The organism is Corallococcus caeni (assembly GCF_036245865.1).
In the GTDB taxonomy this organism is placed as follows: Bacteria; Myxococcota; Myxococcia; order Myxococcales; family Myxococcaceae; genus Corallococcus; species Corallococcus caeni.
In genome coordinates, this window is the sequence record NZ_BTTW01000002.1 from 1,087,079 (window position 1) to 1,142,869 (window position 55,791).

General features: G+C 70.4%; 49 protein-coding genes (2 of these 49 only partly in view). 24 read left to right on the forward strand and 25 right to left on the reverse strand.

What is annotated here, in order from left to right; translation table 11 throughout:
- The 3 genes from AABA78_RS12545 to AABA78_RS12555 form a co-directional block, all read left to right on the forward strand.
- Positions 1-7, forward strand: the 3' end of a protein-coding gene (locus AABA78_RS12545; RefSeq protein WP_338263207.1) for a DUF6691 family protein. Its footprint begins 479 nt before the window's first position; the window shows 7 of its 486 coding nt (coding positions 480-486); its start codon lies off the left edge, out of view; it ends in the stop codon at positions 5-7.
- 169 nt (positions 8-176) lie between these two features.
- Complete coding sequence (locus tag AABA78_RS12550; protein WP_338263208.1) at positions 177-416, forward strand: hypothetical protein; 240 nt, start codon at positions 177-179, stop codon at positions 414-416.
- Positions 417-708: 292 nt separating this feature from the next.
- A complete protein-coding gene (locus AABA78_RS12555) occupies positions 709-972 on the forward strand; it encodes a hypothetical protein (protein WP_338263209.1) in 264 nt (87 codons plus the stop codon).
- A gap of 91 nt (positions 973-1,063) precedes the next feature.
- Here the strand turns inward: AABA78_RS12555 and AABA78_RS12560 are convergent, their stop codons facing one another.
- The 4 genes from AABA78_RS12560 to ygfZ form a co-directional block, all read right to left on the reverse strand.
- On the reverse strand, positions 1,064-2,503 hold the full coding sequence (locus tag AABA78_RS12560; protein ID WP_338263210.1) for a hypothetical protein: 1,440 nt from the start codon (positions 2,501-2,503) through the stop codon (positions 1,064-1,066).
- The gene (locus AABA78_RS12565) at positions 2,500-3,867 is read right to left on the reverse strand and encodes a tyrosine-protein kinase family protein (RefSeq protein WP_338263212.1); all 1,368 of its coding nucleotides are present in this window, start codon (positions 3,865-3,867) and stop codon (positions 2,500-2,502) included. The genes AABA78_RS12560 and AABA78_RS12565 overlap by 4 nt, the downstream gene beginning before the upstream one ends.
- Positions 3,864-4,271, reverse strand: a complete 408-nt coding sequence (locus AABA78_RS12570) for a hypothetical protein (protein ID WP_338263213.1) — start codon at positions 4,269-4,271, stop codon at positions 3,864-3,866. Before AABA78_RS12570 ends, AABA78_RS12565 begins: the two co-directional genes overlap by 4 nt.
- Before the next feature lie 94 nt (positions 4,272-4,365).
- Complete coding sequence (gene ygfZ / locus AABA78_RS12575) at positions 4,366-5,439, reverse strand: CAF17-like 4Fe-4S cluster assembly/insertion protein YgfZ (RefSeq protein ID WP_338263214.1); 1,074 nt, start codon at positions 5,437-5,439, stop codon at positions 4,366-4,368.
- A gap of 38 nt (positions 5,440-5,477) precedes the next feature.
- Here ygfZ and AABA78_RS12580 point away from each other — a divergent pair, with 38 nt between their 5' ends.
- The 3 genes from AABA78_RS12580 to AABA78_RS12590 are packed head-to-tail and all read left to right on the forward strand — an operon-like array spanning position 5,478 to position 7,606.
- Positions 5,478-5,804: a cupin domain-containing protein gene (locus tag AABA78_RS12580; RefSeq protein WP_171418199.1), complete on the forward strand. Its 327-nt coding sequence runs from the start codon at positions 5,478-5,480 to the stop codon at positions 5,802-5,804.
- Complete coding sequence (locus tag AABA78_RS12585; RefSeq protein WP_338263215.1) at positions 5,801-7,195, forward strand: vitamin K epoxide reductase/DsbA family protein; 1,395 nt, start codon at positions 5,801-5,803, stop codon at positions 7,193-7,195. Before AABA78_RS12580 ends, AABA78_RS12585 begins: the two co-directional genes overlap by 4 nt.
- Positions 7,196-7,219: 24 nt before the next feature.
- Positions 7,220-7,606, forward strand: coding sequence for a translation initiation factor (locus AABA78_RS12590; RefSeq protein ID WP_338263216.1), 387 nt, complete (start codon positions 7,220-7,222; stop codon positions 7,604-7,606).
- Between the two features lie 60 nt (positions 7,607-7,666).
- On the opposite strand, the gene AABA78_RS12595 is transcribed toward AABA78_RS12590, so the two are convergent.
- A complete protein-coding gene (locus tag AABA78_RS12595; RefSeq protein ID WP_014399738.1) occupies positions 7,667-8,674 on the reverse strand; it encodes an isocitrate/isopropylmalate dehydrogenase family protein in 1,008 nt (335 codons plus the stop codon).
- Between the two features lie 379 nt (positions 8,675-9,053).
- Here AABA78_RS12595 and AABA78_RS12600 point away from each other — a divergent pair, with 379 nt between their 5' ends.
- Positions 9,054-11,237: a hypothetical protein gene (locus AABA78_RS12600; protein WP_338263218.1), complete on the forward strand. Its 2,184-nt coding sequence runs from the start codon at positions 9,054-9,056 to the stop codon at positions 11,235-11,237.
- 99 nt (positions 11,238-11,336) lie between these two features.
- The gene (locus AABA78_RS12605) at positions 11,337-13,253 is read left to right on the forward strand and encodes a HEAT repeat domain-containing protein (protein ID WP_338263219.1); all 1,917 of its coding nucleotides are present in this window, start codon (positions 11,337-11,339) and stop codon (positions 13,251-13,253) included.
- A 1-nt stretch (position 13,254) separates the two neighbouring features.
- Here the strand turns inward: AABA78_RS12605 and AABA78_RS12610 are convergent, their stop codons facing one another.
- Positions 13,255-14,040: a DUF2270 domain-containing protein gene (locus AABA78_RS12610; RefSeq protein ID WP_338263220.1), complete on the reverse strand. Its 786-nt coding sequence runs from the start codon at positions 14,038-14,040 to the stop codon at positions 13,255-13,257.
- Between the two features lie 173 nt (positions 14,041-14,213).
- Between AABA78_RS12610 and AABA78_RS12615 the strand changes: the two genes are divergently transcribed.
- A complete protein-coding gene (locus tag AABA78_RS12615) occupies positions 14,214-16,265 on the forward strand; it encodes a hybrid sensor histidine kinase/response regulator (RefSeq protein ID WP_338263595.1) in 2,052 nt (683 codons plus the stop codon).
- Between the two features lie 117 nt (positions 16,266-16,382).
- Positions 16,383-17,639 (forward strand): tetratricopeptide repeat protein, encoded by a 1,257-nt coding sequence (locus AABA78_RS12620; protein WP_338263221.1) that lies wholly within the window; start codon positions 16,383-16,385, stop codon positions 17,637-17,639.
- 1 nt (position 17,640) lies between these two features.
- Here the strand turns inward: AABA78_RS12620 and AABA78_RS12625 are convergent, their stop codons facing one another.
- Both AABA78_RS12625 and AABA78_RS12630 read right to left on the reverse strand, forming a co-directional pair.
- Positions 17,641-18,150, reverse strand: a complete 510-nt coding sequence (locus tag AABA78_RS12625) for an O-acetyl-ADP-ribose deacetylase (protein WP_338263222.1) — start codon at positions 18,148-18,150, stop codon at positions 17,641-17,643.
- Positions 18,147-18,764 carry a DUF4230 domain-containing protein gene (locus AABA78_RS12630; protein ID WP_338263223.1) on the reverse strand — a complete coding sequence of 206 codons (618 nt, stop codon included), beginning with the start codon at positions 18,762-18,764 and terminating at the stop codon, positions 18,147-18,149. The genes AABA78_RS12625 and AABA78_RS12630 overlap by 4 nt, the downstream gene beginning before the upstream one ends.
- A gap of 96 nt (positions 18,765-18,860) precedes the next feature.
- Between AABA78_RS12630 and AABA78_RS12635 the strand changes: the two genes are divergently transcribed.
- The gene (locus AABA78_RS12635) at positions 18,861-19,463 is read left to right on the forward strand and encodes a 2OG-Fe(II) oxygenase (RefSeq protein WP_338263224.1); all 603 of its coding nucleotides are present in this window, start codon (positions 18,861-18,863) and stop codon (positions 19,461-19,463) included.
- Positions 19,464-19,467: 4 nt separating this feature from the next.
- Here AABA78_RS12635 and AABA78_RS12640 read toward each other — a convergent pair whose 3' ends face one another.
- Entirely contained in the window at positions 19,468-19,992 is a 525-nt protein-coding gene (locus AABA78_RS12640) for a hypothetical protein (RefSeq protein ID WP_338263225.1), read from the reverse strand.
- A 255-nt stretch (positions 19,993-20,247) separates the two neighbouring features.
- Here AABA78_RS12640 and AABA78_RS12645 point away from each other — a divergent pair, with 255 nt between their 5' ends.
- A complete protein-coding gene (locus AABA78_RS12645) occupies positions 20,248-20,952 on the forward strand; it encodes a hypothetical protein (RefSeq protein ID WP_338263226.1) in 705 nt (234 codons plus the stop codon).
- 76 nt (positions 20,953-21,028) lie between these two features.
- Here the strand turns inward: AABA78_RS12645 and AABA78_RS12650 are convergent, their stop codons facing one another.
- The gene (locus AABA78_RS12650) at positions 21,029-22,561 is read right to left on the reverse strand and encodes a hypothetical protein (RefSeq protein WP_338263227.1); all 1,533 of its coding nucleotides are present in this window, start codon (positions 22,559-22,561) and stop codon (positions 21,029-21,031) included.
- A gap of 171 nt (positions 22,562-22,732) precedes the next feature.
- Between AABA78_RS12650 and AABA78_RS12655 the strand changes: the two genes are divergently transcribed.
- The 4 genes from AABA78_RS12655 (at position 22,733) to AABA78_RS12670 (ending at position 28,578) form a co-directional block, all read left to right on the forward strand.
- Positions 22,733-23,479: a hypothetical protein gene (locus tag AABA78_RS12655; RefSeq protein ID WP_338263228.1), complete on the forward strand. Its 747-nt coding sequence runs from the start codon at positions 22,733-22,735 to the stop codon at positions 23,477-23,479.
- A 242-nt stretch (positions 23,480-23,721) separates the two neighbouring features.
- Positions 23,722-25,059 carry a hypothetical protein gene (locus AABA78_RS12660; protein ID WP_338263229.1) on the forward strand — a complete coding sequence of 446 codons (1,338 nt, stop codon included), beginning with the start codon at positions 23,722-23,724 and terminating at the stop codon, positions 25,057-25,059.
- Entirely contained in the window at positions 25,049-27,247 is a 2,199-nt protein-coding gene (locus AABA78_RS12665; protein WP_338263230.1) for a hypothetical protein, read from the forward strand. Before AABA78_RS12660 ends, AABA78_RS12665 begins: the two co-directional genes overlap by 11 nt.
- Positions 27,244-28,578, forward strand: a complete 1,335-nt coding sequence (locus AABA78_RS12670; RefSeq protein WP_338263231.1) for a hypothetical protein — start codon at positions 27,244-27,246, stop codon at positions 28,576-28,578. Before AABA78_RS12665 ends, AABA78_RS12670 begins: the two co-directional genes overlap by 4 nt.
- A gap of 58 nt (positions 28,579-28,636) precedes the next feature.
- On the opposite strand, the gene AABA78_RS12675 is transcribed toward AABA78_RS12670, so the two are convergent.
- From AABA78_RS12675 to AABA78_RS12685, 3 genes are all read right to left on the reverse strand, one after another.
- Positions 28,637-28,996 (reverse strand): DUF2019 domain-containing protein, encoded by a 360-nt coding sequence (locus AABA78_RS12675; RefSeq protein ID WP_338263232.1) that lies wholly within the window; start codon positions 28,994-28,996, stop codon positions 28,637-28,639.
- A gap of 127 nt (positions 28,997-29,123) precedes the next feature.
- Positions 29,124-30,035 carry a DUF2381 family protein gene (locus tag AABA78_RS12680; RefSeq protein ID WP_338263233.1) on the reverse strand — a complete coding sequence of 304 codons (912 nt, stop codon included), beginning with the start codon at positions 30,033-30,035 and terminating at the stop codon, positions 29,124-29,126.
- Positions 30,036-30,061: 26 nt separating this feature from the next.
- Positions 30,062-31,870 carry a protein kinase domain-containing protein gene (locus AABA78_RS12685; RefSeq protein ID WP_338263235.1) on the reverse strand — a complete coding sequence of 603 codons (1,809 nt, stop codon included), beginning with the start codon at positions 31,868-31,870 and terminating at the stop codon, positions 30,062-30,064.
- Positions 31,871-31,987: 117 nt separating this feature from the next.
- On the opposite strand from AABA78_RS12685, the gene AABA78_RS12690 reads away from it, so the two are divergent.
- Positions 31,988-32,350: a helix-turn-helix domain-containing protein gene (locus AABA78_RS12690; protein WP_338263236.1), complete on the forward strand. Its 363-nt coding sequence runs from the start codon at positions 31,988-31,990 to the stop codon at positions 32,348-32,350.
- A 6-nt stretch (positions 32,351-32,356) separates the two neighbouring features.
- On the opposite strand, the gene AABA78_RS12695 is transcribed toward AABA78_RS12690, so the two are convergent.
- The 4 genes from AABA78_RS12695 to AABA78_RS12710 all read right to left on the reverse strand — a co-directional run bounded on the left by AABA78_RS12695 (position 32,357) and on the right by AABA78_RS12710 (position 36,230).
- The gene (locus tag AABA78_RS12695) at positions 32,357-33,529 is read right to left on the reverse strand and encodes a serine/threonine-protein kinase (protein ID WP_338263237.1); all 1,173 of its coding nucleotides are present in this window, start codon (positions 33,527-33,529) and stop codon (positions 32,357-32,359) included.
- A 131-nt stretch (positions 33,530-33,660) separates the two neighbouring features.
- Positions 33,661-34,038, reverse strand: a complete 378-nt coding sequence (locus AABA78_RS12700) for a DUF2019 domain-containing protein (protein WP_338263238.1) — start codon at positions 34,036-34,038, stop codon at positions 33,661-33,663.
- On the reverse strand, positions 34,035-35,543 hold the full coding sequence (locus tag AABA78_RS12705) for a hypothetical protein (RefSeq protein WP_338263240.1): 1,509 nt from the start codon (positions 35,541-35,543) through the stop codon (positions 34,035-34,037). The genes AABA78_RS12700 and AABA78_RS12705 overlap by 4 nt, the downstream gene beginning before the upstream one ends.
- A gap of 129 nt (positions 35,544-35,672) precedes the next feature.
- A complete protein-coding gene (locus AABA78_RS12710) occupies positions 35,673-36,230 on the reverse strand; it encodes a helix-turn-helix domain-containing protein (protein ID WP_120525222.1) in 558 nt (185 codons plus the stop codon).
- Positions 36,231-36,317: 87 nt separating this feature from the next.
- On the opposite strand from AABA78_RS12710, the gene AABA78_RS12715 reads away from it, so the two are divergent.
- Both AABA78_RS12715 and AABA78_RS12720 read left to right on the forward strand, forming a co-directional pair.
- Positions 36,318-37,040: an SDR family NAD(P)-dependent oxidoreductase gene (locus AABA78_RS12715; protein ID WP_338263241.1), complete on the forward strand. Its 723-nt coding sequence runs from the start codon at positions 36,318-36,320 to the stop codon at positions 37,038-37,040.
- Complete coding sequence (locus AABA78_RS12720; RefSeq protein ID WP_338263242.1) at positions 37,037-38,065, forward strand: S-adenosylmethionine:tRNA ribosyltransferase-isomerase; 1,029 nt, start codon at positions 37,037-37,039, stop codon at positions 38,063-38,065. The genes AABA78_RS12715 and AABA78_RS12720 overlap by 4 nt, the downstream gene beginning before the upstream one ends.
- A gap of 6 nt (positions 38,066-38,071) precedes the next feature.
- On the opposite strand, the gene AABA78_RS12725 is transcribed toward AABA78_RS12720, so the two are convergent.
- The 3 genes from AABA78_RS12725 to AABA78_RS12735 all read right to left on the reverse strand — a co-directional run bounded on the left by AABA78_RS12725 (position 38,072) and on the right by AABA78_RS12735 (position 41,681).
- A complete protein-coding gene (locus AABA78_RS12725) occupies positions 38,072-39,295 on the reverse strand; it encodes a zinc-dependent alcohol dehydrogenase (RefSeq protein WP_338263243.1) in 1,224 nt (407 codons plus the stop codon).
- Between the two features lie 167 nt (positions 39,296-39,462).
- A complete protein-coding gene (locus AABA78_RS12730; protein WP_338263244.1) occupies positions 39,463-40,983 on the reverse strand; it encodes a Ppx/GppA phosphatase family protein in 1,521 nt (506 codons plus the stop codon).
- 119 nt (positions 40,984-41,102) lie between these two features.
- Complete coding sequence (locus AABA78_RS12735) at positions 41,103-41,681, reverse strand: hypothetical protein (protein WP_338263245.1); 579 nt, start codon at positions 41,679-41,681, stop codon at positions 41,103-41,105.
- A 233-nt stretch (positions 41,682-41,914) separates the two neighbouring features.
- Here AABA78_RS12735 and AABA78_RS12740 point away from each other — a divergent pair, with 233 nt between their 5' ends.
- The gene (locus tag AABA78_RS12740; RefSeq protein WP_338263246.1) at positions 41,915-43,045 is read left to right on the forward strand and encodes a serine/threonine-protein kinase; all 1,131 of its coding nucleotides are present in this window, start codon (positions 41,915-41,917) and stop codon (positions 43,043-43,045) included.
- Positions 43,046-43,055: 10 nt separating this feature from the next.
- Here AABA78_RS12740 and queF read toward each other — a convergent pair whose 3' ends face one another.
- Entirely contained in the window at positions 43,056-43,421 is a 366-nt protein-coding gene (gene queF / locus AABA78_RS12745; RefSeq protein ID WP_120577584.1) for a preQ(1) synthase, read from the reverse strand.
- Positions 43,422-43,614: 193 nt separating this feature from the next.
- Between queF and AABA78_RS12750 the strand changes: the two genes are divergently transcribed.
- The gene (locus AABA78_RS12750) at positions 43,615-45,519 is read left to right on the forward strand and encodes an ATP-binding protein (protein WP_338263596.1); all 1,905 of its coding nucleotides are present in this window, start codon (positions 43,615-43,617) and stop codon (positions 45,517-45,519) included.
- On the opposite strand, the gene AABA78_RS12755 is transcribed toward AABA78_RS12750, so the two are convergent.
- From AABA78_RS12755 to AABA78_RS12765, 3 genes are read right to left on the reverse strand one after another with little or no spacing between them, the layout of a single operon-like run.
- Complete coding sequence (locus AABA78_RS12755) at positions 45,506-46,234, reverse strand: carbohydrate deacetylase (RefSeq protein WP_338263597.1); 729 nt, start codon at positions 46,232-46,234, stop codon at positions 45,506-45,508. The two genes, AABA78_RS12750 and AABA78_RS12755, sit on opposite strands and share 14 nt — an antisense overlap.
- Positions 46,235-46,264: 30 nt before the next feature.
- On the reverse strand, positions 46,265-47,281 hold the full coding sequence (locus AABA78_RS12760) for an extracellular catalytic domain type 1 short-chain-length polyhydroxyalkanoate depolymerase (protein ID WP_338263247.1): 1,017 nt from the start codon (positions 47,279-47,281) through the stop codon (positions 46,265-46,267).
- Positions 47,282-47,291: 10 nt separating this feature from the next.
- Positions 47,292-49,523, reverse strand: a complete 2,232-nt coding sequence (locus tag AABA78_RS12765) for a protein kinase domain-containing protein (protein WP_338263248.1) — start codon at positions 49,521-49,523, stop codon at positions 47,292-47,294.
- Between the two features lie 310 nt (positions 49,524-49,833).
- Here AABA78_RS12765 and AABA78_RS12770 point away from each other — a divergent pair, with 310 nt between their 5' ends.
- The 3 genes from AABA78_RS12770 (at position 49,834) to AABA78_RS12780 (ending at position 53,012) form a co-directional block, all read left to right on the forward strand.
- Complete coding sequence (locus tag AABA78_RS12770) at positions 49,834-51,114, forward strand: amidohydrolase family protein (RefSeq protein WP_171417644.1); 1,281 nt, start codon at positions 49,834-49,836, stop codon at positions 51,112-51,114.
- A 45-nt stretch (positions 51,115-51,159) separates the two neighbouring features.
- On the forward strand, positions 51,160-51,720 hold the full coding sequence (locus tag AABA78_RS12775; RefSeq protein WP_171417622.1) for a peroxiredoxin: 561 nt from the start codon (positions 51,160-51,162) through the stop codon (positions 51,718-51,720).
- Positions 51,721-51,944: 224 nt separating this feature from the next.
- Positions 51,945-53,012: a CgeB family protein gene (locus AABA78_RS12780; RefSeq protein ID WP_338263250.1), complete on the forward strand. Its 1,068-nt coding sequence runs from the start codon at positions 51,945-51,947 to the stop codon at positions 53,010-53,012.
- Positions 53,013-53,659: 647 nt separating this feature from the next.
- Here AABA78_RS12780 and AABA78_RS12785 read toward each other — a convergent pair.
- On the reverse strand, positions 53,660-55,791 hold the 3' portion of the coding sequence (locus tag AABA78_RS12785) for a hypothetical protein (protein ID WP_338263251.1). It continues 1,432 nt past the right edge of the window; only the last 2,132 of its 3,564 coding nucleotides appear in the window; its start codon lies beyond the right edge, outside the window; it ends in the stop codon at positions 53,660-53,662.

Consider the following 55,791-nt stretch of genomic DNA (forward strand, 5'->3'; position numbering starts at 1 on the left):
GTCTTGATGAAGGGCGCGTCGAGCCCTTCCCGCCGCGTTCAGTGGCTGTCCTGCGCGAACGGGGATGACCTCCAGGCGCTGATTGAGAAGGACAACGTGGCAAGGAAGGAGCCACAGTGCGCCCATGCGGGCGGCTCCACCGGGACGAAGTCCGTGTACCGCGACGCGAAACCCCCATGAACCTCATTGAACCCATCATGCTCGTGGGGGCGGCCATTGGAGGCGTGACGGGCGCGGTCTGGGGCTTCGGGTCGGGAATCGGCTGGGCGGCGGCGGGCCTCGTCGGAGGTGTCGTCCTGGGCCCCATCCTCTTGCTGCTGCTGCTCGTCCTGGCGATGTTGATGACGCTGTTCAGGGAAGGGCCACGCGCGATGCTGCAGGCCCTGTGGAGAAGGCGTCCTCCAGAGCGCCCCTGAGCGGCCTCTGGCATATTCTTGTGCCACCATGACATCGCCAACGCAGCCCCTGGACTGGGAGGAGTTGGAGCGCCGCGTGGCGTCCTGGGACCCGCTCCCCGACCCGGTGCTCTGCCCCGATTGTGGTGGCCCGGTCCGGATTGAGTACGTCCACAGGGAGGTGCTTGCGTCCGCGAGCATCCAATGTGCGGGATGCCCGCAGGACGTCAGGCTTTGCCGGTTTCCCGCCAGGGCGAAAGGGGGGACGCACTCAGAGGCAGCCCCTCCCGTCCCTGGCGCACGGCGGCTTCTGGTGGTCGAGCAGACCTTCGACATCCAGGGGCGCGGCATCCTCGTCACCCCTGATGTGGATCTGGGAGCGCGGGCCCAGGTGGAGTTCACCGTGGTGTTGCGGCGTCCGGAGGGTGACGTCCGGGAGGCTGTCGCGCTCGCGCAGGTTCCGCTCGGCACGTTCCGGTCACGGCCTCAGCACGTGCTCTGTTTCCGCACGCTCTCCAAGCAGGACCTTCCCGCTGGCACGGAGGTGTGGCTGCTCGGAGAGGTGGATGCGTCCTGAAGGGGCGCTTGCACACTATTTAGTTTCCTATGAGTAGAAACAGCCTCCTGGCCCTTATGAAAGAGCCAGGAGGCTGTATCGAGATGACATCTCATCGGGCACGTGCGGCTCCTCCTTTTCGGAGGATTCCGAACCCGTAACGATAGATATCAGGAACATCTATGCGCCCATCAGGTCTAATGCTTATTACTCCTAGTCTTACTAGCTCATCAACAACGGCGCGACCATCTGTGGAAAGCCCAGGCTTTTCGTTTGGTACCGGGTGACTGACGTCCTCAATAACTTCGTCCGGGTTTAGGAGTAGTCTTCGCCCTCTTAGGTTTTCAAGACGAACCACAAGCTCATACTCTTCCTTGATTTCGCCGACGCGAGTGCTTGATGTCTCTTGTAGGGATTCAAGCAGATCTTGAGGCGTTATTAGGCGTAGACCGTTTCCAAGAGGATGTTTTGATGCTTCTCGCCCAGCAAAGCCAATTAGGCAAAGCATTGATCGAGGGACAATTCGACCTTGAGCATCTTGTAGGTGATTGGGTATCCATCGATAGGTATACCCTTTCTTTGTTCCAGTACCCATCACCTCCCCGGCTAGAAGTGTTGCAAATCTGTGCTGAGTAGTCTCAGGCATTGGCCCCGGGTACCAGCCAAATTCACCGTGCTTCGTGAGCTCTACGGCATGTCGACCAGTTGCAAGTCGGCTGAGCCATGTGTGGAGGTCCTCATCTTGCGACATGTGGCGAACAACAGCTCGGTAAAGCGATTCAACATCCCATTCGATCGAAACCGAGCGGGCACGAAGCTTGCTGGCATCGGGAAATCCAAGCTCTCCCGCGTCAAGTAGATCATCTCTGAGGAAAATCTTCGCGCGCAATTGACGGTAACGATTTGAGTAAGATAGCCAAAGCGCCAATAGCGCCCCGACGTAGCGCCGACGAACGCTGGGATCAAATGAGCCAATTCGATCGAGATGGTCGTAGGTGGCAAATACTAGCTGTTTCTTCAAGGAAAGCGCGCGCTCGGCTTGATCTAGGGCTTGAGAGACCTGTCCTAGGTGGGCTTGTGCTACAGGTACCCAGGACTGCAAGTCTGTTCGATGCTGCATCCATGCATTTCGCACCTGCTCTGGAACCGAGACTAGTGTGGGCATTTCTTCGCTGATGCGAAGCAAAAGGTGCGTCATCCAGAATGTTCGAAGTGCCTCGCTGCTTGCTTCTTTTCCGTATTGATCTAGTGGGGTTACATCTGGATGTTGATGTGACTGTGAGAAGGCTTCTATCCATTTGGCATCTGGAATTCTGTCGTCGTTTATGAGTCGCCTAAGTTGCTTTGGCCCATCTACCGCACTCAGGAGTCTGAATAGCGCGCTCTTGCCAGCACCACGGCCGCCGCGAATGATTACGATTTCTGGCCTTAAGGCCAAGGCGTGGGAAGGAAGTGGCAGGAAGATTTTCTCAAGGTCCACTGTGTTCTCAGACTCTCGATGGGAAAGCTTTTCGAGGGCCGTGAGGAGTTGCAGTCTTTCTTGGGACTTCATGGCAGTGTCTCCTCCGGTGCATCGTCGCCTGAGTTGGGTGCTGGCTCAGGGGTGCATAGTTCCTTGATTCGGAGTAGTAGTTGCTGGTGCTGATCGGAGAAAAGGCTGTCCCTTACTGATGACAGGCTTGTAAAGCGCTCAAGATCTGGATTCTGCCGTAGGGGCCATGGCCAATGTGCAGCTGTCCTGTCTGTTGGGCCCGGGGGGTCTTCTTCGTATATGTGGGTGCAGAAACTATCGTAGACTCGCGTTTGAAATGTATCAATCTCTTTCTTGCTTGGTTCTGATTCTGGATCCCGAGGGGCGAATCCATGAACTATAATGCACCTTAGGTCCTGAGCGTCTTTTCGGATGCCCAGTGCTTGGATTGCAATGTCTAGGCCGCGAAACGACTGTTCAGATGCTCTGCCGACCAAGACGTCGACATGCGAGACGCCATGGAGTGACAGACCTGCGAGGTCGTGCAGTCCTGCTCTCGCATCAAGGAAGATGAAGTTCGGCTTTAGGGCGCTGCGAACTTTCAATACAAGCGCGCGCAGGGCATCCTCGACTGGACTTGATTTGTTCAGTTCTCCCGGTGTGTCATTAATGAAATCAAGTCTTGCTAGTTTTTCTAGGTAGTTGATGTCGAGGTTCCCAGCGGGGATTACATCAACCTGAGTGGCATCTTCGGCGCCAAGTGCTTGAGCAGGGGCATAAAGGTCATTTGTGTCAATTGATCCTGTGGCAAAGAAGTCTACGATCGCATCGACTGCGCCTCGTTGTGTCTCTGCTTCCAAGAGAGAACCCAGTCCTGGGGCTTCTAGGTCTAGGTCGATGATTGCTACACGGTTTCCTTCGCGTGCGAGTTGCCACGCGCACGACACCAGGGATGTTGTGCGGCCTACTCCGCCTTTAAAAGAGTAAAAGGTTACTAAAGGAGGGGCTCCTTTTATTAGTGGCCAAGGTGGGGTGAGCTTATTTGACTCAAGCCAGCTATGCTTCGAAAGTCTTCGCTCAAGTAGGAACCAACGACTGCCCGGTGGTGTCATCCGAGTGCCAGAAACAGGGTCTTCATAAGAGCAGTTCTGCCAAGGCTGAGCGGAACTTAGTATTTCCTTGGCAATTCTTGCGCGCTCCCCTGGTCCAGTTGTTGTGAGGATGGGCGGAACAAAGAATGACTTTAGTTGGCTTGAAAGCTTGTTTTCGAGTGTTGTGCAGAAGCTGCTGATGCTTTCTTGCGTTTGGTTTGCCTGTGACTCCAGAATTAACCGAATGCGGCCTCGAAGATCTCGCACCGCGCATGCGCGTTTGAAATCTGAAAAACCGCTGCTCTGTTCACAGATTTGCAGCAGGGAGGGAAGCGCTCGATCGAATGTTGTCATGTGAAGAGAATCGCATCCAGACGGCCGTCTGCCCAAAGTGCGGAGGCAATCGAGTCAACGGCTGCGCGTGCCTCGGAAATGAGTTCCATCGTGTTATTTTGAGAGTGATGCCCTGTTTGAGCATAGCGGCATTGAGGATCCCACTTTGCGAGTGCCGGGTAGCGCTCGGCCCAGTTTAAAGGGTTGTAACGCCTAGCAACTGGATCAAGATCTAGAGCTAATTCAATTAGTGGATCTGCGGCTTTGCCAAGCAGGTGGCCTAGTGGCTTGTCAATCCAGCGGGCATCGAGCGTCGCTTTTCTGATGCACTCCGGGCCAAATCCGGCAAGATGATAGCTTTGGTCTAGTGAGCGAAAAGGAGTTGCAGCCTCGGCTAGGTGTTCTGCGTCACGAATATGCCTCAAGGCTGCGGATACTAGCTTGTGAGCTCGTGGTGATAGTTTTTCCATAGAACAGGGTCGCTGGAATTTATAGGCTTGTGTGCCTATTGCAGAGGTCTCACGACGCTGCGGTGAAGGGCAGGGCGGCCACCGTGACGGTGCCCGCGCCTTCCCCGCCCAGCGTCAGCTCCGTGCCCGGCTCCAGCGAGTCGCGGTGCACGTAGCCCAGCGCCACCCGCTGCCCCTTCACCGGGGACGTCACCACGCTGGTCACCCAGCCCACCTTCTTCTCCCCGCGGCGCAGCTCCGTGCCGGGCGCCACGTCCTTCTCACCCAGCAGCAGCCCCGCCAGCTTGCGGTTCATGTGCCCGCGGAAGGTGGCCCGGGCGATGACCTCCTGCCCGATGTAGCAACCCTTGTTGTAGGAGATGGCGTTCGTGAGGTTCGCCTCCAGCGGGATGGTGGTGTCCACCATGTCCTGCCCGTAGCGCGGCACCCCCGCCTCCACCCGCACCCGCTCCAGCGCGTCGAACCCCGCCGGCTTCACCCCGCCGACCCCGACGAGCGCCGCCCACACCGCCTCCAGCCCCGCGCGCGGCACCAGGATATCCACCCCGGACAGCCCGCCCGGCAGCGCCGTCCCCAACAGCCACACGTCCTGACCGGCCAGGGTCGCCTTGCGGCTGGACAGGGGGGCCGGGAGCTCGAAGGGGCCGCCCAGGGCGGCGGCCAGCGCCTGGGCCGTCCGGGGGCCGAGCAGCTTCAGCCAGGCCTGGTCCGGGGTGCCGTCGTGCAGCTCGGCGTCCTCGGAGATGAGGTACTTGTCCAGGAACTCCCGGACCTTGGCGCCCAGGCCGGGCTCCAGGTCCAGCAGGAGGTCGTCCTCCCGCTTGAGGATGCGTGCATCTCCCACCATGGCGCCCTTCACCGTGATGAAGGCGGCATAGGCGGCCGAGCCGACCGGGAGGTTCTTCACCTCCTGGGTGACCATGCCGTGGAGGAAGGAGGCGCGATCCTCCCCCGTTATCCGGAGGATTTCGCGGTAGGACGCATCGTGCAGTGCCACGGCGTCGCGCGCCGCGCCATACTCCGCGCCCACGTCTCCATACCCGGCCACGACTTCACGGCCGCCCACCGGAATGAAGCGGGCACCCACCCGCTCGTGAACAAAATGCAGCGTCAGCGGTTCCATGCCCGTCGCTATATAGAGGCGCAGGAGCGGATGCCACGATGGATGTGAAGCAGCTTTCGGCCTTCCAGGGCTTCTCGACAGAGAAGCTCCAGAAGCACACCGTGTTCCAGTCCGGTCGCTTCTTCCTCGACGTCTACTGCCTGGCCCCGGGCCAGGCGCAGAAGCCCCACCGGCACGCCACGTCCGACAAGGTGTACCTCGTGCTGGAGGGGAGCTGCCGCTTCCGCATCGGCGACGAGGAAGCGGCGCATGGCCCCGGCTCCACCCTCTTCGCCCCCGCGGGCACCGAACACGGCGTCGTCAACGACGGCCCGGACAACGCCCGCCTCCTCGTCCTGATGACCCCGCCTCCGGAGCACGCATGAGCAAGAAGGCCCCGACCCCGGCCGCCCCCGTCCCCACCCGTGGCGCACTCGCGCTGCTGGTGCTGGGCCTCCTCACCAGTGGGCTCGCCGTCTATCAATGGCTGGAGCTGCTCACGGTGCGCGCGGGCGGCTCCACCGCCTGCAGCATCAGCGAGACCGTCAACTGCGCCACCGTCTGGAACTCGGACTTCGCCAGCGCCGTGCACGACACGCTGGGCATCCCCATCGCGGGCATGGGCCTGGTGTGGGGCCTCGCCGCGGTGGGGCTCTCCGCGCTGTACCTGGCGTGGGCGAAGGCGGGCCGCTCCGTGCGTCCGGCCGCCAACGGCCTGCGCCTGCTGGCGCTCGCGGGCGTCGTCTCCATCATCGTCTTCGCCACCGTCAGCGCCCGGCTGGGCGTGGTGTGCCCCACGTGCATGGGCACCTACGCGCTGGTGCTCGTCTTCACCGGCGTGGCGTGGCGCGGGCTGCCCGGACCCCTCCTGCCCCAGGCGGGCGAGTGGGGCGACACGCTCAAGTGGACCGTGGGCCTCTCCGCCGTCGCGTTCGTGGCCATGCTGATGCCCGGCCGGGCCACGCCGCACGCGCAGAAGGCCGGCGCCTTCCTGCCGCCGGTGGCCTCCGCCCAGGCCCAGCCGCAGGACAGCGCCACGCCGCCCGCGCCCCCGCCGCCGGCCACGCTGGACGCGTTCCTCGCCAGCCTGCCGCCGGATCAGCTCCAGTTCCTGTCGGACGCGCTGGCCATGTACCGGGCGGCGCAGCCGAAGCTGGCGGCCTATCCGCCGCGCAACCTCTTCGGGCCGGCGGACGCGCCCGTGAAGGTGCTGGAGTGGACCGACAGCAAGTGCCCCCACTGCAAGGCGCTGGTGGAGGAATTGGCCCTCATCAAGCAGCACGCCCCCAAGGGCATGCTGTCCGTGGAGGCGCGGCAGTTCCCGCTGGACGGCCAGTGCAACCCGGCCATCCCCAACCGCGGGCCGGACGCGCTCAGCGTGCGCTGCGCCGCGGCCCGGGCCACGGTGTGCCTGGAGGGCGCGAAGGACTTCTGGACGCTGCGCGAGAAGCTCTTCGCCGCGCAGGCCTTCCTGGACACCGACAAGGTGATGGAGATCGCCAGCTCCGGCTCCGTGGCGCGCCCGCAGCTGGAGGCGTGCATGACGGCGCCGGAGACCATCGGGAAGCTGCGCCAGGACGTTGAATACGCCATGCGCTACAACATCCAGGGCACGCCGCTGGTGCTGGTGAACGGCCGCGAGGTGCCGCCGTCCGCGGCGCTCATCTACGCGCTGGTGCTGGCGAGCGGCAACCCCGACGCCCCGGCCTTCAGCACCCTGCCGCCTCCGCGCTCGCGCGGCTCCGCCGGGGGCCACGAGGGCCACGCCCACCCGTAAGGGCGGAGGGAGCCGAAGGACGCCATGGGCAAGCGCGACAAGAAGGACGAGGCCCCGCCGCCGGGGCCCTTCAACAACCCCTTCGCCGCCCTGTCCGCGCAGCGTGAAGCGCTGCCCGTGGGGCCGCCGCCTCCTCCTCCCCAGGGCTCGGCGCCGAAGCCGGAGCCCAAGGGCCCCGCGCGCGCCGTGGTGCGCATGGAGCGCAAGGGCCGGGGCGGCAAGGAGGTGACGGTGGTGGAGCAGCTGGGGCTGCCCGCGGCCCAGCTGGACACCTGGCTCAAGGCGCTCAAGGGCGGCCTGGGCTGCGGCGGCGTGGTGGAGGAGGACGCGCTGGTGTTGCAGGGCGACCAGCGTGAACGGCTTCCCGCGCTCCTGGAGGCGCGGGGCGTGCGCAAGGTCATCGTCGGCTGAAAACACGAAGGGGGCCGGAGGAAACCCTCCCGCCCCCCTCAAGCGCCGCGCGGAAAAGGATTACAGCGCGGCGATGATGGCGTCGGTGAACTCGCGCGTGGTGGCGCTGCCGCCCAGGTCGCCGGTGCGCACCTTCGACTCGCCGCCGTAGACCTTCTGGATGGCGTTGGCCATGCGCTGGGACGCCTCACGCAGGTCCAGCCACTCCAGCATCATCACCGCGGACATCATCAGCGCGGTGGGGTTCGCGATACCCTTGCCCGCGATGTCCGGGGCGGTGCCGTGCACGGCCTCGAAGACGGCGGTGCGCTCGCCGATGTTGGCGCCCGGCACCATGCCCAGGCCGCCCACCAGGCCGGCGCACAGGTCGCTGACGATGTCGCCGTAGAGGTTCTCCAGCACCATCACGTCGAAGCGGGTCGGGTCCTTCACCAGCTGCATGCAGAGGTTGTCGACGATGACCTCGTCGTAGGCGACCTCAGGGAACTCGCGGCTCACCTTGCGGCAGCAGTCCAGGAAGAGGCCGTCCGACAGCTTCATGATGTTCGCCTTGTGGATGGCGGACACCTTCTTGCGGCCGTTCTTCTTCGCGTACTCGAAGGCGAAGCGCGCGATGCGCGTGGAGGCCTTCTCCGTGATGACCTTGATGGCCTCCACGACGCCCGGCACCACGATGTGCTCCAGGCCCGCGTAGAGGTCCTCGGTGTTCTCACGCACGACCACCAGGTCCACGTTCTCGTAGCGCGTCTTGACGTTGGGGACGCTCTTCACCGGGCGCAGCGACGAGTACAGGTCCAGCCGCTTGCGCAGGCCCACGTTCGCGGAAGGCAGGCCGCCGCCCACGACGGTGCCGGTGGGGCCCTTGAGCGCCACGCCGCTGCGCAGCACCGCCTCCACCGTCTCGTGGGGCAGGTTGGTGCCGAACTTGGCCACGACCTCCGTGCCCGCGTCCTTGAACTCGAACTCCAGGGGGACCTTGAGGGCTTCCAGGACGCGGATGGTGGCCGCCGAGACTTCGGGACCGATGCCGTCGCCGTTGATGACCGTCACAGTGCGCGTGTTCGCCATGGGGGCGGTTCACACCACAAATCCGGGGGGGCCGGAAGGGCGAAAGCGGCCGGGATTCACCCCGGGGCATGGCCCCCATCAGCCCGGGTGGGCCGTCCGGCCGCCCGGCGGGGGGCCGTGGGGGAGGCGTGACGGCGGAGACCGGCGCGGAGGCTGGGCCTGGTTCGGGGGGGCGGACGTGTATCGCGCCCCGGACGTCTGTCGTTGCCTTCCAGGCAACCGCGGTTCCCTCCGTTTGTGGTCTGCGCGTCCTCACGGCGCCGGGCAATCCCCCGGGGCTCCCTCTGGAGCGCGGGAGGGAGGGGCGCGGCACGCGTCGTGCTCATGGGCCGCGGCGTTCGGGCCATGCCGGCCCGTGCGCACCCCCGATGAGGCTTCCATGAGCTTGCGCAGAACCCCTGTCCGGCTGTCGCGCCCCGCGCGCTGGGCCCTGCTGTCCACCCTGACGCTGGCGGCGCCCCAGGCGCTGGCGGCCTCCTGCCCCCAGCCCACGCTGACCGAGTGCTCCAACGTGGACTACCGCGCTTCCGCGTGCGGCCAGGAGAACGACTCCTATTGCCAGGGCCTGATGGAGTCCGAGTGGAAGGCGCGCTACACGGCCGCGTCCAAGCGCACCGCGCTGCTGCCCGACAGCATGGGCGGCGGCGTGGAGACGGTGGCGGTGCAGCCCAACGCCGTCCTCGACACGCTCTTCTCCGGTTCGGATGAGTCCATCGTGGGCCAGGTGCAGCGCGGCCAGGTGCTGGCGCGCAAGGGCTACAAGAACCTCACCAAGGTGGAGGTGGCGTACGACAAGCAGCGCCAGGAGTGGGACGCCAACGGCCTGCTGGAGCGCTCCTGCCAGGAGTACGCGCACGAGAAGCACTACGACTACAGCCGCTTCGAGCAGAACGCGGGCCGCTTCGGCGACGACTTCCGCGCGCTGTTCACCGCGGCCTACGGCTCCGGGGGCATCGCGGAGCGCACGCTGTTCAGCAAGGACGGGGTGAAGCAGGCCCCCATCTGGGACGGCAAGACGCGCGTGGAGAAGAACGCGTACTTCCGCTTCGTGCCGGGGCCGTACCCCAAGGGCGCCAAGGCCTACGAGTTCACCTCCGAGGCCGCGCAGAAGGCGAACAACGTGGAGGCCCGTCAGGCGGTGCTGCCCTCGGACGCGTGGCATCTGACCATGAGCAAGGCGCTGAGCAAGGTCGCGGACGACGTGCTCAACGAGTCGCAGCAGCGCCAGGAGGCCTTCTCCGCCCTGCTGGACCGGCGCAACGCCGCCTACGCCAGCTGGCAGCGCGAGTCGGAGATGCTGCGCAGCCGCGACTTCAGCACGGTGGAGCTGGACGAGAAGACCGCCGAGCAGCTGTACGGCCTGGACAAGGCCCTGGAGGAGTCGCTGGTGAAGGCGGACGCCGAAGGCTGCCTCGTCACCGACAAGACCACGGCGTGTGACTGGAGCCCCCGCCGCTACAAGGCCATGGTGGACGCGGTCATGGTGCCCCGCCGCGAGGCGGACCTGCGCCAGTGTCTCACCGTCACCGGCAACGACTTCGGCGCGGAGAGCTTCATCCGCAACGCGGACCGGCTGAAGATCAAGGGCCTGGACCAGAAGGACTACACGCTCAACCCGACGCTGGTGGGCTCGTACTCCCGCATCCTGGCGGAGTACCTGGCGCAGCAGGCGGCGAACCAGCAGCCGCCCACGAACCCGGTCACCATGACCAAGCGCCAGGGGCAGGACTTCTCCGCGGGCGGCTACGCGGGTGACAACAACTTCGGCGGTGGCTATTCGCTGCGCGCGGGCTGGGAGATGTCCACGCCCGGCTCCGCGTTCACCGGCAACTGGTGCGACACCAACGCCAGCATCTTCAGCGAGCTGGGGCTCTACGCGAACGTGTTCAGCCCGACGCGCAGGGAGATCGCCTACCTGACGGGCCGCGCGTCCACGCAGCCCTCCGCCATCCGCGCGGAGCTGAGCGCGCGCGTGCTGGGCAACCCCGTCTTCACGTTCGACCAGTCCTACCCGGCGCGCTTCACCTTCGTGGAGCGCAAGCCCTTCGTGGACAAGGACGCGGCCAAGGCGAGCGCCACCTTCATGGTGTGGTTCATCCCCGTGACGGTGAGCGGAGGCCTGTCCGTGGAGGTGGGCATCGTCGCGTCGATGGGCGGCGCCCTGGGACGCGACTGCACGCGCAACCTCATCACGCTGGACCTGCTGGGCAACATCGGGCCCTACGCGTCCGCCAACGGCTTCGTGTCGCTGGCCATCGGCATCCCGGGCCTCCAGATTGGTGTCCGCGGCACGCTGACCATCCTGCGCTTCGAGCTGCCGCTCCAGGGCCGCATCGGCGTCGCGCTGAGCTCGCCCACGCACCCGACGAACCCCAACACGCTGTTCCTGGGGCTGGGCACCAGCCTGAACTTCACGCTGCGCTCGCTGGACGGCCGGCTCTCCCTGTTCGCGGAGCTGGGCTTCCTGAAGGCGGAGTTCCCCATCGTGTCGTGGCAGGGCATCGGCACCAGCGCGCAGCTCTTCAACGACCAGCATTACCTGCCGCTCGCGCAGCTGTACTGAGCCGCGCGCGCTCTCGCAGGACCCCCGGGGCTGGCTTCCACGGCCCCGGGGGAGTGGTGCCCCACCTTCTTCGACTTTTCTTTTTTGCGGGAGTGTTTCATGCGTCGCTCGACCCTCGTTCGTGGCGTGGCTGGCCTGGGTGTCCTGGTGTGCCTGGGGGCGCTGCCCTTCTGGCTGTCCGAGTCGTCCCCGTCCGCCGCGACGGTGCAGGCCTCCGAGTCCGTCCACCGGCTGCCGCTGTTCCGCTGGCGCGTGGGCGAGGCGCACACCTTCCACCTCGTCTGGGATGACCTGACGCGCGTGGCGCTGCCCATGCCGACGCAGGACGCGAAGGCCCAGGAGCTGGAGGGTGTGCTGCACCTGGACGGTGAGTTGACGCTCCAGGCGCTGGAGACGCGCGCCACGGGCACCCGGCTGCGCCTGACGCTGCGCCGGCTGGCGCGGCACGAAGCGGTCCTCTCCGGACAGGCGCTGTTGCCCGACGCGGCGGCGCTCCAGGCCCACCTGCCGGACACCGCCAGCGCGTGGCTGGAATTGGACGCGCGCGGCGCGCTCCAGGCGGTGCGCTTCTCCGAGGCGGAGCCGCCGCTGTTCCGTCAGTTCGCGCAGACGCTGGCGGCGGAGCTGTTCCCCTCCGAGCTGCGCGATGAAGCGTCCTGGACCGCCACCGAGTCCACGCAGACGGGCGACGTGGAGTCGGCGTTCGCCTTCGAGCCCGGGGACAGCTCGCGGCTGACGCGCCGCAGGTCGCGCTACCAGAGCCTGCGCGCGGCGGGCGCGGCGACGGTGGCGAAGCAGGAGCTGGGCTCGCTCACGACCTTCGACCGCGACGCGGAAGGGCGCCTCGTCGCCATCAGCCAGGACGAGGTGCTGGACGCGCTGGGCACGGACGGGCGCGTGCTCCTGTCCAAGCGGCTGCGCCTGCGGCTGACGTACCAGTCGAGGCAGATGCAGCCCCTGCCGCCGTCGGACGAGCAGAAGTGGGTGGTGCGCACGCCGTCGCAGGTCGCCTTCGAGTTGGATCCGGAGACGGCTGCGCTGCGCGGCCAGGCGGACGGGATGACGGTGGACGAGCTGCTGGAGACGCTGGAGGACGCCAGCGGCCCGGACGCCATCGCGGGGCTGGACGTGTTCGCGCGGCGGGCCATCGCGGCGCTGACGCTGGAGCCGAAGCGCTGCCAGGAACTGGCGCGCCTGTTCCTGAAGCCGGGCACGAAGCCCGCCATGCGCGAGCTGATGCTGGACCTGCTGGTGGGCGCGGGCCACGCGCAGGCGCAGGCCACGCTGCGCACGCTGCTCCTGTCGAATGAGGCCCGTGAGCACGCGGGCGCATACGTGATGATGGTGCAGCGCGCGGGGTTCCTGACGAAGCCGGAGCCGGAGACGGGCGCGATGCTCAACGGCCTGCTGGAGCGCGCCCGGACGGAGCACGACGTCCCTGTGGAGCGGGCGACGTCGTACGCGCTGGGCGTCTGGTCATCGCACCTGGACCCTGGCTCGGCGGAGGCGCGCGCCGCGGTGCGGACGCTGGAGACCGCCGTGGCGCAGGCTCCGGGGGACGAGGCGCGGGCGCACGCGCTGCGCGCGATGGGGGGCACGCGGGCGGAGCGGCTGATGGACGTGGCGTCGCCGCACCTGCGCGCACAGTCCCCGGACGTGCGCGCCGCCGCGGCGGACGCGCTGCGCGCCGCCCCGCAGGAGCTGGCCACGCGGCTCTTGCTGGACGCGCTGGAGACGGAGAAGGACCGGGGCGTGCAGCGGGCGCTGCTGGACGCGCTGAACACGCGGTCCCTGGACGCGGGCGCGCTGGAGCACCTGCGGGCCTGGGTGGTGGCCGGGGGGCTGGCGCCAGGAGAGGAGCCCGCGCTGCTGGCGGTCGCGGCCCAGCACCTGGAAGGGGGCACGCCCGTGTTCCAGATGCTCCAGGCGATCGCGCTGCGTCCGGACCTGCAGGCCCCCACGCGCGCCCGGGTGATGGCGCTGATGGCGCAGGTGGGCGCGCAGCTCGGCGGGTGACTCAGTGGTCGAACGGGGCCGGCGGGCGCGGCGGGTTGGCGCGGGCGCCCGGGGGGCGCGGGCGCTTGCGGCGCTGGATGGCGTAGGGCCGGTAGAAGGCCTCCCAGAGCGCGGCCCGGCGTCCACGCGGCCGGGTGCGCAGCTCGCCCAGGGGCGCCCGGATGAAGAAGGACGCGGTGAAGAGGTACGCCGCCGCCACGGTGAGGAACAGGAGGGACGCCATCACCACCGGGCCGGGAATCCAGGCCACGTGCGCCCGGTCCACGAAGTCCCCGAAGTCGCGCGGCGGCCGCGGGTGGCTGTAGACCTTGAAGAACCAGGTCACCAACAGGACGATGAGGATGGGGCCGTACGCGCGGTTGAGCCGCGTCGCGATGGCGGACACCAGCGACAGCTGGATCTGCGGCCGGGACATCTCCACCGCCAATTCGCGCAGCGCGTCCGGATCCACCGGCTCGCGCCGCAGCATCGGCGCCCACCAGCCGTCCTCCAAGAGGCGCACCCGGCGGTTCCACAGGTCGTAGTAGCGGTAGCGCCGCGCCTCGATGAGCAGGAAGGACACCACCATCCAGATGCCCACCAGGAACGTGACGTGCGAGCTCTGCGGCGTCGCGAAGCCGAAGGAGATGACCGCCGCCGTCGTGGTGAGCGCCCAGTTCGTCGTGGTGTCCAGGCGCGTGCGCCAGGTGTCCGAGCGGCTCAGCTCGCCACGAAAGAGCTGCGCCATGGCCTGCTGCGAGACCATGGGCTGCTCCAGGTCGTTCTGCCTCCGCTCCTTGACGCTCATCCGTGCCGGGGAAGGTGGGGACGAACGCCCCCTTCGGCCAGGGCGGCCGGGCAGGCGGGCCCTCGGCGCCTTCCGCACGCCAGGGCTGTGGGACGCCGGACATTCCCACGCCGGGTGGGCAGGGGGGACGGGTGGCTGGACGCCTGGGGCGTGCGCATCGTGCGCCCTTGAGCGTGCCTTCCTCCGATACCGCCATCGCCGCGCTGTCAGGCCTGCTCTCGGACGAGGGCGAGCGCATCACGCGCCTGTGGTCCAAGCGCCTGCGCGCGGAGACGTACGAGGTGGAGGTCCCGGGCCGGGACCTGCGCGCGCCGCTGCGCCATCTGCTGGATGAGCTTGCCCGCCTGCTGGAGAGCCGGGGCGAGGACGCGGTGCGGCTGTGGCCGGAGGTGGTGCGCTCGCACGGGGCCTTCCGGTACGACCAGAACTTCGAACCCGAGGACCTGACGCGCGAGTTCAAGTCGCTCCAGGAGGTGCTGCTCTACGTCTACGCGCGCCGCAACGGGGGCGTCATCGACGCGGACGTCGCGGAGCTGGTGTCGGAGCTGGTGTGGGAGGCGGACGCGTCCGCGCAGGCCTCCTACGCGCGCGTGCTCAAGACGGAGGAGGTCCGCTTCCGCGAGGCGGCGGTGATGGAGTCGGTGCTCAACCACGTGGAGGTGGGCATCCTGCTGGCGGAGACGGACGGCATGGTGTCCTTCGCGTCGCCGCCGGTGAGCCGCCTGATGGGCGTGCCCATGCGCGCGGTGGTGGGCGCGCGCGCCGCGAGCACGCTGGGGCCCGTGCTCACCCAGGTCAACGCGCGGCATCCCACGGGGGAGCCCTTCAAGGTCCATGACATGCCCTTCCTGCGCGCGCTGCGCGAGAAGGCGCCCGTGCGCGGCGTGATGATGCAGGTGGAGCGGCCCGGCGGTGGGGACGCCACGCTGGAGATGAGCGCCACGCCGGTGTGGGAGGAGGACCAGGTCCTGGCGGGCGTCATCCAGACCTTCAGCGACCGCACCGAGGCGGCCGTGAAGACCAAGGCACTGGAGAACGCGCACGACGAGGTGCGCAGGCTCCAGGGACAGCTCCTGCGGCGCACCCGGCAGCAGGCGCTGGGCCAGCTGGCGAGCGGCGCCGCGCACGCGCTCAACAACTTCCTCAACGTGCTGCGGCTGCGCATCACGCTGTTGCAGCGCGAATACAAGCCGGAGCACGTGGAGGCGCTGGACAGGACGGTGCGCCAGATTGGCGAGCTGGTGGCGCGGCTGCAGGAGTTCAGCGTGCAGCGCACCGAGGAGCGCCTGGGCAACGTGCCGGTGGACCAGACGGTGCGCGAGGCCCTGGAGCTGGCCCGGGGGGAGCTGGAGCAGCGCGAGCACCCGGTGCACACGGAGCTGGACCTGGGCTTCCCGTGGGGCGTGAAGGCGGATGCGGGCTTCTTCCGCGAGCTCATCGTCAGCCTGCTCCTGTCCGCGCGGGACCGGATGGAGGCGGGCGGCACGCTGGTGGTCCGCACGCGTCCGGCCGGGGACGCCTGGCTGGAGATGCGCCTGGAGGACGGTGGGCGGCCCTACGCGCAGGACGAACTGGCGGGCCTGTTCGACCCGCTGCGCCGGGACCCGGGGGCGCCGCAGTTCTCGCTGTTCCTGGCGGTGGCGCGCACGCAGGTGCAGCGCTGGGGCGGAGACCTGACGGTGGAGAACCGGCGCGACGGCTCGGGCGCGAGCTTCATCGTGAGGCTGCCGCGCTACAGCGACGTGTCGGCCGGGGCGCCGCCGCCGTCCGCGAAGCCGATACCGCAAGCGCCGGGAGGGGTGCCTCGCATGCCGGCGCGCGCGCGCCGCGTGCTGGTGGTGGACGACGACCTGGACAACGCGCGGATGATGGCCGAGGTGCTGGGCGAGGAGGGCTACGACGTGCAGGTGGCGCACAGCCCGGAGGTGGCCCTGCGCATCTGGGAGAAGCATCCGTATGACGCCGCGCTGCTGGACGCGGTGATGCCGGAGATGACGGGCTGGGAGCTGGCGCGCGAGCTGCGGCAGCGCACGCCCCAGGCGCTGCTGGCCATCGTCACCGGCATGGACGTGCGAGGCCAGAACCGCGCGAGCCTCGCGCAGGTGGACGCTGTCTTCCGCAAGCCCATCGACGTGGGCGCCCTGGATGACTTCCTCTCCCAGACCCGGGGCGAGGAGGAGCCCGAGCCCGCCGAGGAACCAGGCCCGCACGACGCCACGCATTGATGGGCGGGAACGTTCGCGGCCTCCCACCCGATGCGGCCGCAACCTGTCCGACAGTCGGACAGGTTCGGCGGGAGGACGGCGCTGGGCGCTCCCGGCGTGGGCCATTAGAGTCCGCGCGTGATTTCCCCGGCGGAACTGGAGCGCCTGCGCCGCAAGGTGGAGGCGGGTGAAGTGCTCGGCGGCTCGGAGCTGGACGCGCTGCGCGCCGAGGCCGCGCGCACTCCCGGGCCCACGCTGCGCCTCACCCTGGCGCATGCCCTGGTCAACGCGGACGCGGAGCGGGAGGCCCTGCCGTTGATGCAGGCCCTGCGGCGCGACTTTCCCAGGGACCTCCAGGTGCGCCTGGGGCTCGCGCGAGCGCTGCTGGGCCTGGAGCGGCACCGTGAAGCGGAGGCCGAGCTGCGCGAAGCGCTGGTCCTGAGCCCCGGCGACCCGGAGGCCCTCAAGGTGCTGGCCGTGCTCGCGCTGCGGCAGGGGGAGGGCGCGCGCGCCCGCGCCTACGTGGCCGAGGCCGTGGAGCGCGACCCCTTCGACGCGGAGGCGAAGCTGCTGCGCGCGGAGCTGGAGGCCGCGGACCTGCCTCCGCCTCCCGTGCCCGAGGAGCAGGTGCTGCGCCCGGAGTTCACCGCCGCGCTCACCGCAGCGCTGGGCCGCGCGGGCGTGGCCTTCCGGCGCCAGGGCCGCGACCTGCTGGTGAAGCTGGCCTCGGGTGGCGTGGGCCGCGTGGACGTGGGCTCGCTGTATGCCGCGTATCGCGAGGCACCAGGTTCGCAAGGGCTCACCGCGCACGTGGAGGCGCTGGCCTCACGGCTGGGCGGGCTGTCCTCCGGAGTGGGGCCCACGGGGGTGTCATTGGATGCACTGCGCCCCGTGCTGCGGCCCTCGGGCTTCGTGGCGGGGACCCAGGGTGCGCTGTTCCGGCCGGGGCCCGCGGGGCTGGAGGTCTTCTACGTGCTGGAGGACGCGGAGTTCATGCGCTACCTGCCGGCTTCCGCGCTGAAGGACGCCGTGCTCACGCTCGACGCGGTGGACGCGGCGGCGTGGCACAACCTGGAGCTGCGTCCCGCCGACGTGCGGCCCGTCGTCATCGACCACGGCGAGGTGCGGCTGGCGGAGGCGTTCTCCGGCATCTGGGCGGTGACGGGCGGCGACGGCCATGACGGCGCACGGCTGCTCACGAAGTCGCAGCGCCGCAGGCTCGACGCGGCCACGGGCGGAGGCCCGCTGCGCGTGAGCCTGGGCCGGCGCGAGGTGGCGCTCCTGTGCCGCGAATCGGACGGTGATTCGGTGCGGAGGCTGGCCGCGCTGGGGCACGCGCCGGATGGCGTCCCCGGCGTGTTCCTGCTGGAAGGGGACGCGCTGCGGAGCGTGTGACCTATGCGCCCAGCGCCTGCTGATACACCTTCAGGTCCTTCTCGCTGAAGAGCACCACGGTGACGCGCTCCAGCTCCGGCCGCCGTTCCAGCGCCGCGCGGATCTCCCGCAGCGCGATGGGGGCTGCCCGTTCGATGGGGAAGCCGTAGACGCCCGTGGAGATGGAGGGGAACGCCACCGTGCGCAGCCCGTGCTTCTCCATCAGCGCGAACGCGTTGCGGTAGCACGAGGCCAGCAGGGCGTCCTCGCCGTTGCGCCCGCCCTGCCACACCGGGCCCACCGCGTGGATGACGTGGGCCGCGGGCAGCCGGTAGCCCTTGGTGATGCGCGCCTGCCCGGTGGGACAACGGCCCAGCGTGAGACACTCCGCGAGCAGCTCCCGCCCCGCCGCGCGGTGGATGGCGCCGTCCACGCCGCCCCCTCCGCCCAGCGAGGAGTTGGCCGCGTTCACGATGGCGTCCGCCGTGACGTGCGTGATGTCTCCCTGGATCAACTCCAGACGTTCCGTCATCCCGCGCTCCCCACCGGCAAGGTCTCCACGAACCGCACCTCGCGGAAGCCCAGCGTGAGCAACAGGCCCCGCAGCGAGCGCTCCGCGGACTGTCGCGCCTTCTCCTGGAGGCGCCGGTCCTGCCGCACCTCTTTTTCAAACGCCAGACGCGCCTTCTCCAGCAGCTGCGCCGTCTGCGCGCTGTCCAGGTTGGAGTCGATGACCTCCGTCTCCCCGGGCCGCAGCGCCACCGTCACCTGCATGGGCGGCAGGAGCACGTCCACGCGCGTGCCCACGGCGTGCAGGTGGCTCGAGTCGAAGCGCTGGAAGTCGAACCCCAGGTGCGCGTCCGCGAACACGATGGCTCGGCCGTGCGGGTCCTGGAGCGTGTAGCTGGCCCACAGCAGCACGTCCTTCCACAGCGCGTCCGTGGCCTGCGGCTCCGGCGTGAACGTGACCTTCTTGTAGAGGGACACGTCCAGCGTCTCCAGCCGGGCCACCTCCCGCATCTGCTCCACCACCGCCGCCGTGTCCGGCAGCCGGGGGGCCGCGGGGCGCAGCAGCACCCAGGCCCCCAGCGCGCCGAGCGCGACCGCGGCGACGAGGGACAGGGCTCGCGAGACGTTCTTCGCCATGGGCGGGAAGTCTACCCGCTTCCGCAACGGGGGCGTCCTGGGGCAGCGTGTCGGACGCGGGCTTCCAGACAGGCGCCCGGGAAGGGGAGTCGCACGGTGGAGCTGACGGACGCGGAGGTGGAGGCCCTGGGCTCGCGCGGGTACTTCGTGCGGGATGGCTTCCTCGGCGAGCCCCAGGCCCGGGCGGTGCGGGCCGCGGCGCTCGCGCGCGTGGAGGCCGGGACGCTGAAGCCCGCGGGCATCCGGCGCGGCGCGGACCACTCGCTCGACACCTCCGTGCGCGGCGACCACATCGAGTGGGTGCTGCCCGGCGCGGCCCCCGAACTCGAAGCCCTGTGGCACCGCTTCCAGGCGCTGGGGGAGGCCGTGTCCTCGGGCGCGTACCTGGGGCTGGGGCGCTTCGACGTGCAGCTCGCCTGCTACCCCGGCGGCGGTGCGCACTACGCCCGTCACCGCGACGCGTTCCCCGGCCAGTCCAACCGCCGGCTCACCGCCATCTGGTACGCGAACGCGGACTGGAAGCCGGAGCACGGCGGCGTGCTGCGCCTCTTCCCGGAGGACACCGGCAACCCGGTGGAGGTGGCGCCGGTGCTGGACCGCCTGGTGGTGTTCCTGAGCGAGCGGCTGGAGCACGAGGTGCTGCCCGCCCACGCCTCCCGCCTGGCCCTCACCGCGTGGTTCTACGGCCGGGGCACCTGAGCCGCTAGCCCGCGTCGAACGCGCTGCCCGCATCGACGGACGGGACCGGGCCCGCGTCGTATCCCGCGTCCTGCGACGGGCCGGAGCCCTCCAGCGTGCCGATGATGTAGATGTCGCCCGTTCCGGTGCCCGGGCAGTTCTGCTGATTGCGCTTCAGCTGGAGCTGCGCATACGAAACCGAGCCCGGGTACACGTCCACGGCCGCGCTGCCGGCGTACACCTCCCGCCCCGCGCCGTTGTAGGCCCGCACGTCCACGATGCGCCGCGACCCGACGGGGATGTTGCTCAGGTAACCCTCGATGTAGCCATTGCCCACGTACAGGGACTGGGGAGGCGTGGGCGGCAGGTCCTGCGCGGTCACGGTCGCCTCGGCCCCCACGACCCCGCACGCGTCACCCGCGAGGGAGATGCGCATCTTCACGGACTCCGTGCCCTCGGCGTTCTCGGGCTCGTCCGTTCCGGCACCGCAGGCCGCGATCATCAGCGCGCAGCTCGTCCCCAGCACGACTCCCCATCGGCTTCGCTTCATGTGGTCCCTCTCCCGGGCGGCGCGTCGTCCGCGCGACCTTGAGACACGCACCCCGTGCGGGTTGGGACATGCACCGTGACGAAAGTCCCGGAGGGCAACGGCGCGCGGCGGAAATGGACCGGAGCCTGCCTGCTCCACGGCCAGCCCGGACCGGGGCGGATTCCACGGAGGAACACCTGCGTCCGTGGCGCCTGTCGCGTGGCGGGGGCGTGTCTAGGTTCTTCCCCAGTCATCTTCGTACGGGGGATCGAGAGCATGTTCCAGAACAGGACGAAGCGGCATTGGATGGTGGGGCTGGCGGTGGGGGCGTCCATGACGTTCCTCGCCGGCTGCGGCGGCGCGAAGGCCGCGCGCGTGGACGACAAGATGATGGCGCGCATCCCCGAGGATCAGCTGGGCGAGGTGCGTGACGCGCAGCTGGCCCGCACGAAGGCCGCCGACAACGTGACGCGCGCCGAGGTGGCCGTGCGCGACGCCGAGCGCGCCGCGGAGGTGGCCCGCCGCAACGGCGACGCCGCCGAGAGCCGCATGGAGGCGGAGCGGGCCGCGGTGAAGGCCGCCGAGGCCACCGGCCAGCAGGCCCCCATCGCCCAGGCGAAGGCCAGGCTCGACGGCGCCCAGGCCGGCCGCGCCGCCGCCGACGCCGAGGTGGCCTGGCACGAGCGCAAGACGGACACCGCCAAGGCGGAGAAGGACCTGCGCGACGCGGAGCTGAAGGTGGCGGACGCGGAGCTCAACCTGGCCCAGTACAAGGCGCTGGAGCGCAGCGGCGACGTGCGCGCCAAGGAGATGTCCGAGGCGAACTACCTGTCCGCCGTCGCGGACGCCAAGCGCGGGGTGGAGGACGCCCGGCGCCAGGTGGGCGAGCAGAAGCGCGTGGAGCAGGACGCCCGCGCCCAGTGGCAGCGGCTGCGCTCGCAGGCCCCGCAGGGCTACGGCGGCAGCGGCGACGCGGACTGACGCTCCCGCGTGAAGCGCGAAACGGACGGCCCTGGGCATCCACGCGGACGCCAGGGGCCAGTCCTCTCGCGAGCGGCTACTCCACCTTCAGGGTGGCGGCGCCCTTCAGGTCGCGCTGGAGCGTGAGCCAGAGCGACTGGCCCTCCGCGTCCACGGACGCGAAGTAGTCCGTGCCCGCGGAGAGGGGCTGGCCGTCCAGGGTGACCTTCGCCGGAGCGGTGGCGGCCGTGTAGCCGTGCACCACCAGCATCGGGTGCGCGAGCGTGCGGCCCGCGGTGTCGAACGTCAGCGTCACGCGGTTGGAGGCGGCGTCCGCTTCCCACGTGGCGTAGACGGGGTTGTAGCCGGCCACGTCATAGGGGACGGCGTCCGTGCGGCCCACGCCGCCAGGGCCGCGCGTGCGCACGGTGCCTTCGGAGGCGGTGAGCTTCACGCCCTGCCAGGCCTCCACCTCCGACACCAGCGACAGCACCGGGCTGGCCGCGTGCGTGCCCAGCACCATGAAGACGGAGTAGCTCTGGTAGGGGTGGCCGGAGAGCATCACGCCGTCGTCGCCCAGGCGCGGGTACTGCGACAGGCCCACCGCGCCGAAGTTGCTGCCCCACGCCAGCCGGTGCGAGTTGGTGACGGAGGGCAGCTCGTACTGGTTGAGCTGGTAGGCCCAGTTGTAGTCCAGGGGCATGGGGCCGCCAGCGTGGCGGGTGCCCCACTCCGGATACAGCCAGTAGCCGCCGGCGGGCTTCTGCTCCCACGTCTGGGTCTGCACCGCGCCCATCTCCGCGTCCGGTGCGGCGGTCCACATGCGCGTGTAGGGGACGACGTTGGGCTCGCGGTAGTCCCAGCCGGTGTTCATCGTCACGGGGGAGGACAGCGTGACGAAACGGTAGCGGTCGCCCCAGCCCAGGCCGGCGATGTCCGTGTTGGCGTTGCCGTCGAAGGCCAGGTCGCCGTAGGGCGAGCGCACGTCGGCCTCAATCTGGTTCGCGGGGAAGCCAGACGCGTCGTGGGTGATGGCATACAGCGGGTGGTCCCGGCCGGTGGCGAAGAGGTACTGCACGGTCACCTGCACCACGTGGCCGTCCAGCGACAGCGGCCACTTCAGCTCATGCAGCGCGTGGTGCGCGCCCTTGAAGACGATGCGGCCGGTGCCGCGCACGTCCTGCGTCCACGCGCCCCACGACGGGCCTTCCTTCAGGTGACTGGTCACCATGCCCCAGCCGGGCACCTGGGGGTTCTGGCCGTCGCAGATGCGCTCGGCGCCCGCGACCTCGTAGGTGTAGCGGCGGATGTAGCCGCCGTTCCAGCCAGCGGGGTCCGCGGCGTCGTTGCGCACGAGCGACACGGAGCGCACGTGGCAGTCGCGGTCGCGCCAGACGTAGCGGTCCGTCTTGAAGCCGCCCAGGTCCTTCGCGCACTGCAAGCGCAGCGGGGCGCAGGTGCCGCTGGCCGGATCCGCGGTGGTGTTCTCCGCGCAGGGGTCCGTGACGGGGTTCTCGTCGGGCGGAGCGTCGTCACCCGGGCGCACCTCCTTGCTGCCACAGGCGGTGAGGCCCAGGGCCGCCAGCAAGGCCACGGCGTGTCGCGCGAAGGGGAGGGGTCGGAGGGGCATGGTCGCTTTCGAAGGAGTGGGCCCACGGGCTTTGCCACCCTCACGCACGGTGACGCAAGCCTCCACCCGGAGCGACAGCGGGTTTGTTCCCGGGAAGCAGTCGGGCAGTCGGGCGGTGGGCGGCCTGGAGGAGGGGCCCCGGTGTCTCAGGAGGGTGTCCACCCTGCTGACATGGCGAACGTACGGCAGCTCGTCACGGTAGGCGTCGTGGGTCTCTTCGCGGTGCCCGCGGTCGCGGAGGAGGGGGTGGAGGGGCGCGTGCAGGAGTTCTTCCTGGGGGATGGCGCGCCCCCGCAGCAGCGTGGCGAGGTGCAGCTGGGCACGGGGCTGGAGTGGACGCGGCAGGAGGGCGAGACGCGCTTCGAGGTGCCGGTGCTCGGCGAGTACGGCCTCAGCGACCGGATCCAGCTGGAGGCGCAGGTGGCGCTGACGACGCCGGAGGATCCGCGCGGGTTGGACACGGCGGAGGTGGGCGTCGGGCTGGCGCTGGTCAATGACAGACAGCGCGGCTTCACGCTGAGCCTGGGCATGGACGTGGAGGCCACGCGCGACCTCGCGGACGACCGCTTCCGCCCGGGCTTCGAGCCGTACCTGCTGGCGTATCAGGACGTGGGCCCGGTGGGCTTCAACCTCCAGCTCAAGGCGGAGCAGTTGCCCGGGGTGCGCGGGCTGGGGAGCGAGCTGCATCCGGACCTCGCGGCCGGAGCGGTGCTGGCGTTGGGACCGCTGCGGCCCATGGTGGAGGCCGGCTGGAGGGACGAGGACGGCACCTCCACGATGCTGCTGTCACCGGGCCTGATGGCGCGTCCCATGAAGTCCCTGGAGTTCGGAGTGGCGGTGCCCTGGAGGCTCCACGCGGGCGGCGAGCGCGACGTGGGCGTGATGGGGATGCTGATCTGGCAGGGCGGTGGGGCGTAGCGGGAGGGCGTCGCTCAAGCGGGGTCCAGGGACCCGGTTCCTTCCTCTTCCTCCGTCATTCCGATTCGCGCGTTTGGAGTCGGCCCGTCCTGGCGCCGTGGCGTAGCACGGCTGGCCATCGCCTGACGGGCCGGGTCGCCCGTGACTTTCTCCATGCAATGCCCCCGGTCCGCCGTCCTGTCGGACCGAGCGGGGAACCTCTGTCCTGAGCGCCCCTGCTGGGGCCTTGCACGGAGGCGTCGATGGGCATGCATTGGAATTGGGCCGTCGTCTTGATGCTGCTGTTGCCAACGACAGGAGGGGCGCAGGGGGCTTCTCCGCCCGCCACGGCCGACTCGACACTGCCGTGGACGAACCTGCTGCGCATGGACGCGGCGACGCTGACGTTGCTGCCTCGGAGGGGCGAGGGCGCCGATGAAGGCTTCGTGCAGTTGGAGCCCATGGTGGCTTTGGGGACGGGGGAGTCGTCGCGCCTCATTCTCGGGGCGCCGGTGCGGCTGCGGCTGTGGGGCGGAGGGGCGGGCGCGGGCCTCGTGAGGAAGGAGGACTGGGACACGCTGTCCGACTGGGGACAGGTGGTGCGCCTTTTCATGGTGGGAGGAGACACGCCCCACTCGGTGTGGCTGGGGATGGTGGAGGGCTACTCCCTCTTGTCCGGGCACCTGGTGCGGCGCTACGGCAACCGCATCAACCCCGACTACCACCCCGCCAGCGTCATCGCGACGGGGACGCTGGGGCCGGTGTACGCGGAGGCCTTCGCTTCGGACGTGCTGAGCGCTCGCCTGGCGGGAGCCGAAGTGGCCCTGGACGTGCAGCACGTCCTCTTCGGCCGGCCCCCTGTCCCGGGGCGCTACACGCTGGCGCTGTCGGCGGTGCATGACTGGGGGCGGATAGGCGGCGCCGCGAGGCCGATGACGCTGGCGCACCTGGACGCCACCGCCGTGGTGCTGCGTCGAGGACGCAAGGGCAAGAGGGTGGAGGCGCACCTGCTGGGCGGGTGGGGCGGACGCCCGGGCGCAGGCGGGGCCTGGGGCGCGGTGGTGGGCGTGGGCGTGGATGCGCTGACTCCGACGGTGGACCTGCGGGCCCGTCTGGAGGCCCGCCTTCAGCGCGGCGGTTTCCGGCAGGGCGCCTTCGGCCCGGACTACGAGTTGGCGCGCTTCCAGGTGGCGGGCCCGGCCTCCGTGCCGTTGGCGGAGGCGTCCTTCCCGGAGGGGACTTCGGCCTACGGAGAGGTGATTCTCGGCTGGGATGCTGTGCGCCTGAGTGGCATGCGCCAGCGACATCTCTTCCTCTCCCTGGGGGTGGAGGCCTTCTCCTGGGGCCGGGTGGACGTGGACGGGCGGGGGGAAGCGCAGCTCTTCCACCGGAACCTCACGGTGGGCGTCGGTGGGCTGGCGACGGCCATGGGCCAGCCCGGAGCGCGCTACGTCGTCTCGGGGGAGGTCCGGTGGCGCTTCCTGGGAGGCAACCTCTACGCGCTGGGGCAGGGCGGCACGCTGCTGTTTCCCACGCCGGAGGGAACGCTGCGGCCGTGGGGCTTCGCGGCCGTGGGGCTGGGGGTGGACAATGCGCGCTGAGCGACCGCCGCGCGGCGGAGCGGGCATCATGGTGCTGGCCCTGGCGTTCCTCACGGCGGGGTGTGCCTCGCTGCCTTCTCGGGCCGGCCCTGGCGCCACCCTGGCTGCTGGCTCGGGCCTGACGCCCCTGGGGGCCGTGGGGCGCGGTGCCGTCGCGAGTCTCCCCGAGGGCGACGCGCTCGAGGATTTCGACGACGAGGAGTCCACGGCCGGACCGCTCCTGCACCGTCGCCGGGCCACGTCGGCCCTCCCGAGTCCCGGCGGCGGCGAGACGGCGCCCCTGCCTGGGGTGGGCGCCCTGGCAGGCGTGTGCGGGGAAGTTCCCGTGGGCTGGCCGCACCTGGACTCGGAGGAGGTGTTGGCGCCCTTCCTGGAGTGCACCACGCCTGCGGCCTTCCTGGCCTTGCAGCGCCAGGCGGACATGCCCCGGCTGGTGGAAGCCCTCTCGGACTGGAACGCCGTCCGGCTGGGCGCCCTGGGGCCCCTGGAGGCCGAGGCTGCCCGCGTCCTCCTCCAGAAGCGCGCGGCCTTTCTCTCCACCGCCGTCGAGAAGCACGGCCTGGCCAAGGCGGAAGTCCTCGCCCTCTTCGTCCTGCACACCGCCCACGACGACGAGGTGCGGCAGCTCTTGCTCCTGTTGGCCGAGGACAAGCTGCTCAAGCGCGCCCTGGGGGCCATGGAGGTGGTGCGCGAGGAGCTGAAGCAGCGGGGCCTGGCCCTGACCGACTTCCCGGAGCGGGACTTTCGCGCGGGCGACATCGCACGCGGGCTGGGACGGGCCGCGGATGACGTCGCGGCCTCCATTCCCCTCGTCGGCGGAAGCCGGAGCATCCATGCGTCCGCGTTGTCCACGCAGCTTCCGCCGTCCTACCAGGCCGCATACCGGGAGGTGGAGAAGGCGCAGTACCTGGGGGCCTTCGCGCCGGGCAACGTGGCCCTGGCGTCCTTTGACTCCCTCACCTTCGGCGTGCCGCTGGGCTTCTACCACCTGACGGCGGGGACGGCGCAGGGCGCGGCCTCCCTCGCCAAGGGTGAGTACGAGGAGGCCACGCGGCAGTTGGCGCCCGCGGCCCTCATGGTGGGCCTGTACGCGGGAGGCAAGGGGGCACGTGCCTTCCGTGAAGCCAGCCTCTCCCGGCTGGAAAGGGCTCGCCTCCAGGCGGTGGTGCCCCGCGTGGAGGCACTGAAGGCGGTGCTGGAGAGGTTGGAGGCGCGAGTCGGGGAGAGCGTCGTGGGCGAGTTGGCCCGCTACCTCCAGCAGGATCGGGAGGCAGCCATCCTGGTGGGGGAGTGGGGCGAGGCCGGCGCGCTGGCTCTTCACGAGGCGCGAGGCAACGTTGCTCAGGCACAGGCCACGTTGGCGGTGCGGTACCGCGAGCCCCCGAGTGCTGTGTCCACCGGCGGGAGCCCCGGGAGAAGTCGCGGTACCCGGCCCTCCGTGCCTCCAGAGGCCGCCGGACTCCCCGCTGAGGTGGCGGAGGCGAAGTTCAAGCAGTGGGAGGCGGAGTTCCCGGGAGAGCGACTGTCGATGGACGTGGCGGAGCTGACGAGGCACCGCCAGGCACTGCGGAGGGCTGCTCCCTCCGAGGTCAAGGCAGCGCCACTCTGGTCCGACTACGTGGCGTATCTGGAGACGCGGGTCGCGGAAATCAAGCAGGGGATCGCGCAGAAGGGACCCCTGAAGTGGGCCGGCTACCAACTCCTTCGTGACCGGTACGCTCGCGGCCTGGCCTTCGAGAAGGAGATGGTTGCCCTTCTGGAGGCGGACGCGGCCCTCCCGCGGGCGCAGCGGCGGTGGCTCAGGGACTTCGACCAGCCCCGCATCGAGACGCACGTGGGGGTGGCCAAGGCGGACCTGCGCTTCGCGGATGTGCTCGTCATCGAAGAAGGGCCCGCAGCTGGCGCGACGCCCCGCGTGGAGACGTTCAGCTTCAAGAGCCGGGACCTCTCATCGTTGAGGGAAAAGCCGCTCCAAGCTCAGTTGATTGAGGATGCTGGTGAGGCACTTCGGTACTACGGGGAGACGGTGTCCATCCGCCGACCAGGGCTTGTGCAGCAAGCGCAGGTTCAGAGGGTCCGAGTCATCTACGAGAGTGGCAGGCTCAAGCCTCAAGATCTTGATGCGCTTCAACGCTCAGTGAGGAAGGCTGAGCGTGAGGTTGCCGGTGTGGAGGTGCAGTTCCAATGAAGATCTTGGAGTTCCATGAGCTGCCAGCGGAGGACCGTCTGCGACTGCTCGTCGACGGCGCAATCGCCGAGCACGTCGCGCTCGAAACGCTGTTGGAGTCCATCCTGAATGCACTTGAGGCGCATGCCGGCGAGTGGATGCCGGATGTTGTCGAAGGAAGGCGGCGGCGGAAGTATTCACGCACCGCAATCTCGAAGGCGCTTGAGGAAGAGCGCGGAGCCGGAAGCGCGTCGATTGGGCTTTATCGAACCATGGCTCCCGCGTTGGACATGACACTCAGCCTCGGTGACACAGCCTCGCCCTCCGAACTGGGGATCTCGATTGCGCTCCAGCCGCTTTCTTTCTTTTCGAGGGCGGAGCGCTGCCGGGAGTTCGTTGAAATGGTCCGAGTTTGGGCTCGGTCCTTCCCAATGACATATGCCATGGCCCATGGCATGGCGGATCGGCAGCTCGCAGGAGCTCCCTCCTTCAATCGTGATGGAACGACTTCGCGAAGGGACGGATTCGACAAGGTCTACGAGCTGTTCTGGCTGAACGTCTTCGGCCCGAAGTTGGTCGAGTCCGTAGGACGGGAGCGGATGCTCTCGACGCCGGCGCACCTCGTGGAGGAGCTTCCCAACGGCTCCGTCCTCCTGGTGCTATGGCCCACCGCCGCCGAGTTCGCCAGCGAGGAAGCGCGCGTGGCCCAGGCCCATGCGCATGTCCACCTGCGGCCAGACCTCGACTTCGACACGGTGCTGCGCACGCTGAGGGAGCGCAGTGCCGAGCTCGCCCCGGTGGAGCCCCACTTCCACCCTGACCTGGCGCCGCTCCTCTCGCGGTTGCCGGACACGTTCGCCATCAGCGAGAGGCATCGGAAGATTGCCGAACTCAACGCCTTCCGGCCTCCTGAGCCGGAAGAGTGGCTGCCAGTCGCCCTTCCCTCGGACGTGGAGAATCCGGAGCGCGTCCTCACGTCCTACGGAGAGCTGTCCGAAGGCCTCGTGGCAGCGCTGCACACGAAGGTGCCGTCCATCATGGACGAGACGCCCGGGTCTCTCACGGACCTGGACTTCTACTTCTGGAGGGAGAACTTCCCCGAGCGGTACACGCGCGAACTCATCGACGGGCATACGGCACCGGCGCTAGGGGCCTACCTGGGGGACGTGCTGGTGCGGCGACTGGGAGGGACGTGGGTGTTGCGGCAGAAGATGGAGGAGTCCCAGGTGCGCGTTGGCAGGCGCGTCTGGCTGCCCTTCCTCCGCGCCCGCCGGTACATGCAGTCCCGCCAGTCGCTCCTGGACTGCTCGCTCACCCAGCTCTTCCATGAGGCGGAGCGGTACCGGTCCTGAACGGGAGGGCCGCTTCCCCAGGTGACACTCACGCGCGGGGCGCAGCGGGTGGCTTCGCTCAAGCGGGGTCCAGCGACCAGGTTCCTTCTTCCCAGCGTTTCAGCGCCTGCTGGGCCCAGAAGGGGATGAGCCCCGTGCCCTTCGCCGCTTCTTCAAGGACCGCCCGAGCCTCCGCGGTCTTGTAACGAAGCAGGCAGGTCGCGGCAGTGGTCCGAACATCCATCCGAGGATGCGTCAGCAGTACCGCCAATGCTTCACGCCCAGGATCCCCAAGGGCACGTAGCTTCTTGAACGCCGCGATGTATCGATCCGCATGCTTGTTTCCGGTCTTCGCGTCACCTCGCCAGATGGCGTCAGTTTGGGCGGCCACGTTCTGTGCGAACTCCTCGACGAGGTTCTGACGGTCTTCTGTCACCATGGTCCGTTCCGAATGTTGTCCATTGCGCGCAGCCCGAGTGCCGCGTCGAACTCGTCGTCTTCGGTGCTGACGCTTCGGTGTCTTTCGCCGGAAGCGTCAGGAAGGCGGCAGCCGGGTGCGGCAGTGACTACGGGAACGTCACGTTGCCCAGCGTGACGGTGCGCGGCCCGTCCTCCCAGAGCTTCAAGGAGAACGGTCCCTGGACACCGGCCTCCGGAGCCTCGGCCTCGACCACGATGCTTCGGGACTCATCCAAGGGAGTGGATGGCTGCTGCCAGATGCGGAGCACCTTCAATTCCGCTCCTGTCCTGCTCCGTAGTGTCACCCCCTTCGGGCTCCAGAGGTGCGCACCCGCCTTCGTCGCCAACTGGACGACCACGGCAACAGCCGTCTTGGCGCGGTAGGTGGTGACGGAGATCGCCTCCAGGGCATTTCCAGCCAACCGGGGAATGTCTTTGGTCACGACGCGCCCCGCAACGCCGTGCTCATCCAGGGTTCCAGTGGAGAGGAGTCCCGCCAGCCCGGGTGGGGCCTCATGCTCGGCCACCAACCGTGAGTTCTCGTCCTGGCAGCGCTCCAACTCCGCACGGACCTCCCGGGTCTCTTGTTGATAGGTCTCGATCGTCCGCTTCTCGCGAAAGATCTCAACGAGGGGTTCCGCCTTCGCGGGATGCACCCGGAGGAGAAAGGACGCACTGACCGGTGCCGCGCCATCTCTGAATCGCACGACGAGCCGGAAGCGCTCGCCAGGGGCCACACGCGAAGACGGAACCAGGCGGAGGGTAGCCTGGCCGATGTCCACCAGCGAGAAGCGCTCCCGCCCTTCCAATTCGATGCCGTCACGCATCAGGTCCGAGTCGAAATAGAGCCCCGTGGAGAGCCCTGCGCTGACCGCGATCTCCGCGATGGATGGACTCCCGTCAGGGGCCAGTTCAATCCGCCGGGCGCCCGGCACGGAGGCTGGGAACTCGGATTGAGCGAATGCTGCCGCACTCGCGAGCAGAAGTCCCAGGAGGACAGCCGTGGATGAAGAGGGCACTTGGCGGTGTCTCCCGGGCAAGCCTGCTACTCGAACTCATGCACCGCTTTCACACGCACCGTGGTGAAGACCCGGGCGCTCGACGTTGAGTCGTCTCCAGGCTCCCTCGGCATGCCCCGGCCTCCCTCCTCCGCGAAGACCTCCAGACACACGGGGAAGCTGTCGCCTGGCTTGGTCACCGCCCATGTCAGGCGCCCATAGACGCGATCCCTCACGATGAGCCGGCCTGACAGTGCCGTCCCGCTGTGCAGGTCTCCCACTCTCTCTCCCAGGAGAAGTTGGGCGGGACCTTCCGACACCGACATGATGCGCGGATGGGAGAAGTCGAAGACCGCGATGTATTGGTCCCCCATCCTGATGCCCCGTTCCTGCATCGCCTTCACTGCTCCGATGGGGCAGGGCTCGGGCGGAGGAGGAGGGCGCACCTGCGGGCCGGGGCAGGCCATCAAGGCCGTGCAGGCCGCCGTGCCTGCCGCGCGGGTCATGACGCTCCGGACCTTCCTCACGGGCTTCGAGGGGAGCGGAAGGGAGGGAGTCTCTGGCGTCTGCGTCGTCACGGTGGCTGCGACCTCCTGGTGCGTCGCGGGAAGGGCGACGGCCGCGGCGGTGGCCTCTGGCCCGCTGGGAGCCGCAGCCCGGTCAGATTGAGGCGACTTGTCAGTGGGCGCTACTTCCTGACGAAGCGGGACCGCCTCGGGAGCATGCGAAGTCCCATGCATCCGCACCGCTCCTGCCGCGACCATTGCCAGGACCATGGCCATCGCGGTCCATGCTCGGAAGGCTCGCGGTCTCGCCCTCACCCGTGTCGGGGCTCCGGCAGGCATCGGTGGCGCCTCCGGCTCCGCGCGTGCACCCCGCCGCGGCCGATGCCTCGGCCGGTTCATCCACTTCTCGAAGCTGTCCTGTTGGCCCTGCGTCGTCGCGGTGTCTTCACCGAACGCGTCGCACAGGGGCACGTCCCACGCCGCGTCCGCGCCCCGCAGCGCCTCCTCCAGCGCGGCGATGACGGCGAGGGCATCCGGTGTGCGCGCCTCGGGTGTCTTCTCGAGCAGCCGCATGCACACGTCGCTCAACGCCCGCGGCACGCGTTCGTTCTCGTCGCACGGCGGCGTGGGCGTCTGGGTGAGCACGGCCTCGATGAACGCCGCGTCATCCTCGCCATCGAAGGGCTTGTGCCCCGTCAGCAGCCAGTAGAGGACGACGCCCAACGCCCACAGGTCATCCGGAGCGCTCGCCGCATAGCGGGCACCCAGGACTCGCGCGTGCTGCCGGAAGTACCGCCACGCCTCGGGAGCGCGGTACTCCGGCGTGCCGGGTGGAAGGATGTCCTCCGTCAGGCCCCGTGCGCCCGTGTAGTCGCCAATCCCGAAGTCCACCAGCTTGGCCAGACCGTCCGAGGCGCGCACCATGACGTTGGCCTCCTTCACGTCCCGGTGCAGTACCCCCGCCGCGTGCGTCGCCGCGAGCGCCCGCGCCACGTCCAGCACGGCTCGCGCCACCCGCCGCGCGGACGGATTCTCCGCGTCCGCCCATGCGTCCAACGGGCGCCCGTCCACGTACTCCATGACGATGAGCGCGAAGCGCGGCTCGCCCGGTGGCCACAGCCCGTAGCCCTGAAGTCCCACGACGTGGGGGTGGCGCAGCTTCAGGAGGATGGAGACCTCGCGCTCCACCCGCTCCCCGACACGCGGCAGGTGCAGCAGCTTCAACGCGAAGGGCCTTCCCGCGTTGCGTGCGAGGTACACCGTGCCGAAGCCGCCTTGTCCCAGCTGGCGCTCCACCGTGTAGCCCAGCACCTCGGCCCCGGGCACCAGGAGGGCGGGGGGCGGCCTCACGACGTCCTTCCTTCAAGCTCCCGTGGCACTTGCATGCGGTCTCCTCCCAACAGGGGCCGCACGCCATCCGGGTGCGAGGGTCCGGGGCGGGCATCTCGGATACGCTGCGCGCCCTCCATGAATGAAGAACTCGGCATCACCATTGGCATGGCGGCACGCGCCGCCCGCGAGCATCTGGGACTGACGCAGGCCGAAGTCGCCGAGCGCATTGGACTGGTGCACCCCGTCTACAGCCGCCTGGAGCGCGGCAAGATGTTGCCCAGCGTCCCGTCCCTCTACCGCCTCTGCCAGGAGCTGCGCGTCTCCCCCGAAACCATGCTGGGCCTGACGCCGGAGGGGGCCGTGCGCAAGGGCCGGAAGCCCGCGCCCCGGGAAGACGGCGACGCGCCGGACCTGCGGCGCCTCCTGCACCTGGCGCGCAAGCTGGACGCGGAGAAGCTGGACGCCCTCCTGCACGTCGCCTCCGTGCTGGCACGCTGAAAGGCGCTACTTCTTCCCCAGGCCCTCGAGTTCGTGTTGCTCCAGCCCCTCCGGGAAGAGGCCGCCCTCGCCAAACTCCACCACGTCCCGGAGCACACCGCCGTCCGCCAGCAGCCGCGCGGCTTCGTTGGCGGCCTCCTGGCGGCCGTAGCCCGGGTGCCTCCTGACGAGCGCCGTGCGCAGGACGTCACGCAGGTCCGCCGCCGTGGCGATCCTCTCCTCGGGATTGGAGCGCAGGGCCGCGTGCAGCAGTTGCTTCACGTCCGGAGAGAGCCGCTCGACCGCCGCCTCGACCTCCGCGGGGCCGAAGCTGGCCAGCAGCACCCGCATCTGCGTCAGCGGCAGCGAGGGGAGGACCTCCACCCGCAGCGGGCTCAGGCTGGTGGTTGGCCGGGGCACGTCCTGCACGTCGAAGGGATGCTTGCCGGTGAAGAGCTCCACCAGCAGCACGCCCAGGCTGAAGACGTCGGAGCGCGGCGTCAGCGGCAGCCGCTCCAGGTATTCGGGTGAGGCATAGGCCACGTCACCCCGGACGAGGGTCGCGGGCGATTCCTCGCGCCCAATCACCAGCGAGTAGGCCGCGCCGAAGTTCATGAGCTTCACCTCTCCGTGCGCCCCCACGTAGACGTGCCGGGGATTGACGTCGCGGTGGATGATTCCCAGAGGCTTGCCCCCGTCGTCCGTCAGGGTGTGCGCATGGTCCAGCGCCTCGGCGAGCTCCGCCCCCACGTAGAGGGCGAAGGCCTCGGAGACGGGCTGGCCGCGCGCCACGCTCGCACTCACCAGCGTCTCCAGGGAGGGGCCGTCCACGTACTCCATGACCACGTGCAGCGCGTCCCGATGCACCTTGCGGTGGAACACCTGGGCGATGGCGGGGTGATGGAGGCGGAAGGCCAGCTGGATCTCCTCTCCCAGGCGGGTGCGGCGCAGCGTGGTGGAGGGGTTGGCCAGCCGCCGCACGAGGCAGAGCCCTGGCAGGGTGTCCCCGCGCTCCGGGTGGCGACGGGCGAGCATCAGCAGCTCCCCTGTCTGCATCCGCACCAGCTCGCGAAGGGCCTCGTAGCGAACGCCGTCGATGGTGAAGAGCGGCCAGGGCTGGCCCGGTGTTGCCAGGAAGGCACCGAGGCGCGGTGCCGGCTTGGGGTGCGCTGGCGCTCCGGCAGGGGTGGACGTGGACATGACTCCTCGATGGCCAGGTGTCGGCGCGACGGCGCCACCCGGGAGTCTGGGCACGGTGAACCTGAAAAGTCCACAGGCTTTGGACTTGAAAGGTGATGTCCGGAGAATGCTGGCGGAGCGGGTGGCTTCGTTCAGTCTTCCGTGAACTTCAGATTCCCTGCCCTCCACTCACTGAGCGTCATCTCGGCATCGAGCCTCAGGACGCTCGCGGGGCCCTGGGACAACCGCTCCAGTTCCGCTTCCGCGAGCACAGGGGCGAACTCCAGGGCATGGGATGCAGCCCAGAGTCGCACCCGAGGGTTGCTGTCTTGCAGCAGTTCCGTGAGGGCCGAACGTCCAGCCTCTCCCCGGGTCCTCAGCTCCCGCCCTGCTGCGCTGAGCTTGACGTATTGCGCGTTGGCCGCGCGGTGAGCGCCTTCAATGGACGCCTGTCCATGCAGCTCCGCTGCCTTCGCGAAGGCTGCCACCAGTTCGTGAATGGACGCCTGCTTCAATGACTCATGCTTCATGGAGTGACCCCGAAGTCACGGAGGGCTTTCAGACCGAATGCTCGCTGTGCCTCGAATGATTGAGTGCTGAGCCATGCACGTACGGTCTTGCCTTGCGAAAAGGAACGAATCGAGGAGTAGAACCCGCTGATCTGCCGGTGGGCGGCCTCACTCAATGGGATGACGTTCTCCGTGTTGTGGAGCGCCTGTGGCCCGAAGCGCGCCACGTTCCCATCGGTCTGCTCCACGATGTGGTGCCACTCCTTCCCATTCCCCGCCGGCCCCATGGCCTGCTTGAACGACTTGAAGGACGAATAGCCCCTGGGCCCGTTCGGTGGCGAAGCACCCTGCGAACCGCCACCGCTTCCGCCACCCGAGCCTGAATCATCAACGCGTTGGAGGATGATGGCCGCACCGGGAGCGCCGCTCAACACCGCCGCTGTACGCCCGACTGGTACTGAAACCCGTTCCAGCACCAGTGCGCCCTCTGCTGAAAGCGACAGCACGGGCAGAGTGGCCTCAGCGCCCGATGCCAGCCCCTTCAGCGTCCGAGTCGTGGCCGATGCCGAGCCCCAGGTGACGAGCACCCCCGTCGTCAGCCGGGCCGCCTCGCGGATCTGCTCGCCGGCCGTCATGTACTGGAAGCGCTCCCAGTACTCGGGCGATGACTCGATGAGGGCCACGACGCCCGCCGGGAGGTGGCGCAGTCCCGCGATGCTGTCCGCAGGACGGGAGAGGAGTTGCCCCAGCGCGTGGTACAGCTCCACGAAGGCGTCCTCCGCGCCATCCAGCGAGCGGCCGAGGACGTCCGCATCGTCGTACACCTCGGCCAGGGGGCGCGGGTCCGATGCCTGGAGCTGGGCATCGACCTGACGGAAGACGCCGCCCTTGGCGCTGTAGAAGCGCCCCAGTTCGAAGTTGCCCGCGCGGAAGGCTCCGTTCCTCCACTCAATCGTGGCGACCTTCTGCTGCGTGCGCCCGTTGAGCGCCCACGCGAGGTAGCCGTCCGGCCGCAGCACCGCCACCTGCTCGCGGGCGAAGCGCGCCACCCGCCGCCCCATCTCCTCGCGAGAGACCTCGCCGCGCTCCAACACCTCCCGCATCAGGAAGCCCGCGGCCATGCGGGGCGGAAAGGTGCCGAGCGTCACCGGCTTCTCCATCAACCGGCCCAGCACCTCCACCGCGTCGTCCGGAGTGAAGGGATTGCGGCGCAGGGGGAGTTCCTCCACGTCCTCCAGGCCAGCACGCACCAGCAACTTCTCGAAGGTGTCCACATCCATCAGGCCCAGCTCCAGGGCCTCCCGCGACAGCTTCCCGGGAGGAGTCAGGAGGACCGTCCCCATCGGCATGCGGACGGATTGACGCCGGTGAAGTCGTTGAGTGCCCTCCTCCTCGTCGGACGCGTCTGACACATGGGCGGCGCGCTGCCGGAGGACCCGTGAACCACCTCGGGTGGCAGAAGTCTCCACGCCCGCGCAGCCCACCATCAACAAGGCCGCGAACAGCGCCACGACACTCACGCGCATCGTCCACCTCCGGGGAGCCCACCTGGGAGGGCGGACACCCTGGATGCTTCCACCCCGGTCCGACATGACGACGGCATTGGAATGCGGTAGCGGGAGGCTACCGCGTCACGGTGTCAGGGAGACGTCTCCTTAGAGCGACGGCGCGAGCAGCACGACGGAGTAGCCCACCGCCGTGCGTGCGCCGGGGTTCTCGTACGAGTGCTTCTGGTCTCCCCGGAAGACGACGACGTCGCCTGCCTCCAGCACGAAGCGCTCACCGCTGGCCACCAGCGCCAGGGTTCCGGACTCGCAGGCCAGGTATTCGCGCGTGCCGGGCGTGTGGGGGACTCCGGTGATGCGCGCCCTGGCCGGCAGCTCCAGCCGGTCGAACTCCATGCCCGGCAGCGGATCCGGCAGGAGCTTTCGCAGGAAGGCCGCGCCCCGCTGACGCACCGGCAGGCTGTCGCGCCGGTAGTGCCGGGCGCTCGCCTTGGGCCGGGCCAGCAGCTCCTCCAGGGACACCTGCAGCGCCCCCGCCACCCGGTGCAGCACCGACAGCGTCGGGTTCGCCGCGCCGGACTCCAGATGCGCCCAGGTGGCCCGGGGCACGCCCGCCAGCTTCGCCAGCTGCACCTGCGTGGCGCCTCGTGTCTCCCGCAGGGTTCGCAGGTTGCGCGCCAGCCTGCCCGGAAGGTCCTCTTCGCTCATGCGCTGGCATTCTGCCAATGCATTGGCGTCCCTGCCATCCCGTCGGAGCCCTTCGGCTATCCCTTCTTCCCAAGGAGGAGCAAAGCCATGGACATACAGAATCAAGCAGTGCTGGTGACGGGCGCGAGCCGGGGACTGGGCCGGGCCTTGATGGAGGCCTTCGCCCGGCGGGGCGCCCGGGTGGTGGGCGTCGCGCGCGACGCGAAGGCGCTGGACGCGGCGGTGGCGCCCTTGAAGGCGCGGGGGCTGGCGGTGCACGCGCTCGCCTTCGACGTGGGGGACAAGCAGGCCATCTACCCGCTGGTGGGCGCGGCCACCGCGCTGGTGGGCCCGCTGGACGTGCTGGTGAACAACGCGAGCACCCTGGGCCCCACGCCGCTCCCGCTCCTGCTGGACACGGCGTGCGAGGACGTGTCGCAGGTGCTGGAGGTCAACCTGCTCGGGCCCTTCCGGCTGACGAAGGCCGTGGCGGGGAGCATGGTGGTCCGGGGCCGCGGCCTCATCCTCAATGTCACCTCCGACGCCGCCGTGTCCGCCTATCCCCGCTGGGGCGCCTACAGCGTGTCGAAGGCCGCGCTGGAGCACCTGACGCGCATCTGGGCCGCGGAGTTCGAGGGCAGCGGCGTGCGCCTGCTCACCGTGGACCCTGGTGACATGGACACGCGCATGCACGCCGACGCGCTCCCGGACGCCGACCCCGCGACGCTGGCGAAGCCGGAGGCCGTGGCCGCGCGCATCCTCGCGCTCGTGGAGGCCCGCGACACCGCCTCCGGTCAGCGCTTCGAGGCCGCGAAATGGGAGGCCGCATGAACGCCGCCCGCTGGCCCCGGGAACGCCCCGACACCGCGAGGCTCCTGCACGTCGAGCCCCGCCGGGACCGCTTCACCGACACCGTCGCCTCGGAGCTGCCCCAGCTCCTGCGCGAAGGCGACCTGCTGGTGATGAACGACGCGGCCACGCTGCCCGGCTCGCTCACGGGCCGCACCGGCGCGGGCGCGCCCATCGAGCTGCGCCTGCTCTCCCACGAACCGGACGACACCTGGACCGCCGTCCTCTTCGGCGCGGGAGACTGGCGCCGGCGCACCGAGGACCGGCCCCCACCGCCTGAGCTCTCCGTGGGCGCGCGCCTGGAAGTGGGCGGGCTCACCGCGCGGGTCGTGGAGGTGCTGCCGCCGTCGCCCCGGCTCCTGCGCGTGGCCTTCGACCTGAGCGGCGCGGCGCTCTGGCAGGCCCTCTACGCGGCGGGCCGGCCGGTGCAGTACGCGTACACGGCGGGGCCGCTGTCGCTGTGGCACGTGCAGACGCTCTACGCCTCACGGCCGTGGGCCGCGGAGATGCCCTCCGCGGGCCTGCCCCTCACCGCCTCCGTGCTCCTTCGGCTGAAGGCTCGCGGCGTGCGCTGGGCGTCCCTCACGCACGCGGCGGGGCTCTCCTCCACGGGGGACGCGGCACTGGACGCGGCGCTGCCCCGGCCCGAGCGCTCCGACATCCCCGAGCGCACCGTGGCGCTGGTGGAGGAGACGCGGGCGAGGGGCGGGCGCGTGGTGGCGGTGGGCACCACCGTGGTGCGCGCGCTCGAAGGCCGCGCGACGCAACACGGGGCGCTGGTGCCGGGCGAGGCCGTGACGGACCTGCTGCTCGGGCCCGGGTACGTGCCCCGGGTGGTGCACGGGCTGCTCACCGGCGTGCACGACCCGGGGAGCAGCCACCATGCGCTGCTCCAGGCCTTCGCGCCGCTCGCGCTCTTGCAGCGGGCCGCGGCGCACGCGGAAGCCGCGGGCTACCTGGGGCACGAGTTCGGCGACACGTGCCTCGTCCTGGATTCGGAGGCGTGACGCGCGTCACTGGATCGTGACGCCCGGCTCCAGCTCCACCTTCACCCAGCCCGGCTTGCGCAGGTCGAAGTTGCGGTACGCATCGATGGCGGAGGTCATGGACTTCACGTGGCTCAGGATGGCCGTGGGGTCGACGGCGCCGGAGCGCACCAGCTCCAGCAGCTTGGGGATGTACTTGCGGTGGTTGCAGTTGCCCATGCGCAGGGTGAGGTTCTTGTTCATCGCCGCGCCAATGGGGAACGCGTTCATCGTCTGCGGGTACACGCCGATGATGGACAGCGTGCCGGCCTTGGCCAGCGACTGCACCGCCCACTGCGCGGCCTGGGACGGCGCGTCGCCGGGCACCCAGTTGTCGCCGTCCGGCTTCTGCTTCGGGGCGACCATCTCCACCTCGCGCTTGAACTCGGGCTTCTCCGCCTTGGCCTTCTTGGCGGCCGGGCCGTGGTGAGCGTGCTGCGCGTCCACGCCCACCGCGTCGATGGCGCGGTCCACGCCGATGCCGCCGGTGAAGCGCTTGAGCGTCTCCACCGGGTCCTCCTCCTCGAAGTTGATGACCTCCGCGCCCTGCGCCTTCGCGAGCGCCAGCCGGTCCTCGTGGCTGTCGATGGCGAAGATGCGACCCGCGCCCAGCAGCTTCGCGCTCACGATGGCGAACAGGCCCACCGGCCCGCAGCCGAACACCGCCACGGTGTCACCGGGTTTGATTTCCGCCATCTCCGCGCCGAAGTAGCCCGTGGGGAAGATGTCGGAGACGAGGATGGCCTGGTCGTCGGTGACGCCCTCGGGCACCTTCACCATGGTGACGGCCGCGAACGGGATGCGCGCCTTCTCCGCCTGCATGCCGTCGAAGGGGCCCGTCATCTCCGGACCGCCGAAGAAGGCGGTGCCCGCGTCGGGACCGTTGGGGTTCGCGTCGTTGCACTGGGCGTAGTAGCCCGCGCGGCAGTACGAGCAGTTGCCGCACCCGATGGTGGAGCAGATGACCACGCGGTCACCCACGTTGAAGTTGCGCACGTCCTTGCCCAGCTCCTCGATGACGCCCACGCCCTCGTGGCCCAGGATGGTGCCGGGCTTCATGCCGGGCATGGTGCCGCGGATCATGTGCAGGTCCGTGCCGCAGATGGCGCTGGCCGTCAGCCTGATGATGGCGTCCGTGGGCTCCTTCAGCTTCGGCTCCGCGACGTCGTCCAGCCGGATGTCCCCAATGCCGTGGAAAACGACTGCCTTCATGTTCCGCTCCTTGCCCCCGCCAGGGCCTCGAAAGACGTGAAGGCCCACGGCGCTTCGCGAGGAAGGCGCACGGGACCCGTTCGTCTGGACTCTGGCCACGGCGATGGAGCCGGGCAGGACTGGCGCCGCGCTCCCCGGGCCGCAGGGCGGGCGGGGAGGCGGTGGCCCTAGCGTCCGGTGGAGTGGACCTGGAACGCCAGCCGCTTGCCGAACACCTTGCGGAAGGCGACGACCTCGCGCTCGGCGTTCCACAGCTCCAGGTCGAGGGGCTGGCGGGCGTGCAGGTGCAGCGTCACCGCCTCGCGGCCGTCCGTCACCTTGAAGTCGCGGATGGGCTGGTGGTGGCTGTGGTCCAGCGCGTTCGCCAGCCGCAGCAGCGTGGCCAGCTTGCGCACGCGGCGCGCTTCCGACGGGGTGAGTCCTGCCATGCCGGAGTGGGACAGCTCCGGCTGCGAGCGCCGGTGGTAGCGGGCGACGCGCGCGATGATTTCGCGCTCGCGGTCCGCGAGGCCCGGGATGTCCGCGTTGTGGATGAGGTAGTACGTGTGGCGGTGGTGGCGCTCGTAGCTGACCGCCGTGCCGATGTCGTGCAAGAGCGCGGCGACCTCCAGGTGGGGGCGCACGGACAGGGGCAGCTGGTGCAGCGCGGCCAGGCTGTCGAAGAGGGCCAGGGACATGCGGGCCACCTGGCGGGCGTGCTTCTCATCGAAGCGGAAGCGCTGGCCCATGACGATGGCCGCGTCCGCGAGGCTGTGGTCCTCGCGGGATTCGTCCTGGCGGTAGAGCAGGTCCACCAGCACGCCGTCGCGCAGGCCGCGGTTGACGATGCTGACGGACTCCACGCCCAGGTGGCGCGCGACGCCCTCCAGGATGACGGCGCCGGAGACGATGATGTCCGCGCGGCGCGGGTCGAAGCGCTTGCGGCGGCGCTCCGGCGGCATCCTCGCCAGGGTCTCCACGGTCTGGGTGAGCTGGCGCAAGGTGGCGTTGCCTCCGTTGTCCACGGCCGCGAAGCCCACCACCGCGCCGATGGTGCCGGACGAGCCCAGCGCCACGCGGGGCAGGGCGGGGAGCTTCTCCGGGAGCGTCTTGTGGAGGGTCTCCTCCACGAAGCCGCGCATCAGCCGCAACTGCTTGGGCGTCACGGCGCGCGCGGTGTCGAAGACCTCGGTGAGCCGCACGGAGCCCAGGGCGAGGCTCCAGAGCTCGTCGGGCTTCTCGCCGGTGGCGATGGCGACCTCGGTGCTGCCCCCGCCAATGTCCACGAGGAGCGAGCGGGAGTTGGGGGGCTTCCTGTGCAGCACGCCCAGGCAGATGAGGCGGGCCTCCTCCTTGCCGCTGACGACCTCCAGCTCCAGGCCGGCCTCTTCATGCACGCGGCGCACGATGTCCTGGCGGTTGCGGGCCTCGCGCAGGGCGCTGGTGGCGACGGCGCGCACCTGCGCCTTGTGGCGGCGGCAGAGGGCGGCGTAGCGGCGCAGGGTGGACAGCAGGCGGTCGGCCGTCTCCGGGGGCATCTCGCCGGTGGTGAAGACGCCCTCGCCGGGGCGGATGGGGTCCCGCTCCTGGTGGAGGGTCTCGAGCGAGCCCTCGGCGTCCGGGCGAGCCAGCTCCAGGCGTACGGCGTTGGTGCCCACATCGATGGCGGCGAGGACGGGGGGCAGGGTGGGGCGGGCAGGAAGGGCCATGGGCTCGCGGGCGGAAACGCCTGGGAGGGGCACGGTCCTTCCGGGCCGTGTCCCTCCCTGGTGGGGCGGTTCCTAGCGTAGCCGTGTGACAGCCGTGTGGCGCCGGTGAAGATGGGGTTTCAGGGAGGCGCGGCGGTGGCGTCGGTGTCGGCGCGGATGCGGCGGGAGCGCTCCTGCAGTTCGCGCCAGTTGGCCTCGTACTGGTCGCGGGCGGTCTTCCAGGCCTGCCCGTGTGCGTGGCGCAGGTTGTCCAGGAGCTCGCCGGCGGTCTTCAGGCCGCGCTTGATGAAGTCGAACTCCTCGCGGGTGAGGAGCGAGTCCTCGGCGCTGGAGCGCTTGCGGGCGGCCTCCCAGCGGTCCACCTGGGCGCTGAGCTCCCGCACCTCGTCCTCGCGTTGACGGCGGTAGGCGACGCGGAGCTCTTCCCACCGGGTGCCGGCGCGGTCGAGGTGCTCACGGAAGCGGCGGCGGGCGTGCTCCGCGTTGTCCTTGAGGCGATCCCAGTCGCGCTGGTCGGCGCGGCGGAGCGCCTGGAGCTCGCGGTTGACGTCGTCGTTGAACCCGCGGACGCCGGTGAGGACGTCGAGCGTGTCCTCGTTGTCGGCGAGGTCCGCCTGGGCTTCGATTTCGCGGAAGCGAGCGGTCGCCTCGCGCTGCTCGGCCTCCATCTTCTGGATGTATGCGTCCTGTTCCGTCATGGCGTTCTCCCAGGCACGTTGGATGGGAGAAGCATGGGAACGCCCGCGGGGCGGTGCAGGGCGGAGGGGAACGGGAGGCGGAGCGCTCAGCCAATCCGTCCGGCGTCCCGGTCCCATGTCTCCATCCTGCCAGTCCACGCTCGGCAGGTAGGCGCCCTGGCGTGAGACAGCGACACCGCGCCTTTCCATCACACCTGTGCGAACCCTCCCCGCGGAGGAGGGCCCATCGACGCATGAGACGTGAATCGGTACCCTTCGGCCCCGTGACCGCCGCCGCCGAGAAATCCGAGAGACTTCGTCACCGCAAGATTGGCGCCTGCCGCGTGCTCGGCGAGCTGGGCCGGGGCGGCATGGCGCTCGTGTACCGGGGCCTGCATGAGCTGCTGCAGCGCGAGGTCGCCATCAAGGAGCTGCTCCCCGAAGGCCAGCGCGACCAGGAGGCCCTGTCCCGCTTCCGCCGCGAGGCCCTGGCGCTCGCCGCGTTCCGCCACCAGAACATCGTCACCCTCTACGACCTGGTGGAGAAGAACGACAGCCTCTTCATGGTCATGGAGTACGTGGACGGCCCCACCCTCCACGGCCTCATCAAGGACGGCCCGCTGCCTCCGGACGTCGCCGCCGTCATCGGCGCGCGCATCGCCAGCGCGCTCGACCACGCCCACTTCCGGCGCATCATCCACCGCGACCTCAAGCCCGCGAACGTCATGCTCACCAAGTCCGGTGAGGTGAAGCTCATGGACTTCGGCATCGCCAAGGACGTCAGCCTGGAGGCCCTCACCCAGCAGGGCATGGCCGTGGGCACGCCGTCGTACATGTCCCCGGAGCAGGTGACCGGCGCCCCCATCGACGCGCGAACCGACATCTTCTCCCTGGGCGTCCTCCTCTACGAGGCCCTCTCCGGCACGCGCCCCTTCGTGGGCAAGACGGCCGGCGAGGTGTTCGCCCGCATCCGCGACGGCAAGTTCACGCCGCTCCAGAAGGTGGCCCCGAACGTGCCGCCACCGCTCGCGCGCATCGTGAAGCGCGCGCTGTCGGTGAAGCCGGAGGCCCGCTTCCCGGACGCCGCGGCCATGCGCCGCGAGCTGGACCTGTTCCTCGCCCACGAGGTGCGCGTGTCCCACCCCGCGCTGCTCGTGGCCTTCCTGCGCTACCGCGAGAAGCTCACCGAGACCGAGGCCCTGGCCCACCTCACCCAGCAGGAGCTGGGCGTGCTCGACGTCTTCGCGACGAAGAGGCCCGCGCGCGCGCCCGGCAAGCTCAAGTGGGTGCTGGCCGCGCTCGCCGCCGGCACCGCGGCGGCCGGCACCGGCCTCTACCTGTCCCACTCCCAGTGGGCGCCGCTCCTGGAGCAGCTCACCCGCTGAGGGCCCGCGCTCAGGCCTGCTGCTTCTTGTCGTGCGTGACGGTGACGATGGTCCCGATGCCGCCGCGCACGAAGAAGTCCCCCACCACCGTGAGCTTGCGCGGCTGGATGGCCTTGATGATGTCGTCCGCGATGGTGTTGGTCACCTTCTCGTGGAAGGCGCCCTCGTTGCGGTAGGACCACATGTAGAGCTTCAGGCTCTTGAGCTCCACGCACAGCTGATCCGGCACGTACTTGATGGTGAAGCGCGCGAAGTCCGGCTGGCCCGTCAGCGGGCACAGGCAGGTGAACTCCGGCACGTCGAAGGCGATCTCGTAGTCGCGATCGGCGGCGGGGTTGGGGAAGGTCTGGATTTCCTTGGACGGCTTTGAGGACATGCGCTGTCGTCTAGCACACGTTCGGCGTGTGTCGCCGCCCTCCAGAACGTCGCCCCCTGGCTGCCCGGCCAAGGGCTCTGTTCGGGTCCCAACGTGCCGGGGCCCTCCGGGACAGGAGAACGTCCGGGGGTGGTTGGCGATCATGCTCGGGGGTTCCTATCTCCCGCTGGCGACCCCTGCTTCGCCCCTTCCCATGCTGCCACCCAACGACGTCGAGGATGTCCTCTCGTGCCTGCCCCAAGCGCTCCTGCGCGTGGGGCCTGACCTGTGCGTCCAGTGGTGCGAGCCGGGCTTCGCGGCCAAGACAGGCGTGACGCTCTGTCCGGGCAGCACCCTGCTGGACGCGCTGGAGGCAGGCCGCAACCTGGACGCCCTGGCGCGCGCCATCCGCGAGAAGCGCGCCTGGTCCGGCCACGTCATCACCCGCGCGCTCCGGCAGGTGCGTGTGCAGGTGAAGCCCTCCCACACGGACGGGTCGGCCGGGGCGTGGCTGGTGATGGAGCCGTCCGGTGTGGACGACGAGGGCGCGTTTTCACAGGCCGTGCGGGAGATTGCCCGGGCGGTGGGTGAGTCGCTGGAGGTGGACCGCGTCTGCTCGGCCGCCGTGGTGTCGCTGGTGCGGTGTGCGCAGGTGCGCCGCGCGGAGGTGTTCCTCTACGAGGAGGACGACGCGACGCTGAAGCGCATGGCGGTGTCGGACCTGGAGGGCCTGGACGCGCCCCTGGACGCGTTCGACCCGTCGGAGGACCCCTACCGCCAGGCCCTGGCCCTGCGCCAGCCGCAGCTGGGCATCCAGCGCGGCTACGGCGACGCGGTGGGCTCCGTGTTCGCGGCGGTGCCGCTGTGCGCGCCGCGCCGCACGGTGGGCCTCCTGCTCATCTACAAGGAGCAGGGCGCTTCGTTCTCCGTGCGCGAGCTGGAGATGTGGAGCGCGGCGGCCAGCCAGCTGGCGGTGGCGGTGGAGAACGCGCGCCTGTTGCGCGAGGCCCAGGCGGCCCTGCGCGTGCGCGAGGAGTTCATGTCCATCGCGTCGCACGAGCTGAAGACGCCGCTCACGCCGCTGAAGCTGGGCCTGTTCGCCATGGAGCGCCGCATCGCCTCGGGGCAGCCGGTGGCGCTCTCCAGCGTGCTCAAGTCGAAGCGGCAGGTGGACCGACTGGCGGGGCTGGTGGAGGACCTGCTGGACGCAAGCCGCCTGGAGCTGGGGCGGCTGGCGCTGGACTCGGCGCCGCTGGAGGTGGGGCAGCTGGTGGCGGAGGTGGTGGACCACTTCCGCCACGCCTTCGAGCGCCCCTTCACGGTGGACGTGCCGCACGACGGCGTCTGGGTGCTGGGGGACAGGGACCGGCTGGAGCAGGTGCTGGTGAACCTGCTGGAGAACGCGCACAAGTACAGCCCGGCGGGGGCGCCCATCTGCGTGAAGGTGGGGCGCACGGAGGAGTCCGCGCGCATCCAGGTGCAGGACCACGGCATCGGGATTCCGGGCGCGGACCAGGCGCTGGTGTTCCAGCGTTTCTACCGGGCGCGCAACGTGTCGCACCGCAACTTCGGCGGACTGGGGCTGGGACTCTTCATCAGCCACTCCATCGTGAAGATGCACGGCGGCGCGCTGGCGCTCCGCAGCCGCGAGGGCGAGGGCTCCACGTTCTCGCTGGACCTGCCGCGCATGCCCGCGCACGAGGTGCGCAGGCTGCCCCGGCGCGTGCTGGTGCTGGACGAGGACGTGCACCAGGAGGCCACCGCGGAGCGCACCCTGCGCGCCGAGGGCTTCGAGGTGTTCACCGTGCAGAGCGGCGCGGAGGCCCTGCGCAAGGCGACGCACCTGCCGGTGGACCTCATCGTCCTGTCCACCAGCGCCACGCAGTCCGCGGTGGGCACCTTCCTGGAGACCTTCGCCACGCTGCCGCGCGCGCGGCCGGTGCCCATCCTGCTGGCCGGGGATGAGCGGCCGTGGTGGGCGCAGGAGAACACCGCGCTGTGTCCCCGGCACTACCGCCCGGACGAGCTGCTCGCGGGTGTGCGCACCGTGCTGACGCGCGAGAAGCGCCGGACGCTGACGCCGGTGGAGTCGGAGCTTCCGCTCGTCACGCCCGCGTGAGGACGCGGTAGTCCGTGGGCTGGATTCCCGCCCGCGCCAGGGCCTCACGGGAGCGGGCGTCCAGCAAGGTGGCCAGCTCCACCTCGCGCTGCGCGGCGTAGCGGGTGGTGACGACCTGGGGCAGGTGGCCCGGGTGGCACATCCACTCCGTGACGCCTTCGGCGGGCAGCGCCGCCAGGGCCGCGCGGAAGCGCTCCGGCGTCCAGTACGCCGTCTCACCGGACTCGCCCACGAAGGCGTCGTTCGTGGCCACGCCCCGGGCCCTCAGCACCCCGCGCATGTCCGCGTCGACGGAGCGCACCGGGAGGCCCGCGCGTCTCGCGACGCGTGACAGCCCTTCCAGCACCTGGGGATGCCGGTGCAGGTGCTTGTGCACGTCCAGGTGCGTGGCGGCCCGGCCCAGCAGCCGTTCCAGCCGCTCCAGCTGCGCGAGCGCCTCCGCCTCCACCACGTCCGCGGGGAGCTCAGCCACTCGGGCCCCGGAGAGGCCACCGTCCACGGTGCGCCACTCGCGCGGGAAGCCGGGGTCCACGGGGGCACCCCGGTCCAGGTTCAGGTGCAACCCGATGGCGAGTCCCCGGGCCTGCCTCGCGGCGTCCTCGGTCCCCGGCGCGTTCACCAGGAGGGTGGCGGAGGAGACGACGCCCTCGCGCAGGGCGTGGAGGAGGCCCCGGGTAATGCCCGGGTCGTAGCCCAGGTCATCGGCGTTGATGATGAGGGCGCGGGCCGGCGTGACGGGCCTCCTTCAGGGGCGGGGACGCGCCTGGAAGAAGCGCCACATCTGCAGGGACGCATCCAGGTCCGTCGTGCCGTCATTGTAGAGGGGCTGGCCAGGCCACGCGTGCTTGCCGCCGGTGACGGTGCACAGGCTGGCGGTGGCGCTCTCCGGCTGGCAGCCCGTATACGCCACGCAGGTGCTGTTGCCCTGCTGATACGTCTGCTGCTGCGGGCCGGTGCAGCCGTTGCGCTCGGCGAAGCGGCGCACGGACTCCGGGGCGGAAGGGTAGGGCTTGCCGCCGAGGACGTTGTCGCCGCCGTCGTAGAAGATGGTCTCGTCGGCGCTGCCGTGGAAGTGGAGCACGGGGACGGGCCGGGACGGGCGGCAGTCCGTCACGCCCAACATGCCCGACACGGGCGCGATGGCGGCGATGCGCTGGGCGCGCTCACAGGCCAGCCGGTAGGAGAAGAAGCCGCCGTTGGAGAAGCCGTTGGCGAAGACGCGGCGCGGGTCCGTGCACACGCGGGTGTCCAGGTCCGCGAGCAGCGCGTCCACGAAGCCCACGTCATCCACGTTGCCAATCTGCGCCGGGCCACAACAGGCCTCGCCGTTCCAGCCTCGCGTGTCCGGTTCGCCCCGGCCGTAGACCTCCGGGAAGTTGAGGCCGCGCGGGTACACCGCGATGAAGCCCTCGGCGTCGGCCAGCGAGGAGAAGCCGGTCAGCAGCTCCTGCTCCGCCTCGGTGGAGCCGAAGCCGTGGAAGCTGAGGACGACGGGCGTGGGCTTCGTGGCGTCGTAGCCGGTGGGGACGTGGACGCGGAAGGCGCGGGTGCGGCCGCCGTGCTCGACGGTCCAGTCATAGGTGCCGGGCGTCACGGTGAGGCCGGAGCAGGCCGCGCGGTCCGCGGGAGCCACGTCGCCGGAGAGGGTGTCCGGGAGCTCCGTCCCGGCGTCGGTCGGGGTGTCGATGTCGTCCGTGGAGCCGCACGCGGTGGCGGTCAGCATCAGGCTGGACGCGGCGAGGGCGAGGAGGCGAAGGCGCATGGGACGGAACCTAGTTCCCCGGCCCGCACTCCGCCGACAGCGCCAGTGCCCGGTCCGGGAACCTTTCCGCCAGCGTACGTTTCACCTCGGCCACCCCGGCGGCGTCGCCCTCGTGGACGTGGAGCTGGCAGCGCGCGGTGAGGGCGCGCGGGTCGTCCGGGGCCAGCCGCTCGGCCTCTCGGTACTCGCGCTCGGCGCCGCGAAGGTCGCCCTGCCGGAAGAGGACGGCCCCCAGGTAGGAGTGGGCCACCGCGAGCGAGGGGGCCTTGCGCTGCGCGCGCTTGAGCAGGGCGGAGGCGTCGTCCAGCTTCTCCTGGCGGAAGCGCACGAAGCCCAGCTCCGCCAGGGACTCGGCGTCGTCGTGCTGGCGCGTCCAGGCGGACAGCACGGTGGCGGCCTCGTCCAGCCGGCCACCTTGCGACAGGAGCTGGCCGTAGCGGGGGGCCACCTGGGCGGAGCCCGGCGCCTGCGCGTACGCCTTGGCCAGGGCGGTCAGCGCGCCCGGCACGTCGCCCTGGCGGGCCCGCAGGTCGGCCAGGGCCAGCGGCACTCGGACGTCCCTGGGGGCCAGGACCGTGGCCTCGTCGATGGCGCGTTCCGCGCGCTTGCCCATGCGCAGCTCGGTGGCGGCGCGCGCGGCGAGCAGGTGCGCCTCCGCCTCCTTCGGGAAGCGCGAGGTGTAGGCCTCCGCCAGCGTCAGGGCCTGCGAGTGGGCGCCCGCGTTCAACAGCAGCGTGCCCGCGCGGGCCAGCTCCGCCGCCGTGACGCGGACGTCCTTGTCCAGCCCATCCAGCGCGGACACCTTCGCCTCCAAGGTCTTGGCGGCCTCCGCGGCGGCGATCCGCGCGGGAGGCGGCACGTCCGGCCGCCGCAGGTACCACGTGGCCCCCGCGCCCACGCCGCCCAGCACGAGCACGCCCGCGACGATGGCCAGCGCCCGGCGCGACCGGGGCGCCCCGGCCTGAGAGCCCGTCGGGACGCCGCCGTTCACGGCGCCGCGGGACGCCGTGGCCTGAGCGCCTGCCGGAGCTCCTCCGTGTTCAGCGCCACGGGGCGACTTGGTCTGAGAGCCTGTCAGAGCTCCGCCGTGTTCAGCGCCATGGTCGGCGTTACCCGGGGGCGAGCCTCCAGCCGTCACGGGCCGGGCGCGCAGCGACACGGTGTGGGTGCCCACGGGCGGAAGGGGACGGGCGCCGGACGGAACCGCGCCCGGGGGAGGCGGCACGGGCCAGGCAGGGACCCCCTGCACCCCGAACGGCGGCAGCATGTCCACGGCCTGCGCACCCTCCGCGCCCGAGTTGGACGGATCCGCGAGCCTCGCCTGGCGCAGCGCCAGCCGCTTGGGGTCGCTGTCCGGCGGGAACAGCGTGTCCAGGTACGCGGCCACCTGCGCCGGCGCGGCGACCTCCGCGGGCCCGCCCAGCCTCTCGATGGCGGCGATGAACGTCTGCAGGCTGTCGAAGCGCGACTCCGGGTCCTTCGCGAGCGCCATCAGGCACACCGCCTCCAGCGCCTGCGGCACCGAGGGGTCGAACGCGGTGGGCGGCTTCGGCCTGCCTTCGGAGATGCGCGTGAGCACCTCGTCGGTGGACATGCCGGTGAAGGGCCTCCGGCCGCACAGCTGCTCGTAGAGCATCACCCCCGCGGCGAACAGGTCCGCGCGGTGGTCCACGCTGCGGCCGGCGATCATCTCCGGCGACATGTAGAAGAATTTCCCCTTCAGCGTCCCGGGCTCCGTCCCCGCCCCCAGCGCGTCCGCCTTCGCGATGCCGAAGTCGATGACCTTCACCACGCCGTTCACGCCGACGTGGATGTTGTCCGGCGTGAAGTCGCGGTGGACGATTTTCAGCGGCCGGCCCGCCTCGTCCACGGCGCGGTGCGCGGCGTCCAGCCCGCGGCACGCGTCCACCAGCACGCGCAGGGTGATGCCCAGGGGCACGCGCTGGCCGCGCTCCGCGGCCTCCTGCCGCACCTCCGCGAACGAGCGCCCCTCCAGGAGCTCCATGGCGATGAAGGGCTCCGCGCCCTCCATGCCCAGCTCCAGGATGGACACCACGTGCGGGTGGCGCACCTGCGCGGTGATGCGCGCCTCGTTGAGGAACATCTGCACGATGCGCCGGTCCGCGACCAGGTGCGGCATCAGCCGCTTCACCGCCACGGCCGGGCCGCGCTGCCCGTCCGGGGTGATGGCGCGCGCCAGATACACCTCCGCCATGCCGCCCGTCGCGATGCGCGCGCTCAAGCGGTAGCGGCCTGCCCACGAAACGCCGGGTTCCGACACCAAGGTGGCGGCAGTCTACGGGCCCGCGCCCCCGGCGCCCAACGTCCTGACGGGCCGCCTGCCTGCCTGTCCCCATCCATCCCACCCGACGCTCCGGACATGCCCACCGTGTTGGAGGGGGCGGGACGACGCGTGTGGGTGCAGGGATGTGTGGACCCGATGACGGAGGATGGGGCGGGAGTGCTAACCTCCCCCGCCTCAAGCGTGACCCCTAAGGGGAGGGGGCCGCCTTCACGAACCTCGCGACCCGTCGCGGATGCAGGGAGGGATGTTGGGCACCGTCCTCAAGGGTGGTTTCGTCGTCGAGCTGGAGCCCGCGTCCGTGGACCGGGTGGACCTGCGCATCGAAGGTGAGCGCATCGTGGCGCGGGGCGAGGACCTTTCGCCCGGCCCCGACGACGAGGTGGTCGCGCTGTCCGGCAAGCTCGTCTTCCCGGGGCTCGTCAACGCCCACCACCGGCTCGCGAGCGTGCTGGCGCGCGGCCTGGTCCGCCCGCCGCCGGACTCCTACCAGGCCCTGCTGGAGCAGGTGCGCTGGCCCTTCGAGAACGCGCTGGACCTGGACGCGGTGCAGGTGGCCGCCACGGCCGGCGGTCTGGAGTCCATCCAGTGCGGCACCACCACCCTGTTTGACTTGCACGCCTCGCCCAGGGCGGTGACGGGCTCGCTGCTCCGCTCGGCGCGCGGCCTCCATGAGGTGGGCGTGCGCGGCGTGCTGTCCTACGCGGTGACGGACCGCATGGGCGCGGTGGGCCGCGAGGAGGGGCTGGAGGAGACGGTCAGCTTCGCGCGCAAGGCCCGGGGCCGCTTCCGCGGACAGGTGGGCGCGGGCCCCTGCTTCACGCTGGGCGACGACGCGCTCCAGGGCCTGGGCGAGGCGCTCAACACCACCGGCACCGGGCTGCACTTCCCGCTCGCGGAGGATCCGCTGGACGAGCGGCTGTCCACCGAGCGCCACGGCAACACGCCGGTGACGCGGCTGCTCACCAGCAACCTGCTGTCGCCCCGCGCCATGGCGGCGCACGCGGGCCACCTGGCGTGGGCGGACCTGGCGCAGGTGCTGGCCACGGGGACGTGGCTGCTGCACACGCCGCGCTCCAACCAGGGCCTGGAGGTGGGCTACGCGCCCGCGCTGAAGTTCGGGGCGCGCGCGTCGCTGGGCACGGATGGCACGTCGCCGGACCTGTTCGCGGAGGCGCAGGCGGCGTACCTGCGCTCGCGCGAGGCGGGGCAGCCCATCGACGTGCTGCGCTACCTGGCCAACGGCCACCGGCTGGCGTCGCAGGTGTTCGAGGCGGCCATCGGCCCCATGCGCGAGGGCGCGCTCGCGGACCTGCTGGTGCTGGACTACCTGTCGCCCACGCCGCTGACGGCGGAGACGCTGGCGTGGCACGTGGTGCACGGGCTGGGCAGCCGCCACGTGGAAGCGGTCATGGTGGACGGCGTGTGGCGCGTCTGGGCGCGCAGGCCGCTGTCGGTGAACCCCACGGTGGTGGCCGAGCAGTCGCGCGAGGCCGCCGCCGCGGTGTGGGCGCGGATGGCCTCGTCGTAGCGCCAGGAGCTTGTCGCGCTGTCCGGGGCCCGTTAAGTCCCGGGCATGCTCAACTCCCTGCTCGTCGTCGGATGGCTCAGCGCAGCGATTCCCCAGGTGGGTGAAACCGCCCCGGACTTCACGGTGAAGGACACCGCGGGGACGACCTACACGCTGTCGGAGATGGTGAAGAAGGGGCCGGTCATCGTGGCCTTCTTCCCCAAGGCGTTCACCAGCGGCTGCACGAAGGAGCTGACCGCGTACCGCGACCGCTACAAGGACATCGAGCAGGTGCAGGGCCAGGTGCTGGCCTTCTCCACGGACGACGCGGAGACGCTGACGCGCTTCAAGACGGAGCTGAAGGCGCCCTTCGCGTTCATCCCGGATCCGGACGGCAAGGTCGTGGGCGCGTACGACGTGAAGATGCCGGTGTTGACGGTGTCCAAGCGCTACACGTTCGTCGTGGGCGAGGACCGCAAGGTGCTCAAGGTGGACGAGGGCAAGGACGCCATCGACCCCACGGGCGCCATCGTCGCGTGTCCGCTGCGCAAGGGCGCCGCCGCGAAGCCCTCGGCGGCCCCGGCGGGGAACACGCCTCCCATCAAGGCCGAGCCCGCGACGAAGTAGCCGCGACGCGGACGTGGGCCCCTGACTTCCGGGACAGGGGCACGGTCCACTCGCGGACGTCCTCGTGGCACGCGCGGGCTGAACGCCGGCCGCGCCGTTGAGGAGTTCACGCGGCCTGGGGCCCGCTCGCTTGTCCGCCCGAGCCTGGAAGCGATAGCCCTGGGCTCGCCGCGCGCGGGAGTTCCTCCATCCGCCGGGCTGGGGGCGTGAGGAGGCCCGAGTGGATGGACATCGTCTTCCTGGGCCCGGTGTGCGGGCCCGCCTCCGAGGCGCAAGCGGGCACGGCTCCGAGGCAGCTCGCGAAGGCGCTCCAGCGGCGCGGACACGGGGTCCTCCTGTTGGAGCGCACGGCGCCCGGCATGCGGTCCGAAGCGTCACCCACCGTCGCGACGTATCAGGACCTCGCGGACCTCCACACGCGCTTCCATTCGAGGGTGCGCCGCGCGGACCTGGTTCTGGTGGACGCGGACGTGCCGCAGGTCGCGGACGTGAGCCGCTGGGCCACGAACACGGCGGGCGGGCTCACCGTCTTCTGGGACCGGGACACGCCCCGGACGCTGGCGCGGCATGCCCTTCGGGAGGACCCCGGCTGCATGACGCCGGAGCTGTTCGCGGGCTACCGGCTCTATCTCTGCTCCAGCGCGGGCCCGGTGCCCCGGCAACTGGAGCGCGAGTGGGGCGTGGCCCGTGCGCGCGTGTTCCTACCCGGTGTGGACGCGGAGCACTTCGCGCCCGGAAGCGGCAGGATGCGCTGGGACCTGGGGCACCTGGAGCCGTTGTCGGCGGAGCGGCGGGGGCTGCTGAGGCAGTGGTTGCTCGGCGCAGCGCACGGCTGGCCCGAGGGGCGCTTCGTCCTCGCGGGGATGTTGTCCGCGGTGGATGACACCTGGCCCGCCAACGTGGCGAGGCATCCCGCGCCGTCGCCAGGGGAGCACGCGGGCTTCCTCGGTGCGCAGCGCTTCACGCTGGCGTTCTCCCAGGCGGAGCACACGCCGGCCGCCGACCTGTTCGAGGCGGCGGCCCGAGGGGCGGCGCTGATCTGCGACCCCTGGCCGGGCCTGGAGGACGTCTTCGCGCTGGGCGAGGAGGTGATGGTCGCCCGCACGGAGCGGGACGTGCTGCGCTACCTGCTCGCGATGCCGGAAGCGGACCGGCGCCAGCTGGGCATGCGCGCCCGAGCAAGGGTCCTGGCCGAACACACCGTGGCCCACCGCGCCGTGCAACTGGAGCAGTACGCGAAGGACGCGGACCGGGGCGCCTCCTGGAAGGCCCCGGTGCGCTCGCTGAACTGAGCCTCATGGACCCGGGACGACGGCCTCATCGCGATGCGTTACATCCAGGCCGAGCCTGAGCCCTGTCGGCGGCGCACCGCACGAACCGGTCCGACAGTCGGACCAGTTGGGACGACCACGGCGTGGGGAGGCTGCCTGCGCCGTCCGGACAGCTTGAACCGGTCCGACAGTCGGACCCGTTGGGACGACCACGGCGTGGGGAGGGTGCCCGCCGTCCAGGCAGCTTGAACCGGTCCGACAATCGGACCAGTTGGGACGACCACGGCGGGGGAGGTCGCTCGCGCCGTGTTGAACTGGTCCGACAATCTGACCAGTTGGGACGACCACGGCGGGGGAGGTCGCTCGCGCCGTCTTGAACTGGTCCGACAATCGGACCAGTTGGGATGACCACGGCCTGGGAGGGCGCCCGCGCCGTCCGGGTAGCTTGAACTGGTCCGACAGTCGGACCAGTTGGGACCCCCGCCATGGCCGGGGGGCTGCCCGTTCGAACTGCGGAAGCCGGTCCGACCGTCGGACCAATGACGGCCTTGTCACCTGGCGTAGGGCTTGAGGGACTCCGCTCCCGCCAGGTGGCTGAAACGGGTCCGACAGTCGGACAGGTTGGGACCACGTCGGGCGGGAGGTGGGCAGCAGGGGCCTCCGGGGGCCTATGCGTCCTTCGGCGCCTTCACCATCTCCCGGGGCGGGAACACGAACTGCGCGGCGCCGGCCACCAGGGGTGACGCATCGCGCTGGAGCTCTGCGAGCATCGCCAGCCGCTCCTCCGTCCAGCCACGTCCGTCCGCCGCGTCGCGCACCAGGCAGTGCAGGGCCACGCGTCGCGCCTCCGGGCTGGGGCTCCTCGCCAGGCGCCCGCCCACCACTTGCATCATGTCCACCGGCAGGTTGGACACCGCCACCTGGGCCGCCATCAGCGCGTCCGCGTGGAGCCACCCCTCCTGTCCCATCGCGTCCAGGTGGAGCGCGAAGGCCGGAGGACCCAGGGCCACCGCCGCGCAGCGCACGCGCAGCGTCGCCAGGCACGGGTCCTTCGTGAGCAGCCCCCCCGTCACCAGTCCATATACGGCCTGCAGGGGTACGGGCCGCATCCGCTCCCGGGGCTGGAGCAGCGCGTCCATCGCCACGCTCAGCGCGCGCCGGTCCTCCACCACCGCCGCCAGCATCCGCTCCATCAGAGGCACGTCGCGCTCGTCGGCCCGGTACACCAGCGCGCCCATCGCCGCGCGCACCTCGTCGTCATAGGGCGAGGCCAGCCGCGCGCCGCAGGCGGAGAGGAACACCCGCTCCCGGTCCTTCACCTGGAGCCAGGCCGCGCGCCGCAGCAGGTCGATGCGCGCATCCGGCTCCGGCCGCGCCAGCACCTTCGCGAGCAGCGCGGACAGCCGCGCATCCAGCGCCTCCGTCAGCCGGTCCGCCGGGATGTCGCCCACGCGCGACGCCATGATGGCGTCCTCGCCGGTGACGGCGCGCTCGAACACCGCCCACGTGGGCTCGCGGTCCAGGTGGTCCCACAGCGCACGCAGGAGCGCGATGCGCACGTCGCGGTGCAGGGGCTTCGCGTCCAGCTCCAGCAGTCGCGCGTAGCCCGCGTCCGAGCGCAGCTCACCCAAGAGGCGCACCACCTCCTTGGCCACCGTGACCTTGGTCAGCGGCACCTCCGCGAGCAGCGACAGGACCCGCGTGACGGGCATGCCGTTGAAAGCGCGGCGCAGCCCGTAGATGGCGATGCGCGCGCGCGAATCCTCCAGGGCGCCCAGCAGCGTGGGCACGCCCTGGCCCTGGTCGCACCGCGCCATCACCCGCAGGGCTCGCTCCTGCACCGCGGGCCGCTTGTCGCCCGCCAGCGCCAGGAGCGCGTCCATCGGCGCCCAGTCCAGCACGGCCATCCGGGTCACCGCCGCCAGCAGCGTGGGCGTGTCCCGCTCCGGGTCCTCGCACAGCCGCGCGAGCGCGCGCGAATACGCCCGGTTCTGCTCCACGTTCCACCGGAAGAATCCCGAGTCGAACGGGAGGATCCAGTGCGTCGCCCCCGTGGCGAACTGCCCGGTGATGACCGGCGCGTGGAGGTAGGGCCCCAGCAGGTCCTGCCGACGCCGGTGCAGGTACTCGCGCACCACCGGGATGGCGATGGCGCTCTCGTCCCGCTTGAGCAGCGCGGGCAGCATCCGGTCCAGGTCCTTCACCGCGCGGTAGCGCAGCACCCACAGCGCGTTCCCGGACGGCTTGCCCAGCCGCAGCGCCACGCGCTCCAGCTCCTCCACCAGCTCCCGGTGCAGGGGAAGCCCGCGCTTCTCGGCCACCGCCAGCGCCACCACCTCGTCGTCCCAGCCCCGGTCCCGCCAGCGTCGCAGGGTGCCCGCGAGCGTCGCCTCGAAGCGCGGCCGGTCCTCCTTCGCCAGCCACGCCGTCAGCGCCAGCGCCAGCCGGTTGTCGGGCGTGGCGTCGCGCACGGAGACGAGCCAGTCCGACAGGCCGGCCACCAGCGCCGCGCGCTTGCCCAGGCTCGCCGCGAGCTGGAGCAGGGGACCGCCGCGCTCGCGCTCCGCCCAGGCCTTCGCCAGCGTCAGGAGATACGGCGCGGCCCGGCGCACCTCGTCGTCCGTCAACCGGTGGCCCAGCCCCGCGTCCTGGATGCGCCCGCGCTCCTTCAGGAATGTGCCCAGCCACTGTGCGCCCCAGGCCGGATCCGCGCCGAAGGCCCGCACCAGCAGTCGCTCCGCAGCCTGGGCCGTGCCCACCGACAGGTCCGCGGCGTCCAGCGCGTCGCGCAGCATCCGGC

What these genes read in the sequence shown, in the direction of transcription:
- AABA78_RS12550 (WP_338263208.1), top strand. Translation starts at nt 177, where the DNA reads ATGAACCTCATTGAACCCATCATGCTCGTGGGGGCGGCCATTGGAGGC.
- AABA78_RS12560 (WP_338263210.1), bottom strand. Translation starts at nt 2,503, where the DNA reads ATGAAGTCCCAAGAAAGACTGCAACTCCTCACGGCCCTCGAAAAGCTT.
- AABA78_RS12565 (WP_338263212.1), bottom strand. Translation starts at nt 3,867, where the DNA reads ATGACAACATTCGATCGAGCGCTTCCCTCCCTGCTGCAAATCTGTGAA.
- ygfZ (WP_338263214.1), bottom strand. Translation starts at nt 5,439, where the DNA reads ATGGAACCGCTGACGCTGCATTTTGTTCACGAGCGGGTGGGTGCCCGC.
- AABA78_RS12580 (WP_171418199.1), top strand. Translation starts at nt 5,478, where the DNA reads ATGGATGTGAAGCAGCTTTCGGCCTTCCAGGGCTTCTCGACAGAGAAG.
- AABA78_RS12585 (WP_338263215.1), top strand. Translation starts at nt 5,801, where the DNA reads ATGAGCAAGAAGGCCCCGACCCCGGCCGCCCCCGTCCCCACCCGTGGC.
- AABA78_RS12590 (WP_338263216.1), top strand. Translation starts at nt 7,220, where the DNA reads ATGGGCAAGCGCGACAAGAAGGACGAGGCCCCGCCGCCGGGGCCCTTC.
- AABA78_RS12595 (WP_014399738.1), bottom strand. Translation starts at nt 8,674, where the DNA reads ATGGCGAACACGCGCACTGTGACGGTCATCAACGGCGACGGCATCGGT.
- AABA78_RS12600 (WP_338263218.1), top strand. Translation starts at nt 9,054, where the DNA reads ATGAGCTTGCGCAGAACCCCTGTCCGGCTGTCGCGCCCCGCGCGCTGG.
- AABA78_RS12605 (WP_338263219.1), top strand. Translation starts at nt 11,337, where the DNA reads ATGCGTCGCTCGACCCTCGTTCGTGGCGTGGCTGGCCTGGGTGTCCTG.
- AABA78_RS12610 (WP_338263220.1), bottom strand. Translation starts at nt 14,040, where the DNA reads ATGAGCGTCAAGGAGCGGAGGCAGAACGACCTGGAGCAGCCCATGGTC.
- AABA78_RS12625 (WP_338263222.1), bottom strand. Translation starts at nt 18,150, where the DNA reads ATGACGGAACGTCTGGAGTTGATCCAGGGAGACATCACGCACGTCACG.
- AABA78_RS12630 (WP_338263223.1), bottom strand. Translation starts at nt 18,764, where the DNA reads ATGGCGAAGAACGTCTCGCGAGCCCTGTCCCTCGTCGCCGCGGTCGCG.
- AABA78_RS12640 (WP_338263225.1), bottom strand. Translation starts at nt 19,992, where the DNA reads ATGAAGCGAAGCCGATGGGGAGTCGTGCTGGGGACGAGCTGCGCGCTG.
- AABA78_RS12645 (WP_338263226.1), top strand. Translation starts at nt 20,248, where the DNA reads ATGTTCCAGAACAGGACGAAGCGGCATTGGATGGTGGGGCTGGCGGTG.
- AABA78_RS12650 (WP_338263227.1), bottom strand. Translation starts at nt 22,561, where the DNA reads ATGCCCCTCCGACCCCTCCCCTTCGCGCGACACGCCGTGGCCTTGCTG.
- AABA78_RS12655 (WP_338263228.1), top strand. Translation starts at nt 22,733, where the DNA reads ATGGCGAACGTACGGCAGCTCGTCACGGTAGGCGTCGTGGGTCTCTTC.
- AABA78_RS12660 (WP_338263229.1), top strand. Translation starts at nt 23,722, where the DNA reads ATGGGCATGCATTGGAATTGGGCCGTCGTCTTGATGCTGCTGTTGCCA.
- AABA78_RS12665 (WP_338263230.1), top strand. Translation starts at nt 25,049, where the DNA reads ATGCGCGCTGAGCGACCGCCGCGCGGCGGAGCGGGCATCATGGTGCTG.
- AABA78_RS12670 (WP_338263231.1), top strand. Translation starts at nt 27,244, where the DNA reads ATGAAGATCTTGGAGTTCCATGAGCTGCCAGCGGAGGACCGTCTGCGA.
- AABA78_RS12675 (WP_338263232.1), bottom strand. Translation starts at nt 28,996, where the DNA reads ATGGTGACAGAAGACCGTCAGAACCTCGTCGAGGAGTTCGCACAGAAC.
- AABA78_RS12690 (WP_338263236.1), top strand. Translation starts at nt 31,988, where the DNA reads ATGAATGAAGAACTCGGCATCACCATTGGCATGGCGGCACGCGCCGCC.
- AABA78_RS12695 (WP_338263237.1), bottom strand. Translation starts at nt 33,529, where the DNA reads ATGTCCACGTCCACCCCTGCCGGAGCGCCAGCGCACCCCAAGCCGGCA.
- AABA78_RS12700 (WP_338263238.1), bottom strand. Translation starts at nt 34,038, where the DNA reads ATGAAGCATGAGTCATTGAAGCAGGCGTCCATTCACGAACTGGTGGCA.
- AABA78_RS12705 (WP_338263240.1), bottom strand. Translation starts at nt 35,543, where the DNA reads ATGCGCGTGAGTGTCGTGGCGCTGTTCGCGGCCTTGTTGATGGTGGGC.
- AABA78_RS12710 (WP_120525222.1), bottom strand. Translation starts at nt 36,230, where the DNA reads ATGAGCGAAGAGGACCTTCCGGGCAGGCTGGCGCGCAACCTGCGAACC.
- AABA78_RS12715 (WP_338263241.1), top strand. Translation starts at nt 36,318, where the DNA reads ATGGACATACAGAATCAAGCAGTGCTGGTGACGGGCGCGAGCCGGGGA.
- AABA78_RS12720 (WP_338263242.1), top strand. Translation starts at nt 37,037, where the DNA reads ATGAACGCCGCCCGCTGGCCCCGGGAACGCCCCGACACCGCGAGGCTC.
- AABA78_RS12725 (WP_338263243.1), bottom strand. Translation starts at nt 39,295, where the DNA reads ATGAAGGCAGTCGTTTTCCACGGCATTGGGGACATCCGGCTGGACGAC.
- AABA78_RS12730 (WP_338263244.1), bottom strand. Translation starts at nt 40,983, where the DNA reads ATGGCCCTTCCTGCCCGCCCCACCCTGCCCCCCGTCCTCGCCGCCATC.
- AABA78_RS12735 (WP_338263245.1), bottom strand. Translation starts at nt 41,681, where the DNA reads ATGACGGAACAGGACGCATACATCCAGAAGATGGAGGCCGAGCAGCGC.
- AABA78_RS12740 (WP_338263246.1), top strand. Translation starts at nt 41,915, where the DNA reads ATGAGACGTGAATCGGTACCCTTCGGCCCCGTGACCGCCGCCGCCGAG.
- queF (WP_120577584.1), bottom strand. Translation starts at nt 43,421, where the DNA reads ATGTCCTCAAAGCCGTCCAAGGAAATCCAGACCTTCCCCAACCCCGCC.
- AABA78_RS12750 (WP_338263596.1), top strand. Translation starts at nt 43,615, where the DNA reads ATGCTGCCACCCAACGACGTCGAGGATGTCCTCTCGTGCCTGCCCCAA.
- AABA78_RS12760 (WP_338263247.1), bottom strand. Translation starts at nt 47,281, where the DNA reads ATGCGCCTTCGCCTCCTCGCCCTCGCCGCGTCCAGCCTGATGCTGACC.
- AABA78_RS12775 (WP_171417622.1), top strand. Translation starts at nt 51,160, where the DNA reads ATGCTCAACTCCCTGCTCGTCGTCGGATGGCTCAGCGCAGCGATTCCC.
- AABA78_RS12780 (WP_338263250.1), top strand. Translation starts at nt 51,945, where the DNA reads ATGGACATCGTCTTCCTGGGCCCGGTGTGCGGGCCCGCCTCCGAGGCG.